41 protein-coding genes and 1 pseudogene (2 of these 42 cut by a window edge) are annotated in these 57671 nt (G+C 72.9%); 14 read left to right on the top strand and 28 right to left on the bottom strand.

What is annotated here, in order from left to right:
• Both mycP and eccB read right to left on the bottom strand, forming a co-directional pair.
• Positions 1 to 433, bottom strand: partial view of a type VII secretion-associated serine protease mycosin gene (gene mycP / locus ACIRG6_RS29865; RefSeq protein ID WP_403325036.1) — the beginning only. Its footprint begins 821 nt before the window's first position; only the first 433 of its 1254 coding nucleotides appear in the window; the start codon lies at positions 431 to 433; its stop codon lies beyond the left edge, outside the window.
• 29 nt (positions 434 to 462) lie between these two features.
• Complete coding sequence (eccB, locus tag ACIRG6_RS29860) at positions 463 to 1989, bottom strand: type VII secretion protein EccB (protein WP_318214671.1); 1527 nt, start codon at positions 1987 to 1989, stop codon at positions 463 to 465.
• Between the two features lie 221 nt (positions 1990 to 2210).
• On the opposite strand from eccB, the gene eccE reads away from it, so the two are divergent.
• The 8 genes from eccE (at position 2211) to ACIRG6_RS29820 (ending at position 13911) form a co-directional block, all read left to right on the top strand.
• Positions 2211 to 3572: a type VII secretion protein EccE gene (eccE, locus tag ACIRG6_RS29855; RefSeq protein WP_364680263.1), complete on the top strand. Its 1362-nt coding sequence runs from the start codon at positions 2211 to 2213 to the stop codon at positions 3570 to 3572.
• Positions 3572 to 4345, top strand: a complete 774-nt coding sequence (locus ACIRG6_RS29850; protein WP_318214669.1) for a hypothetical protein — start codon at positions 3572 to 3574, stop codon at positions 4343 to 4345. The genes eccE and ACIRG6_RS29850 overlap by 1 nt, the downstream gene beginning before the upstream one ends.
• A 291-nt stretch (positions 4346 to 4636) precedes the next feature.
• On the top strand, positions 4637 to 7663 hold the full coding sequence (locus ACIRG6_RS29845) for an SCO5717 family growth-regulating ATPase (RefSeq protein ID WP_403325035.1): 3027 nt from the start codon (positions 4637 to 4639) through the stop codon (positions 7661 to 7663).
• A gap of 359 nt (positions 7664 to 8022) precedes the next feature.
• The gene (locus tag ACIRG6_RS29840; protein WP_364680269.1) at positions 8023 to 9906 is read left to right on the top strand and encodes an ABC transporter substrate-binding protein; all 1884 of its coding nucleotides are present in this window, start codon (positions 8023 to 8025) and stop codon (positions 9904 to 9906) included.
• A 12-nt stretch (positions 9907 to 9918) separates the two neighbouring features.
• On the top strand, positions 9919 to 10998 hold the full coding sequence (locus tag ACIRG6_RS29835; protein WP_403325034.1) for an ABC transporter permease: 1080 nt from the start codon (positions 9919 to 9921) through the stop codon (positions 10996 to 10998).
• Entirely contained in the window at positions 10995 to 11909 is a 915-nt protein-coding gene (locus tag ACIRG6_RS29830; RefSeq protein ID WP_239763469.1) for an ABC transporter permease, read from the top strand. Before ACIRG6_RS29835 ends, ACIRG6_RS29830 begins: the two co-directional genes overlap by 4 nt.
• On the top strand, positions 11906 to 12904 hold the full coding sequence (locus ACIRG6_RS29825; RefSeq protein WP_364680275.1) for an ABC transporter ATP-binding protein: 999 nt from the start codon (positions 11906 to 11908) through the stop codon (positions 12902 to 12904). The genes ACIRG6_RS29830 and ACIRG6_RS29825 overlap by 4 nt, the downstream gene beginning before the upstream one ends.
• Positions 12901 to 13911 (top strand): ABC transporter ATP-binding protein, encoded by a 1011-nt coding sequence (locus ACIRG6_RS29820; RefSeq protein WP_403325033.1) that lies wholly within the window; start codon positions 12901 to 12903, stop codon positions 13909 to 13911. Before ACIRG6_RS29825 ends, ACIRG6_RS29820 begins: the two co-directional genes overlap by 4 nt.
• A gap of 79 nt (positions 13912 to 13990) precedes the next feature.
• Here the strand turns inward: ACIRG6_RS29820 and ACIRG6_RS29815 are convergent, their stop codons facing one another.
• The 9 genes from ACIRG6_RS29815 to rimP form a co-directional block, all read right to left on the bottom strand.
• Positions 13991 to 14947: a bifunctional riboflavin kinase/FAD synthetase gene (locus ACIRG6_RS29815; RefSeq protein ID WP_318214662.1), complete on the bottom strand. Its 957-nt coding sequence runs from the start codon at positions 14945 to 14947 to the stop codon at positions 13991 to 13993.
• Positions 14948 to 15084: 137 nt separating this feature from the next.
• Entirely contained in the window at positions 15085 to 19353 is a 4269-nt protein-coding gene (locus tag ACIRG6_RS29810; protein WP_403325032.1) for a hypothetical protein, read from the bottom strand.
• Between the two features lie 261 nt (positions 19354 to 19614).
• Positions 19615 to 20520, bottom strand: a complete 906-nt coding sequence (truB, locus tag ACIRG6_RS29805; RefSeq protein WP_403325031.1) for a tRNA pseudouridine(55) synthase TruB — start codon at positions 20518 to 20520, stop codon at positions 19615 to 19617.
• Positions 20517 to 20972, bottom strand: coding sequence for a 30S ribosome-binding factor RbfA (rbfA, locus tag ACIRG6_RS29800; RefSeq protein ID WP_189233134.1), 456 nt, complete (start codon positions 20970 to 20972; stop codon positions 20517 to 20519). The genes truB and rbfA overlap by 4 nt, the downstream gene beginning before the upstream one ends.
• 47 nt (positions 20973 to 21019) lie before the next feature.
• Positions 21020 to 21313: a DUF503 domain-containing protein gene (locus tag ACIRG6_RS29795; protein ID WP_189233133.1), complete on the bottom strand. Its 294-nt coding sequence runs from the start codon at positions 21311 to 21313 to the stop codon at positions 21020 to 21022.
• 202 nt (positions 21314 to 21515) lie between these two features.
• On the bottom strand, positions 21516 to 24563 hold the full coding sequence (infB, locus tag ACIRG6_RS29790) for a translation initiation factor IF-2 (RefSeq protein WP_364680288.1): 3048 nt from the start codon (positions 24561 to 24563) through the stop codon (positions 21516 to 21518).
• A gap of 174 nt (positions 24564 to 24737) precedes the next feature.
• The gene (locus ACIRG6_RS29785; protein ID WP_239763458.1) at positions 24738 to 25019 is read right to left on the bottom strand and encodes a YlxR family protein; all 282 of its coding nucleotides are present in this window, start codon (positions 25017 to 25019) and stop codon (positions 24738 to 24740) included.
• A gap of 137 nt (positions 25020 to 25156) precedes the next feature.
• Positions 25157 to 26155 (bottom strand): transcription termination factor NusA, encoded by a 999-nt coding sequence (gene nusA, locus ACIRG6_RS29780; RefSeq protein WP_225635603.1) that lies wholly within the window; start codon positions 26153 to 26155, stop codon positions 25157 to 25159.
• 2 nt (positions 26156 to 26157) lie between these two features.
• Entirely contained in the window at positions 26158 to 26685 is a 528-nt protein-coding gene (gene rimP, locus ACIRG6_RS29775) for a ribosome maturation factor RimP (protein WP_239763452.1), read from the bottom strand.
• A 231-nt stretch (positions 26686 to 26916) separates the two neighbouring features.
• On the opposite strand from rimP, the gene ACIRG6_RS29770 reads away from it, so the two are divergent.
• Genes ACIRG6_RS29770 through ACIRG6_RS29760 form a run of 3 tightly spaced genes read left to right on the top strand, consistent with a single transcriptional unit; the run spans position 26917 to position 28846 of the window.
• Complete coding sequence (locus ACIRG6_RS29770) at positions 26917 to 27444, top strand: hypothetical protein (protein WP_364680295.1); 528 nt, start codon at positions 26917 to 26919, stop codon at positions 27442 to 27444.
• The gene (locus ACIRG6_RS29765; RefSeq protein ID WP_403325030.1) at positions 27441 to 27905 is read left to right on the top strand and encodes a ferritin-like domain-containing protein; all 465 of its coding nucleotides are present in this window, start codon (positions 27441 to 27443) and stop codon (positions 27903 to 27905) included. Before ACIRG6_RS29770 ends, ACIRG6_RS29765 begins: the two co-directional genes overlap by 4 nt.
• Before the next feature lie 41 nt (positions 27906 to 27946).
• The gene (locus ACIRG6_RS29760; RefSeq protein WP_350719551.1) at positions 27947 to 28846 is read left to right on the top strand and encodes an aminoglycoside phosphotransferase family protein; all 900 of its coding nucleotides are present in this window, start codon (positions 27947 to 27949) and stop codon (positions 28844 to 28846) included.
• Positions 28847 to 28937: 91 nt separating this feature from the next.
• Here ACIRG6_RS29760 and ACIRG6_RS29755 read toward each other — a convergent pair whose 3' ends face one another.
• The 7 genes from ACIRG6_RS29755 to ACIRG6_RS29725 all read right to left on the bottom strand — a co-directional run bounded on the left by ACIRG6_RS29755 (position 28938) and on the right by ACIRG6_RS29725 (position 38420).
• On the bottom strand, positions 28938 to 30641 hold the full coding sequence (locus tag ACIRG6_RS29755; protein WP_364680301.1) for a proline--tRNA ligase: 1704 nt from the start codon (positions 30639 to 30641) through the stop codon (positions 28938 to 28940).
• A gap of 106 nt (positions 30642 to 30747) precedes the next feature.
• Entirely contained in the window at positions 30748 to 31281 is a 534-nt protein-coding gene (locus ACIRG6_RS29750; protein WP_364680304.1) for a GNAT family N-acetyltransferase, read from the bottom strand.
• A 53-nt stretch (positions 31282 to 31334) separates the two neighbouring features.
• Entirely contained in the window at positions 31335 to 32183 is an 849-nt protein-coding gene (locus tag ACIRG6_RS29745; protein ID WP_350719546.1) for a GNAT family N-acetyltransferase, read from the bottom strand.
• A gap of 228 nt (positions 32184 to 32411) precedes the next feature.
• Positions 32412 to 33569: a flavodoxin-dependent (E)-4-hydroxy-3-methylbut-2-enyl-diphosphate synthase gene (gene ispG / locus ACIRG6_RS29740; protein WP_350719544.1), complete on the bottom strand. Its 1158-nt coding sequence runs from the start codon at positions 33567 to 33569 to the stop codon at positions 32412 to 32414.
• Between the two features lie 208 nt (positions 33570 to 33777).
• Complete coding sequence (locus ACIRG6_RS29735; RefSeq protein WP_403325050.1) at positions 33778 to 35070, bottom strand: M50 family metallopeptidase; 1293 nt, start codon at positions 35068 to 35070, stop codon at positions 33778 to 33780.
• Between the two features lie 8 nt (positions 35071 to 35078).
• Positions 35079 to 36335, bottom strand: a complete 1257-nt coding sequence (gene dxr, locus ACIRG6_RS29730) for a 1-deoxy-D-xylulose-5-phosphate reductoisomerase (RefSeq protein ID WP_364680308.1) — start codon at positions 36333 to 36335, stop codon at positions 35079 to 35081.
• Positions 36336 to 36473: 138 nt separating this feature from the next.
• Positions 36474 to 38420, bottom strand: a complete 1947-nt coding sequence (locus tag ACIRG6_RS29725) for an acyl-CoA dehydrogenase family protein (protein ID WP_318214651.1) — start codon at positions 38418 to 38420, stop codon at positions 36474 to 36476.
• A gap of 334 nt (positions 38421 to 38754) precedes the next feature.
• On the opposite strand from ACIRG6_RS29725, the gene ACIRG6_RS29720 reads away from it, so the two are divergent.
• A complete protein-coding gene (locus tag ACIRG6_RS29720; protein ID WP_403325029.1) occupies positions 38755 to 39768 on the top strand; it encodes a LacI family DNA-binding transcriptional regulator in 1014 nt (337 codons plus the stop codon).
• 406 nt (positions 39769 to 40174) lie between these two features.
• A pseudogene (locus tag ACIRG6_RS29715) lies at positions 40175 to 40522 on the top strand (TIM-barrel domain-containing protein); the annotation flags it as partial.
• Positions 40523 to 40578: 56 nt separating this feature from the next.
• On the opposite strand, the gene ACIRG6_RS29710 reads toward ACIRG6_RS29715, so the two are convergent.
• Genes ACIRG6_RS29710 through ACIRG6_RS29680 form a run of 7 tightly spaced genes read right to left on the bottom strand, consistent with a single transcriptional unit; the run spans position 40579 to position 49559 of the window.
• Positions 40579 to 41286, bottom strand: a complete 708-nt coding sequence (locus ACIRG6_RS29710; protein ID WP_364680316.1) for a glycoside hydrolase family 12 protein — start codon at positions 41284 to 41286, stop codon at positions 40579 to 40581.
• A 38-nt stretch (positions 41287 to 41324) separates the two neighbouring features.
• Positions 41325 to 43571, bottom strand: a complete 2247-nt coding sequence (locus ACIRG6_RS29705) for a glycosyl hydrolase family 95 catalytic domain-containing protein (protein ID WP_364680319.1) — start codon at positions 43569 to 43571, stop codon at positions 41325 to 41327.
• Positions 43568 to 45547 (bottom strand): beta-galactosidase, encoded by a 1980-nt coding sequence (locus tag ACIRG6_RS29700; protein ID WP_364821115.1) that lies wholly within the window; start codon positions 45545 to 45547, stop codon positions 43568 to 43570. Before ACIRG6_RS29700 ends, ACIRG6_RS29705 begins: the two co-directional genes overlap by 4 nt.
• On the bottom strand, positions 45547 to 45801 hold the full coding sequence (locus ACIRG6_RS29695; RefSeq protein ID WP_364680324.1) for a hypothetical protein: 255 nt from the start codon (positions 45799 to 45801) through the stop codon (positions 45547 to 45549). Before ACIRG6_RS29695 ends, ACIRG6_RS29700 begins: the two co-directional genes overlap by 1 nt.
• A gap of 58 nt (positions 45802 to 45859) precedes the next feature.
• Positions 45860 to 46786, bottom strand: a complete 927-nt coding sequence (locus tag ACIRG6_RS29690; RefSeq protein ID WP_403325049.1) for a carbohydrate ABC transporter permease — start codon at positions 46784 to 46786, stop codon at positions 45860 to 45862.
• 23 nt (positions 46787 to 46809) lie between these two features.
• Entirely contained in the window at positions 46810 to 47847 is a 1038-nt protein-coding gene (locus ACIRG6_RS29685) for an ABC transporter permease (protein WP_364680330.1), read from the bottom strand.
• A gap of 26 nt (positions 47848 to 47873) precedes the next feature.
• On the bottom strand, positions 47874 to 49559 hold the full coding sequence (locus tag ACIRG6_RS29680) for an extracellular solute-binding protein (protein ID WP_364821118.1): 1686 nt from the start codon (positions 49557 to 49559) through the stop codon (positions 47874 to 47876).
• 331 nt (positions 49560 to 49890) lie between these two features.
• Here ACIRG6_RS29680 and ACIRG6_RS29675 point away from each other — a divergent pair, with 331 nt between their 5' ends.
• The gene (locus ACIRG6_RS29675) at positions 49891 to 52782 is read left to right on the top strand and encodes a glycoside hydrolase family 3 C-terminal domain-containing protein (protein WP_403325028.1); all 2892 of its coding nucleotides are present in this window, start codon (positions 49891 to 49893) and stop codon (positions 52780 to 52782) included.
• Between the two features lie 78 nt (positions 52783 to 52860).
• Here the strand turns inward: ACIRG6_RS29675 and ACIRG6_RS29670 are convergent, their stop codons facing one another.
• From ACIRG6_RS29670 to ACIRG6_RS29660, 3 genes are all read right to left on the bottom strand, one after another.
• Positions 52861 to 54306, bottom strand: a complete 1446-nt coding sequence (locus tag ACIRG6_RS29670) for an aldehyde dehydrogenase family protein (protein WP_403325027.1) — start codon at positions 54304 to 54306, stop codon at positions 52861 to 52863.
• A 253-nt stretch (positions 54307 to 54559) separates the two neighbouring features.
• Positions 54560 to 56242, bottom strand: a complete 1683-nt coding sequence (locus ACIRG6_RS29665) for a PucR family transcriptional regulator (RefSeq protein ID WP_364821126.1) — start codon at positions 56240 to 56242, stop codon at positions 54560 to 54562.
• Positions 56243 to 56377: 135 nt separating this feature from the next.
• On the bottom strand, positions 56378 to 57671 hold the 3' portion of the coding sequence (locus ACIRG6_RS29660; protein WP_364680341.1) for an ATP-binding protein. The gene runs 848 nt beyond the window's last position; 1294 of the gene's 2142 nt are visible here — the last part of the coding sequence; its start codon lies beyond the right edge, outside the window; the stop codon is at positions 56378 to 56380.

The following is a 57671-nucleotide window of genomic DNA, read 5'->3' as shown; positions in this document are numbered from 1 at the left end:
CGGTTCCCTTGGCGGGGCGGGCGGCGATGATGCCGGCCACCCGGGTGCCGTGGCCGACGGTGTCCGTGGTGCCCTGCGCGTTGCCCCGCTCGATCTCCTCGCCCTTGGAGTTCTTGGCGGGGAGGTAGTTCTTGCCCTTGGACGCGTCGACGGCGGCGGTGAGTTGCGGGTTCTTGACATCGACGCCCGTGTCGATCACCGCGACGCGTACGCCGGCGCCCTTGGACTGCTCCCACAGCTCGTCCAGGTTGACGCGTTGCAGCGACCACGGCCGGCCTTCGTACTTCTTCGACGGGAACGTGCACTGTCCGCCGTCGTCGGCCCTGGCCTCGGGCGCCGGGAGGGCGCACACCGCCGTCCCCGCGAGGAGCGTCGCCGCGAGAACGGTCGCAGCGGTGCGGGGGGTCCTGGTGAAGCGGCGTTCCTGCAGCATGTCTTCGTCGTCCTCCTGGGGGGCCACCGTCACGAGCCCTGCGGCTGCCGGGCCGCCGCTTCCGACAGGCGGGGGCCGGTGGGCAGGAAGGTCGACCAGTTCACCGGAACGGGGGACGGCTTCACCTTCTCGTAGCCGAGGCGGGTCTGGGCGATCTGCGCCTCGTTGAGCTGCTGCTCACGTTCCTTGGCGGAGGTTCCGATGCCCTTGTCGTCCGTGGCGCTGTCGTTGTTGGACTGCAGGGCGTACCGCAGGCCTGTGTCGGTGACCAGGAAGACGCCGCCCGCGCCGGTCTCGGTGCCCTGGAACTGCCGGTAGAGCTGGCCGGAGCCCGGGGTGACGTAGGCGCTGGAGGAACCGGTGGGGAGCTGGGCGGGGAAGTCCTTGCCGGCCCAGGTGGACAGGGTCGTCGTGCCGTTCTTGCCGTTCACCGAGCGCAGGACGTTGCAGACGGTGTTGCGGCCGGCGGTGGCGGAGGAGCCGTCGTTGACCGTCTGGGGCCGGTACGACGGCCAGGTGCGCTGTCCGTCGAAGTCGGTGCTGTCGACGACCGCGCCGGGGCTGACCTGCTGCGCCTCACCGGCCTGTCCGACGCCGACGAGGTCGCCGCTGTTGAGCAGCAGGGTGGCGGTGAACTCCGAGATGCGCGCCACGGCGCCCTGCAGCACCACGTAGTACTGCATGCGCCGGCCGTCGTAGGCCTTGATGACCATGCCGACCTTGTCGTACTGCCGGAGCATGTCGGAGGCTCCCGCGTCGGCGCCCGGGGTGCCCTTGATGTCGGGGATGGCGATCGGGTCGCCCTTGTGGAGGGTGTCCAGCCAGTCCTGGGAGACGCGCTGCGGGGCGCGTCCCTGGGTGTCGAGGGCCTTGAGGAGTTCCTTGTCGGCCGGGTCCGCCAGCGGGTAGGCGTATCCGCGCGAGTCGACGACGTACTGGCTCTTGCCGTCCGGGCCGACGACGTACATCAGCTCTCCCCCGGAGAGTCTGTCCGCGCCCTCGGTCCGGGACCACTCCTTCTCGGCGAGGACGAACGCCGCCTTCTGGATGGCCCGGCCGCCCGGTCCGGGGCGCTCGCAGACCGCCCATCGCATGGCCTTCTCGGCCTCTTCGGGCGAGGGCAGGCGGTCGGGTGCGTAGGGGATGCCGATGGTGGCTCCGTGCGGGGGCTTGCCGCTGTCCAGCACGTCCTCGGCGACGGTGATGACGCTGTCCTTGTCGGGGTCCAGGAGGAGCTTGGCGGACGCCATGTTGAGAACCGGGTGCAGCTGCTTCTCCCCGCCCGTCTTGAGGACGACGTAGCGGGTCGTGGACTTGCTGGCCACGATCACGTGCGCCCCCGGCTCGTCCCACCCCTTCGGCGCCGTCGGGCTGAACATGCCGATCGCGCCGAACACGGCGAGGACGACCACCCCGACGACGAGGCTGGGCACGACCGCTCTGAGCGGCTTGGGAGCTCCCTCCTCCGAGCCTGTCGGAGAGGGTTGCAGGAAGGACGCGAGAGTGCGGCGCTTCGCGAAGGTGTAGGCGTTCAGTTCATCGCGCCGTGATGCCATCTGTGTTCGTTCTCTCCCCGTACGAAGCCATGGAGACCGGCGGAGCGGCAGCGCGGACCACTGGCGTCCGCCCCGTCCCGGTTGCCTCTGGAACCTCGGCTGTCAGACCCGGCACCTACTATGCCTGTTGCACAGTGGTGCGCGCGGCACGGGTAGGGTGCTGAAGCCTTGCCGCCTGCCGAGTGCGGTGTTTTCTGGGATAGTTCGGGGGTTTTGCAGTGATGGCTTCCGCACCGCGAACCCGGTCGCGATCGCAATCCGCGGCGCGGCGGGCCGACGCGGCGCCGACCACCGGTGATTCCGCGAGCTCTCGCGGTGCCGGGACCGCACGCGGTTCCTCGACCGCTCGCGGGTCCGTCACGCCGCATCTGCAGGCACGTTCGGGACGTGGTGGCTCCTTCGCGTTGCAACGGCTGGTGATGCTGGAGCTGGCCGCCGCTCTGGTGGTGTGCGGTTGGCTCGTCGGTCCCGCCGCCCTGGTGCCCGCGGGTGTGGTCGCCGGCATCCTGGCGCTGCTCGCCGTCGTACGCCGGCGGGGGCGCTCCCTGCCGGAGTGGCTGGGCAGTCAGCTGGCGCTGCGGGCCCGACTGCGCAAAGCCCCCGGGACTCCCCTGCCGTCCGGGGTGGACTCCAGCCTGGTTCCCGCCGTGGAGTGCGAGCCGAACCTGCGGACGTACCAGTACAGCCACCGCGACGACCACGACCGGCGTCCGGTGGGCATGGTGGGCGACGGGGGCTTTCTCACCGCCGTCCTCCAGGTGGAGGCCGACGCCGGTGCCCTGCGCGCCGAGCGCGGGCGCACACCGCTGCCTCTCGCCCTGGTGCGGGACGTGCTCGAGGTGGACGGCATCCGTCTGGAGTCGGCCCAGGTCGTGGTGCACACGCAGCCCGCGCCCGCGCCTCATCTGCCGCAGCAGTCGGTCGTGGTGACGAACTACGCGCAGCTCCAGGCGGAGACGGCCTCCCCCGCGGTCCGCATCATGTGGATCGCGCTGAAGCTCGACCCCGAGCTGTGCCCGGAGGCGGTGGCCGCGCGCGGCGGGGGACTCCTCGGCGCGCAGAAGTGCCTGGTGCGCTCGGCGGAGCACCTGTCGAGCCGGCTGACCGGCGCCGGGTTCCGGGCGAATGTGCTGACGGAGGAGGAGCTGTCCGCCGCGATCGCCACCTCGGCGTGCGCCAACCCGATGGTGACCTCGCAGGCCGACCAGGGCGACGCGCCCCGGCGCCGGACCGAGGAGTCCAGCCGCAGTTGGCGCTGCGACAACCGGCGGCACACCACCTACTGGGTACGGCGCTGGCCGCAGCTCGGCGGCTCGGGCGTCTCGCTGCCGCAGTTGGTGGCCCGGTTGACGGCGGTTCCCGCGCTGGCGACGACGTTCAGTCTGACGCTGGCCCGCAGCGGGCAGCAGGACGTCGCGGTCACGGGGCATGTGCGGGTCACCGGCCGCAGCAGCACCGAGCTGTCGGACGCGCGCCGGGCCCTGGAGCGTGCCGCGCGCGAGGCGCGGACCGGGATCGTCCGTCTCGACCGTGAGCAGCTGCCCGCTGTGCTCGCCACGCTGCCGCTCGGAGGTGCCCGCTGATGGCCATGACCACGTCGACGTCACCCGCCGCCCCCGCCGTCGGCGGCCGGCCGGACAGCGGCCTGCGGGAGCGGCTGCGCACCGGGTTCGGGCTGTTGGGGCCGCGGCATCCGCGGCACACGCTGTCCCTCTCCCAGATCGACACGCTCGCCCTGCCCGTCGGGGACGACGGTGTCGTCGTGGGCGTGGACGCCGAGGGGCAGCCGGCCGTGCTCGGGGTGAACCGGCCGACGCCGTTCGACATCCTGTTCATCGGCGGCCTGTGGACGGCGCAGGTGCTGGCGCTGCGCGCGGCGGCGACGGGTGCGCGGGTCACGGTGGAGACCGGCAGACCCGGGCACTGGGCGCAGGTCGTCCAGGCGGTCGGCGGTGGCCAGTCGGGGATGACGGTGCACGACGTGGGCCGGGTGCCCCCGCAGGGTGCCTCGGCGATGGGGCCGGTCCTGGTGATCCGGGACTGCGGCATGCGGCCCCCGCGCGGGCGGGTGGCGTCGGCGCCCTGGCAGTCGGTGCTCACGCTGCTGCCCTATCTGAGCCCGGTGGCACCGCGGTTGATGCGCCAGGCGCGTCTGGTGGGTGTCCAGCGGGTCTCGCCGGACGAGGCGGTGGAGATCGGCCGCGCGGCGCGGCTGCCCCGTGCCGAGTACGAGGCCCTGCCCACGCTCGCCGACGGCGTCACCCTGTGGTGTACGGAACGGGACCGGCAGTACGTGATGACGCAGCCGACGGACGCCGAGGTCGGTCTGCTGGGTACTCCTCGCCGGATGGACTGACCGACCGCCTTTCGACCGTTTTGGTGCCTCACGTCGCCCCTGCCTGCCCGTCCTCGTCGCGGGGGTTGTCGAGATCGGCGGGTATCGGGGGGCGGGCGGGGCTGCCGGGGTGGTGCCTGTGGTGATTAGGCTGGGTCCCGGCGCGACGCCAGAACCCGTGGACGGGGCGTCGGCGTCCCAGGGGGAGAGCCGGTGGATCGGACGACCTCGAACGACCTCGGACAACGGCGAACGACAAGCAAGGGTCGCCCCAGCACGGCGTGAGGGTGCTCGACCACACCAGGAGGAATTGTGAGCAGCGATCGGGACGGGATCCGCGGGGGCTGGGCGACACCCGGCGATGACCAACCCGACGCGGAGTCCGCAATCGAGACGACGGGCGAGTTCACCATCGACTACGCGCCGCCCGCCTGGTACACGCAGAACGCGTCCGGGGATTCCGGACAGGGGCAGGGGGCCGGTGCGTCGGGTGGCGCCGCGTCCCCGCCCGCTTCTCCTGCTCCTCAGCCGCCGTCCCAGCCGGCCGGGCCCTTCACACCGCCACCCCCGCCGGCGACGAGTACGCCCTACGCCCCGCCCGCACCGTCCGCGCCTCCCACCGCCGGGTCGGCCGGGGTGCCCGGTCTTCCCGTGGGGAGCGGTTTCGAGCCTCAGCAGCCGCCGGCCCAGGCGGCGGCCCAGCCCGCGCCGGATCCGGAACCGGAGGTGCGGCAGCCGGAGCCGCGGGTGGAGCCCGAGCCCGGCAACGGCGACCTCGAGAGCGGTGCCACGATGCGGTTCTCGGCCGCTGCCCTGAAGCGGGAGTTCGCGGAGCTCGCCGCCGCCGACGAGGCGCGGCAGGAGGAAGCGCGGCAGCACGACGAGCGGGAGAGCGCTGCCGGCGGGGCGGCGAGTGCGGCCGGGGAAGCCGACAGTGAGCCGGCCGCCTCCGACCCGTCCGTCTCCGACGAGGCCGACGCCGTCACCGGCACCGGCACCGGCGACGGCGCCGATGCGGGTGACGCCACGGCAGAGGCCACCTCGGTGGACGACGCTGCGGAGCCCGAACACACCGACGGCGACGACGAGGTGGCGGAAGGGGACAGCGCGGTCGGCGACGAGGAGCTGTCCGCCGGTGCCTCCGAGGCTCCGGAAGCGGCCGGTGACGCCGACCCGGCCGCGGAGCCCGTTCCGGACCAGCCCGCTGAACTCGCTCCGGCGACTCCGGTCGCTCCGGCGCCGCAGGACATCGCGCCGCAGGGCACGGCACCGGAGGGCACGGCACCGCAGGGCCCCGCTTCCGTCGGCGTACCTCCCGCCGCGCCGGACGGTGTGCCGCCGTTGCCTCCGTCGTACCCTCCGGCCGCGCCCGCTCCGGCGCATCAGTGGCCCGCGCAGCCTCAGCCGACGCCTGCCGCGCCGGGGCAGCCGGACGTGCCGGCGCAGCAGCCCTCTTTCCAGCCTCAGGCCCCGCAGCCGGCGCCCGCCGCGTGGCACGCGCAGGCCGGTACGCCGATGCCTCCCGCCCAGGGCCCGGGGCAGCCTCCGGCCCCGGCGGGTTACGGCTTCCCGCCGCAGGGCGCCACTCCCCCGGCGGCCGCCCAGCCCCAGGCACCGCCGCCGGGCGGTCCGGGTGCCATGCCCGCCGCCGGCTACGGCTTCCCGCAGCCGGGTGGCTCGGTTCCGCAGCCCCAGCCCGGCGGTTACGGCTTCCCGCAGCAGGGCGCCCCGGGTGCCACGCCCCCCACCGGTTACGGCTTCCCCCAGCCGCCCGCGCCGCAGGGACAGCCGCAGCACCCCGGCGTCCCGCACCAGGCGCACCCGGGGCACCAGGTGCCGCCGCAGGCGCAACCCGGCCAGACCCCGCAGTCGCCTCAGCCGCCGCAGGCACCGCAGCCGGCACAGCCCGACCAGCAGCAGCATCAGCCGCCGCACCAGGCCGGGCCCCAGCCGCACCCCCAGCAGCCGGCCGACCCCCGGCTCGGTACCGCCTGGCCGCAGCCCATGCAGCACGACCAGCGGCAGCCCACCAACCCGGGTGCGGCGCCGCTCGGTTACACGGCGGCTGTGGAGCTGTCGTCGGACCGGCTGCTCAACAAGAAGCAGAAGGCGAAGAGCAGCCGCCCGGCGGCCGGCGGTTCGCGCTTCAAGCTGGGCGGGAAGAAGGAAGAGGCCGAGCGGCAGCGGAAGTTGGAGCTGATCCGCACCCCGGTGCTCTCCTGCTACCGCATCGCCGTCATCAGCCTCAAGGGCGGTGTCGGCAAGACGACCACGACCACCGCGCTGGGGTCCACGCTCGCCACCGAGCGGCAGGACAAGATCCTCGCGATCGACGCGAACCCGGACGCCGGTACGCTCGGCCGCCGGGTGCGCCGCGAGACCGGGGCCACCATCCGTGACCTCGTCCAGGCGATCCCGTACCTCAACTCGTACATGGACATCAGGCGGTTCACGTCCCAGGCGCCGTCCGGGCTCGAGATCATCGCCAACGACGTCGACCCGGCCGTGTCCACGACCTTCAACGACGAGGACTACCGGCGCGCGATCGACGTCCTGGGCCGGCAGTACCCGGTCATCCTGACCGACTCGGGCACCGGTCTGCTGTACAGCGCCATGCGCGGAGTACTCGACCTCGCCGACCAGCTGATCATCATCTCCACGCCGTCCGTGGACGGCGCGAGCAGCGCCAGCACGACGCTGGACTGGCTGTCCGCGCACGGGTACGCCGACCTCGTGTCCCGCTCCATCACCGTCATCTCCGGGGTCCGCGAGACCGGCAAGATGATCAAGGTCGAGGACATCGTCGGCCACTTCCAGACGCGCTGCCGGGGTGTCGTGGTGGTGCCGTTCGACGAGCACCTGGCGGCCGGCGCCGAGGTCGACCTCGACATGATGCGGCCGAAGGTGCGGGAGGCGTACTTCAACCTCGCGGCGATGGTCGCCGAGGACTTCGTCCGCCACCAGCAGTCGCACGGCCTGTGGACGTCCGACGGCAACCCGCCGCCGGTCGCCGCGCCGCCCATGCCGGGCCACGAATTCCCGGGGCAGGCGATGCCCGGTCAGCCCGTACCGGGGCAGGGCGTGCCCGGACAGGCGCCCTATCCGGGCCAGCCGTACCCCGGGCAGCCGTACCAAGGGCAGCCGGGTGCGGGCCAGTTCGCGCCCCAGCCGCCCCATCCCGGACAGCCCCAGCCGGGGCAGCCGCAGCCGGGGCAGCCGCAGCAGTACGGGCAGCCCGCCCAGCAGCCGGGGCAGCCGTACCCCCAGCAGCCCGGTCACCCCCAGCAGCCGCAGGCCCCGCAGGGCCAGATCCCGCCCCCGCCCCCACCACAGCAGTGAGCCGGCGGCCCCCGGGCCCGCGTCGTCACCCGACGGCGCGGGCCTTCGCGCGTTCGCGGTCAGAACCGGCGGGAACGCGCCGCCACACTCTCACCAGCAAGGCGTCAATGGTCTCCACCAATGTGGGCGACCCGGCGGTGAACTCGTCGTTTCCGCAGGCCACATGGGGTTTGACACACCGTTGACGCGCGCAGACTGCCGCTGATAGACACACACTTCATTCCGTCGGCGTCAACCGATCAAGCTTCACGCAAGGCTGCTCAAAACACGTTCACGTCTGTTCGCACCTGTTCAAGCCCGCCCCGTGTGGCACGCCGAGCGAGCGTCCCGCGCGAGTGATGACGCGAGGTCTCCGAACCATGAACACACAAGATCAGCACGGCAGAGGACGTATCGGCTCCCGCCTGAAGAGGACGCGGCTGCCGGCCGCCGCGGGCGCTGCCGCCGCCCTCGTCCTCGCGTCCGGCATCGCCACCCCGTCGGCCTCGGCCGGACCTCGGAGCGGCCCGGTACAGGCCGGGGAGGGCAAGGGCGACAAGGTCCTCACCGTCGCGGTCGCCCAGAGCGTCGACTCGCTCAGCCCGTTCCTCGCGGTACGGCTGGTCAGCACGAGCATCCACCGGCTGACGTACGAGTACCTGACCAGCTACGACCCCAAGGACAACCACGTCATACCGGGCCTGGCCACCCAGTGGCAGTCGTCCCCGGACAAGCTGACCTGGACGTACACCATCCGCTCCGACTCCAAGTGGTCGGACGGCCGGCAGGTCACCGCCGAGGACGCGGCGTGGACGTTCAACACGATGATGACCGACGACGGCGCCGCCACCGCCAACGGCAGCTTCGTCACCAACTTCGAGAAGGTCACCGCGCCCAGCCCCACCCAGCTGGTGATCAAGCTGAAGACGCCGCAGGCCACGATGACCGCGCTCGACGTGCCGATCGTGCCCAAGCACGTGTGGGAGAAGGTCGACGACTTCTCCGAGTTCAACAACGACAAGAGCTTCCCGCTCGTCGGCGACGGACCGTTCGTCCTCACCGACTACAAGCCGGACAGCTATGTGCGGCTGAAGGCCAACAAGGACTACTGGCGGGGCGCGCCGAAGTTCGACGAGCTGGTCTTCCGGTACTACAAGGACCAGGACGCCGCCGTCGCCGCCCTGCGCAAGGGCGAGGTGTCCTTCGTCGCCGGATCCCCGTCGCTGACCCCCGCCCAGGCGGCCTCGCTCAAGGGCGACAAGAACATCCACGTCAACGACGCGCCCGGCCGCCGCTTCTACGCCCTCGCCACCAACCCGGGCGCGCAGTCCAAGGACGGCACGAAGTTCGGTGACGGCGACCCGTCGCTGCTCGACCAGCGGGTGCGGAACGCGCTGTTCATGGCGGTGGACCGCAAGACGATCGTCGACAAGGTCTTCCAGGGCCACGCGGTCCAGGGCGAGGGCTACATACCGCCGCGCTTCTCCTCGTACTTCTGGAAGCCGTCGGCGAGCCAGGAACTCGCCTACGACCCGGCCGCCGCGGGCAAGCTGCTCGACGAGGCGGGCTACAAGAAGAACGCCGACGGCAAGCGCGTCGGCAAGGACGGCAAACCGCTGAACTACCGCGTCCTGTGCCACGCCACCGACCCCAACGACAAGGCGGTCGGCAAGTACCTCCAGGAGTGGTGGGGCGAGCTCGGCATCGAGACCACCCTCAACTGCCTCGACAACGTGACCGACCCGTGGCTGGCGGGCACGTACGACCTGGCCTTCGACGGCTGGTCCGTCAACCCGGACCCCGACTTCGTGCTCTCCATCCACACCTGTGCCGCCCGTCCGCAGACACCCAAGGACACCGGTGCCACGGACAACTTCATCTGCGACAAGACGTACGACGACCTCTACGCCAAGCAGCTCGCCGAGTACGACCCGGCCAAGCGGGCGGAGATCGTCAAGCAGATGCAGTCGCGGCTGTACGACCTGGGCTACATGAACGTGATGGCCTATCCGAACGCCGTCGAGGCCTACCGCACGGACCAGATCGAGTCGATCACCACGATGCCCTCGAAGGCGGGCAACATCTACGGCCAGGACGGCTACTGGAGCTGGTGGTCCGCCGTCCCCGCGGACTCCGGTGACTCCTCGGACGACGCGTCGTCGACCGGCGTGGTGATCGGGATCGTCGCGGGCGTCGTCGTACTCGTCGGACTCGGGGTGCTGGTCGCGGTGCGCCGCCGGTCCACGGCGGAAGAGCGTGAGTAGGCGGGCCCGCTCATGACCGCGGAAGCGACATCCTCCTCGCTCGGCACAGCGGCCGCGGCCGGTCCGGTGAAGTCCGGGCCGGCCGGGGCGGGGCGCGCGTCACGGGCCGGCGCCGGGGCCGCGTATCTGCGGTACGTGGCCGGCAAGCTGGCCGGTGCGGCCGTCTCGCTGTTCGCCGTCCTCGTCACCAGCTTCTTCCTCTTCCGGCTGATCCCCGGCGACCCGGTGAAGTTCATGACCGGCGGCCGCCCGGTGTCTGCGGAGCAGATCGCCTCCTACCGGCGGGAGTTCGGTCTCGACCTGCCGGTGTGGCAGCAGTTCACGCAGTACTGCGGCAAGGCGCTGACAGGGGACCTGGGGACCTCGTACCAGTTCCACGGCCCCGTCATCGACAAGATCACCGAGGCGCTGCCGAACACGCTGCTGCTCACCGGCACGGCCTTCGTGCTGTACACGGCCCTGGGCATCTTCCTCGGCACCCGCTCCGCGTGGCGGCACGGCCGGCTCGGCGACCGGATCAACACCGGGCTGGCACTGACGCTCTACTCCATCCCCTCCTTCTGGCTGGGGCTGCTGCTCATCATCGTGCTGTCGGTCGGCGTGGGGCCGGTCCCGGGCATGTTCCCGACCGCGGGCATGGAGTCGGGCGGCGAGCAGGGCTTCGCGTACGTCGCCGACGTCGCCCACCACCTCGTCCTGCCGGTGGTGACGCTGGTGGCGGTGGAGTACGGGCAGACGCTGCTGGTCACCCGGTCGGCGCTGCTGGACGAGATGGGCGGCGACTATCTGACCACGGCGCGCGCCAAGGGCCTCAGGGACGATCTCGTACGGCGCCGGCACGCCGTGCCGAACGCGCTGCTGCCGACCGTGACGCTGATCTTCGTCAACCTCGGCCGGACCGTCGCCGGTGTCATCCTCGTCGAGACGGTCTTCTCCTGGCCGGGGCTCGGCGGGCTGTTCTACCAGGCGCTGAGTGTGCCCGATCTGCCGTTGGTGCAGGGGCTGTTCTTCGTCTTCGCCTCGGCGGTGATCCTGATGAACACCCTGGCCGACCTCCTGTATCCGCTGCTCGACCCGAGGGTGGGCCGATGACCGCCGAGACCGCTCCGCCGCTCGGCCCGCGCATGCTCGCGTGGCAGCGCCGCCGGGCCTCCGCCGCACGTTTCTGGAAGGAGTACCGGCGCCACCGCGCGGGCCTGTTCGGGCTCGCCGCGCTGCTGCTGTTCGGGCTGCTGGCACTGACCGCGCCGCTGACCGTCGGGTCGGACGTGCAGGGCGTGACCGACGCTCCCGGGCAGCCGCTGGAGGGGCCCAGCGGCCGATTCCCGCTGGGCACCGACCAGTTCGGGCGCAATCTGCTGGGGCTGCTGATCTGGGGGTCGCGCGTCTCCCTGCTGGTCGGGCTGCTCGCGGCCGTGCTGTCGGTGGCCATCGGCGCGCTGATCGGCATCACCGCCGGGCATTTCCGCGGGTGGTACGCCACGGTGGTCATGCGTGTCACGGACTGGTTCCTGGTGATGCCGACGCTGGTGCTCGCCATCGTGCTCGCGACCGTCATGTCCCGTTCGCTGGGCACGATCGTCCTGGCGATCGGCGTCACCACCTGGCCGACGACCGCGCGGCTGGTGCGGGCCCAGACGCTGGCGGTGGAGTCGCGGCCGTACATCGAACGCGCGAAGGCGCTCGGCGGCGGGCACGGGCACATCATGTCCCGGCACGTGCTGCCGAACGTGATGCCGCTGATCCTCGCCCAGACCACCCTGATCATCTCCTCCGCGATCCTCGCCGAGGCCACCCTGGCGTTCCTGGGGCTCGGGGACCCCTCGGTCGTGTCGTGGGGCGGGCTGCTGCAGGACGCGCGGGAGGCGGGGGCGGTCAGCTCCGGCGACTGGTGGTACCTGGTGCCGCCGGGCATCGCGATCGCGGTCGTCGCGCTGGCGTTCACGCTGTGCGGGCGTGCGGTCGAGTCCGTTCTCAACCCCAGACTGGGGGTGTCCCGTTGAGCCTGCTCGACGTCCGGAACCTGGAAGTGACCTACCCGGGGGGCGCGGCCGCCGTACGCGGGGTCGACCTGAGCCTCGCCGCGGGCGAGAAGCTCGGCATCGCGGGCGAGTCCGGCTGCGGCAAGTCCACGCTGGCACTGGCGCTGCTGCGGCTGCTGCCCGCCGGCGCCCGGGTCGGCGGCGAGATCCTTCTCGACGGGGAGGACGTGCTGACGATGAAGTGGGGCCGGGTCCGTGCGGTGCGCTGGGCCGGGGCGTCGATCGTCTTCCAGGGCGCGATGCACTCCCTCAACGCCGTGCACCGCGTCGGCGACCAGATCGCCGAACCGATCCTGCTGCACCGCAGGGCCACCCCGGCCGACGCGCGGAAGAGGGCCGGTGAGCTGCTGGAGCAGGTGGGCCTGCCGGCGGCACGGGCGTCCGCCTACCCGCACGAGCTGTCCGGAGGACAGCGGCAGCGCGTGATGATCGCGATGGCGCTGGCCTGCGATCCGCGTCTGATCGTCGCCGACGAACCCACCACCGCGCTCGACGTGATGGTCCAGGCCCAGATCCTCCGCCTGATCGAGGAGCTGGTCAGCGAGCAGGACGTGGGCCTGGTGATGATCAGTCACGACCTCGCCGTCCTCGCCGACACCTGCGACCGGCTCGCGGTGATGTACGCGGGCCGGGTGGTCGAGGAGGGCCCGGCACGGCTGGTCCACGACGACGCCCGGCACCCCTATGGCAGGGCGCTGTCGGAGGCCTTCCCGAGGATCGGTGACCCGCGGTCGCGGTTCGCGCCGCGCGGACTGCCCGGCGACCCGCCCGACCCTGCCGCGGTGCCGTCCGGCTGCGCCTTCCACCCGCGCTGCCCCGTCGCGCTGGACGTCTGCGCCACCGACGACCAGGCGCTGCGCGCGGCGGGGGCGGACCGGTGGGCGGCGTGCGTGCACGTGACCGCGGGGACACCGGCGGCCACGGAGGAAGCGGAAGTGAGGAGCAGCACCGCATGACGACCACGCCACCCCTGCTGAGCGTCGAGGACCTGCACGTCACCTTCCCCGGCCGGCACGGCGCACCGCCCGCCCGGGCCGTGGACGGGGTCGACCTCGACATCCGGCCGGGCGAGATCGTGGCGCTGGTCGGCGAGTCCGGCTGCGGCAAGACGACCCTGGCCCGGTCCCTGCTCGGCCTCGTCCCGCCGACCTCGGGCCGCGTCACCTTCGACGGGGCGCCGCTCGACTACTCCTCGCGCGCGCTGAAGGCCTACCGCAAGCGCGCCCAGCTCGTCCTCCAGGACCCGAGCGGATCCCTCAACCCGCGGCACACGGTGTACGACGCCGTCGCCGAGGGGCTGCGCATCCACGGGTACGGCGGTGACGAGCGGGCGGCGGTCGCCGGTGCGCTGGCCCGGGCGGGGCTGCGGCCGCCGGAGCGGTTCTTCCTGCGCTACCCGCACGAGCTGTCGGGCGGCCAGCGCCAGCGGGTCGTCATCGCGGGCGCGCTGGTCCTGGAGCCCGAGCTGGTCGTCGCCGACGAGCCGGTGGCGTCCCTCGACGCCTCGGTGCGCGGCGAGATCCTCGCGCTGCTGCTGCGTCTGCGTACCGAACTCGGGCTGTCCGCGCTGGTGGTGACCCACGACCTCGGTCTGGCCTGGAACATCGCCGACCGGGTCGCGGTGATGTACCTCGGCCGGATCGTGGAGACGGGCGAGGTCGAGCGGGTGCTGACGGCGCCGCGGCACCCGTACACCCAGGCCCTGCTGTCCGTCCTGCCCGAGGCCCCCGGGGCCCCGGTCGTCCTCACCGGCGAACCCCCGGACCCGTCCCGGGTCCCCGCCGGCTGCCGCTTCCACGCCCGTTGCCAGATCCTGGCGAGCGGCGAGGCGTCCCGCGCCGGCGTCGCCGACGCGTGCCGGACCCGGGACCTGGAGATTCTCGACGGCGGCGGGGAGGCGCAGGTGGCGTGCCACTGGGCGCGGGCGCGGGAGCAGGCGGGGGCGGAGACCGGAGCGGTCTGAGGGCGCCGGACGGCGTGGCCGCGACCGACGGCCACTCGGGACACCGTCGCCCGGTGACAGGTCCCGGTGACAGGTGGGGTCAGGCCCGCTTGTCGTCCGCCGCGATGATCTCGCGGCACTCCTGGACGTCCTCGGCCATCCGCTCGAGGAGCGCGTCCAGCGTCTCGAACTTCGCCTGGCCCCGCACGAAGGCCAGGAAGTCCACGGCGACGTGCAGCCCGTACAGGTCCAGGCCGACGCGGTCGATGGCGTACGCCTCCACCGTGCGCTCGGTGCCCTCGAACTGCGGGTTGGTGCCGACGGAGATCGCGGCCGGCATCACCTCGCCCTGGGCGTGCAGCCGGCCGGCGTAGACGCCGTCGGCGGGGATCGCGGTGTGCGGCAGGGTCTCCACGTTGGCCGTGGGGAAGCCCAGCTCCCGGCCCCGCTGGGCACCGCGGACGACCACGCCCTCCACGCGGTGCGGCCGGCCCAGGATCTCGGCGGCGCCCCGGACGTCGCCCTCGGCGACCAGGCGGCGGGTCAGGGTGGAGGAGAACGGCTCGCCGCCGCCCGCCTCGCCGGACACGTACAGGTCGACGACCTCGACCTCGAAGTCGTAGATCCGGCCCTGCTCGGTGAGGAAGTCCACGTTCCCGGCGGCCTTGTGGCCGAAACGGAAGTTGGGGCCCTCGACGACGGCCTTGGCGTGCAGCTTGTCGACAAGGACCTTGACCACGAAGTCGGCCGCGGACAGCTTGGAGAACTCCGTCGTGAAGGGGAGGATCAGCACCGCGTCCACGCCCAGTTCGGCACAGAGTTCGGCGCGGCGGTGGTGCGGCGCGAGCAGCGGGGGGTGGCTGCCGGGGCGGACGACCTCGCTGGGGTGCGGGTCGAAGGTGACGACGACGGCGGGAACGCCCAGCTCACGGGCGCGGTCCACGGCGTGCTTGATGATCAGCTGGTGTCCGCGGTGGACTCCGTCGTAGGAGCCGATGGTGACGACGCTGCGCCCCCAGTCCTCGGGGATGTCCTCCAAGCCACGCCAGCGCTGCACTGTGTCTGCTCCTTGTCGCACACTCGTCGGAGTCGAAGCCTTCGATGCAGGTCTAAGGGTGCCATGCCGGGCGCCTCCCGCCCGCATCGGCATGGGTGCTGTGACCGGCCGCACGCCGCGCCGTGCCCCGGCCGCGGTCAGGCGGGGACGCGGGCGCCCGCCAGGCTCTCGATCGTTCGGCGTGCGCTCGGGCCGACCAGTGCCGCCCACTCGTCGGGGGCGTCCGCCAGCCAGCCGGTCACCCGGCCGGCGAACCCGGGGAGGTGGCGGGCCAGGTCGACCAGGGCGCGGTCGAGGCGGGTGGTGCCGTCCGGGGTGCGGACCAGCAACAGGGCGGTGCGGTGGACCAGGGCCCGCCGGCCGTCGCCGCCCTGGGAGGCGGCGGCGCGCAGCAGCGCGTCCAGGACGGCGGGGTCGTCCTCGTGGGCCAGGAGGTGGTCCCGCAGCTCCCGGCGCAGGGACCCGGAGGCGGGGGCGCCGTCGCCGGCGAGGACGCCGGCCAGCGCGGCTCGCACCGGCTCCGGCCCGCCGTCGAGCAGTCCGGTGACCAGCGGGAGGAGTACGCCGCGGGCGGCGGGGCCCTGGTCCAGGCGGCGGTCGGTGTACGCGGCCACGTGCCCGGCGGTCTCCGGCCGTTCCGCCACGGCCTCCCCGATCAGTACGGCGACCCGGCGGGCCAGCTCAGGCGTGGTGGCGTCGAGGAGCCTGCGCAGCGCCTCCCCGGCGTCCGGGCCGCACAGCCGGGCCCGGAAGGCGTCGAGGACCGCGTCCGGGTGGGTCGGCAGGGCGGCGGCCACCGCGCTCGGCGGCAGGTAAGGGTCGCCCGCCGCGAAGTGGTCCAGCGCCCGCGGGAGGTGCCGGTCGCGGCTGCCCGGGTCCTGGACGAGCAGGGCGAGGGCGCCGCCGTGCAGCAGGCCGTCGGCGGGGCGGGTGAGCAGGACGAGGGCGGCGTGGCGCAGCAGGGTGCGGTCGGCGGCGGTGCGGGCGTGGGACGCGGCGCGCAGCCCGTGGGTCACGGCCGCCGTGTGCCGGGCCGGCCGCTCGTCGCGCGCCCACCGGTCGACGGCCCGGCACACGGCGGACGGCTCCTCCTCGGCCAGGACGGCGAGCAGTTCGTCGGCCCGTCGGTGCGTGCTGTCGGCGAGCACCTCGGTGAGGCCGTCCAGACCGCGGTGGCGGTGGGTGTGCAGCAGCGCCTGGGCGGCGGTGGCCACGGTGGCGTGCGGGGTGGCGGGCAGGGGCCGTTCGTCGTCGAACCAGCGGACGAGGAGCGGCTGTACGGTCGCGGGGTCGGCGGCGAGCAGGTGGGCGACGGTGTCGAGGTGTCGGGGGCCGGGCTCGTGCGGGGCGCCGTCGGCGAGCAGCAGGCGGCGCAGCAGGTCGAGGCGCGTGGCCTCCGGCAGCCGCAGGTCCGTCCAGAACGCGGGCCCGAACTCCGCGGGCATGGGCCGCCCTGCGCCCCGCCGCTCCGCGATGCCGTCGGCGAGCAGACGCAGCACCTCCGTGTACGGCGTAGCGTCGGGCACGCGCGTCAGCGTCCCGGCGAGGAGCCGGCCGGCCCACCAGGAGTGCGGCTCGGCGTCCAGGGCGTGCACCAGCTCCTCGAGTGTCAGGGCGAGCTGGGGAACGCCGTACTGCCGGCCGAGGTGCAGCAGGGCCTCGACGACGGGGCCGATGCGGTGGCGCGGGACGGGGAGGGTGTGAGTGTCCTGCGGGACGTGGCGGTCGTGGACGAGGACGCGCAGGGCCTCGTCCAGGTCGAGGTGAGTGCCCTGGATCCAGTCGGCGAGCTCCTCGTGCGCGAAGCGGTAGCCGCTGCCCGCGGTGACGAGGAGGCCCTCGGCGAGTACGGCGTACGCCCATCCGGTGCCGCCGCCGAGCCGGGCCGGCGCCGGACCCCAGGGGAACAGCGCCCCGAAGGACTCCCGGTCCAGCTCGCCCTGCCCGGGGCCGAGACTGCGCCGGGCGGCCTCGTGGACCTGCCCGGAGACCCGTGCCGCGAGCCGGCGCACGGCGGTGCCACGCAGGCCGTTCTCCGCGGCCAGCCGGGTCGCGACGCGCAGGCACAGCAGGTCCAGATAGGCGCCGAAGACGGCGTCGCGATCGATGCGGACGGGTGGCGGGCCGCCCGGGAGGGCCGCCTGGACCTCGGAGAGCAGGCGGAGGGTGAGGGGGTGGCGCCCGTCGCCGTCCGACAGGGTGCCCTCCGCGATGCGGTAGCGCGCCCGCGCCTCCCGTGCCTCGTCGTCCCGCAGGTCACCGAGACGCACACAGGGCGGCAGCGCGCCGCACCCGGCGCCGTCCGCCGCGGGACGCACGGCGCCCACGGCCGGCCGGCGCCCCACGGGGACAGCCCCCGACCGTCCCGGGCCCCCGACGGCGGCCTCCGGCCCCAGCCGCGACGGACCACCCGCGGACTCCGCGGAGTCCCGCGTGCCGGCCTCCGGCCCATGACCCGGCCGGACTTCCCCGGCACGCCCCCGGCCCCCGACGGTCACCTCCGCGCCCGGCCCCGACGACCCACACCCGAATCCGGCAGAGCCCCCTCGGGGGCCGGGAAGGGACGTGGCGGGCTCGCGGTCCGGGGCCGGGGGCGCGAACGCGGTGACGCCCGTGTCGGGTGCGGGAGGCGTCCGGACCGAGCCCGGCGGTCGGAGGGACGGCTGCGTGGGAGGCGGGGTCGGCGCAGCGGGTGCGGCGTCGGGCCCGGGACCGGAAACGGATGCTGCCGGTTCCGCGGGAGCGGTGGGCGATGCCGGGCCGGGCGGAGAGCCGGCCTCCGTTCCCACGCCCGACGAGACGGCCCCGAAGCTGCCGGACGCCCCCGCGACCACCTCCGCCGCAAGGGGCCGGGAACCCCCGGCGCCGGTCCCGGCCGCCCCCTCCCCGCCGGGCACCCGACGGGGCACCGGCCCCCCATCACCGTCTCCGGACCTCAGCCCCTGCGCAGTCACCCCGGACAGCTCCCCTGCCTCCGCCGCCCAGGACGGCACCGGTCCCCACAGCCGCTCCCCCGGCCCGCACACAGCCGCCGGTTCTCCGGCCGCCGCCCCGTGCAGCACCTCCCGTGGGAACTCCGCCCCCGCCCGCTCCCAGTACTCCGCCCGGCACGCCACGACCAGCCGTGCCCCCGTCTCCCTCAGCCACGCCGTCGTGCCCTCGGTCCACTCGCCGAGGCGATGGGCCAGGGCCGGCGGCATCTCCTCCGGGCCGTCGAGGAGGATCAGCAGGGGACGGCCGGCGGAGCCGGCGAGGCGGGCGAGGCGCTCCGGGGTGATGTCGCCGAGACCGGCATGGCGGGGCCGGTCCGAGGCGGCCACGACGCGCGCCGCGCGGGCCAGCGTCCTGCGCGCCGCGTCGGCCACCGACGTGTCGTCGTCGCACAGGTCGGCGCCGCGCAGCCACAGCGTGGGCGCGGGTTCCGGGCCCCGGGAACGGCGGGCGGCGAGGGCCTCCAGCTCGGTCGTGCGGCCGGTCCCGGGCGCGCCGACGAGCCCGAGGACCTGGGCCGGCCCACCCGTGCGGGCGGCGAACGCGGCGAACGCGCGGGCGGGCACGTCCCGTCCGACCGGTTCGGCACGACCCGACGGATCCGCCGAGCCGGCCGGGGCCACCGGCGCTACCGGCCCCGCCCCGCCCGGGGCCTCCCGCCGCACCGACGTCGCCGTGAGTTCGAGGACTCCCGCCAGATTGAGGTCGGCGCCGTACGCCGGAACCGTCTCCGCGTTCTCGGCGAGCAGGTCGGCGAGGGGGCCGGAGGCCGCGCGCAGCGGCACGGCGAAGCCGACGTCGCGGTGCCCGGAGGTGAGGGCGGTGCCGAGGACGCCGAGGACGGCGCCGGTCGTGACGTCGAGCACGGGTCCGCCGGCGGCGCCGCCGCCCAGCCGCAGCGCGTCCCGCCCGGACATGCCGACCGCCAGCTCCAGGGCGTCGCCGACGTGGTGGAAGCGGTCGGTGGCCGTATAGGTGACGTCGGTGGTACCGAGGACCCTCGCCTCGCGCCAGCAGCCGGCGGCGATCCGGACGTAGGTCCCCGCCTCGACCCGGTCCCGCACGGTGACGGGCAGCGGGCCGGTGCCGAGCCCCTCGGCGCGTACGAGGGCCAGGCCGAGGCCGGGCAGGGGGGTCACGTCCGCGGCGGCCACGACCAGGCGGCGGTCCCCGGCGGTGCGCAGGACGAGCCGGGTCAGGCCGTCGACCGCTTCGTGGCTGGTGATCACCGTGCCGTGGTGGTCGGCGGCGAATCCCGTGCCCCGGGGGCGGCCGGCCAGGTCCTGGATGCGGACCAGGGCGCCGTCCGCGTCGTCCGGCGGCGGCAGGGCATCGTCCTGCGTGCCCGGGAGGTCGTTCCGCGGCAGTCGTCGTGCGCTGCCGTCCGCCTCCCGGGACCGGTTCCGCGACGCCATCGCCGCACCTCCCCGCCGTACCGCCGTACACCCGTGCTCTGTTCGACGGTAGGCACGTGAAGATCGGCGGGACAGATCTCCTCGCGAACGCGCCCCCTTCCGCTCCCCCGGTTCACTCCGAGCGCCTGCCCGGACGGGTGAACAGAAGGGAGAGGTTGGATACACCCTAGGGGTGGGGGAACCGAGGGGGACCGTGGAGCGGCGGAAACCGGCAGTCCCCGTGACCGCCGCTCCACGGACGGGAGTTGACGTGGCGTCGGCTCAGCCGAAGACGGCCAGGCTCTTCGCCTTGCCCCGGTGTTCCTCCACCAGCGCGAGGAAGCGGCCCTCGGGGTCGAAGACGGCCACGGCACCGGCGCCCGCGTAGGTGTCGGGCATCTCCAGCCGCACCCCGTTGAGGAGCAGCCGGGCCCGCTTGACGTCCACGTCCCAGCGCGGGAAGGCGGCGGCCGCCGCGTCGGCGACCGGCATGACCGCGAGGTCCTGCTGGAGCTGGTCGAGCGTCTTCGCCGCGTCCAGCTTGTACGGGCCGACGCGGGTGCGGCGCAGCGCGGTGAGGTGGCCGCCCACACCCAGGTCGGTGCCGAGGTCGCGGGCCAGGGCGCGGATGTAGGTGCCGGAGGAGCAGACCACCGAGACCAACAGGTCAAGCACCGGGGTGCCGTCCTCGGCGACGGCGTCCCGGACGTCGTACACCGCGAAGGAGGAGACGGTGACGGGACGGGCGGGGATCTCGAACTCCTCGCCCTCGCGCGCCCGCTTGTAGGAGCGCACGCCGTTGATCTTGATGGCGCTGACCTTGGACGGCACCTGCATGATGTCGCCGGTGAGTTTGGCGACGGCGGCGTCGACGGCTTCCCGGGTGACCTTCGAGGCGTCCTGCGACCTCGTGATCTCGCCCTCGGCGTCGTCCGTCAGCGTCGTCTGCCCGAGCCTGATGGTGCCCAGGTACTCCTTCTCGGTGAGGGCGAGGTGCCCGAGGAGCTTGGTGGCCCGCTCCACGCCGAGGACCAGGACGCCCGTCGCCATCGGGTCGAGCGTGCCGGCGTGCCCGACGCGCCGCGTCCGGGCGATGCCCCGCATCTTGGCGACGACGTCGTGCGAAGTGAAGCCCGACGGCTTGTCGACGATGACAAGGCCGTCGGGCGTGGGGTGCTTGTCGGTCATTCGGCGGTGTCGTCCGTCTCGTCGTCCTCGGCGCCCGGCTTCTTGTACGGGTCCGGCTCACCGGCGTACGCGGCGCCCGCGGACACCTCGCGCACCTTCGCGTCGGACTGGCGCGCCTTGTCGAGGAGGTCCTCGATGTTCCGGGCGGTGTCGGGGAGGGCGTCCATGACGAAGGTCAGGGTGGGCGTGAACTTCACGCCGGCCGCCTTGCCGACCTCGGAGCGCAGGATGCCCTTGGCGCTCTCCAGCCCGGCGGAAGCGGCCTTGCGCTCCTCGTCGTCCCCGTACACCGTGTAGAAGACGGTCGCCTCCCGCAGGTCACCCGTGACCCGGGTGTCCGTGATGGTGACGTGCGAGCCGAGCCGCGGGTCCTTGATCCCGCGCTGCAGCTTCTGGGCCACCACCTCTCGGATGAGGTCCGCCAGCCTTTTCGCCCGCGCGTTGTCGGCCACTGGTCCGTCTCCCGTTCTTTCCTGTCTCTGTTCTTGGGCTGGGGAAGTCAGTCGTCCTCGCCGTGGAAGCGCCGTCTGACGGACAGCAGCTCCACCTCGGGACGGGCGGCGACCAGCCGTTCGCACCGGTCGAGTACGTCGGTCAGGTGCCCCGCGTCCGCGGAGACCATGGCCAGACCGATACCGGCTCGCCGGTGCAGGTCCATGTTGTCCACCTCGGCCGCGCTCACGGAGTACTTCCGCTGGAGCTCGGCGACGATCGGGCGGACGACGGAGCGCTTCTCCTTCAGCGACCGTACGTCGCCGAGGAGGAGGTCGAAGGACAGCGTCCCCACGTACATGTGTGTATCCGGATGACCCGCCGGTACGGGATCGATGGCCCTGCCACAGGTGTGGGCGGGGACATCAAGAACGGTACCCCGATCCGGCCGGTGGCTCGACGGGGTTTCCCCGCCGGCCGCCGGGCGACGCGGCGGGGTGCCGCAGACAGCGGCCGGCCGGCCGACGGGACAGGTCCCGTCGGCCGGCCGGAGCAGCCGGGTGTCACACCCGCGGCTTCTCGCGCATCTCGTACGTCGCGATGACGTCGTCGACCTTGATGTCGTTGAAGTTTCCGAGGTTGATACCGCCCTCGAAGCCTTCGCGGATCTCGGTGACGTCGTCCTTGAAGCGACGCAGACCCTCGATGTTGAGGTTCTCCGCGATGACCTTGCCATCGCGCAGCAGGCGCGCCTTGGTGTTGCGCTTGACCTCGCCGGAGCGGATGAGAACACCCGCGATGTTGCCCAGCTTGGACGAGCGGAAGACCTCGCGGATCTCCGCCGTACCGAGCTCGACCTCTTCGTACTCCGGCTTGAGCATGCCCTTGAGGGCCGCCTCGATCTCCTCGATCGCCTGGTAGATGACCGAGTAGTACCGGACGTCCACACCCTCGCGCTCGGCCATCTGCGCGGCACGCCCGGCGGCGCGCACGTTGAAGCCGATCACGATGGCGTCGGAGCCCATCGCCAGGTCGATGTCGGACTCCGTGACCGCACCGACACCACGGTGCAGGACGCGGATGTCGACCTCTTCGCCGACGTCCAGCTGGAGCAGCGAGGACTCGAGGGCCTCGACCGAACCGGAAGCGTCACCCTTGATGATCAGGTTCAGCTGCTGGACCTCGCCGGCCTTGAGCACCTTGTCCAGGTCCTCGAGCGAGACGCGGCGCGTGCGCTTGGCGAACGCGGCGTTCCGCTCGCGGGCGGCGCGCTTCTCCGCGATCTGGCGGGCCGTACGGTCCTCCTCGACCACGATGAAGTTGTCACCGGCACCCGGGACGTTGGTCAGGCCCAGGACCTGAACCGGCGTCGACGGACCGGCCTCGGCGACGTTGTTGCCGTTGTCGTCGAGCATGGCGCGCACGCGGCCGTAGGCGTCGCCCACCACCATCGTGTCGCCGACCCGCAGCGTGCCTCGCTGGACGAGGACCGTCGCCACGGCACCGCGGCCGCGGTCGAGACGGGACTCGATCGAGATGCCCTGCGCGTCCTGGTGCGGGTTGGCCCGCAGGTCGAGCGAGGCGTCGGCCGTGAGGACCACGGCCTCCAGCAGCGAGTCGATGTGCAGACCCTGCTTGGCGGAGATGTCGACGAACATGGTGTCGCCGCCGTACTCCTCGGCCACGAGGCCGTACTCGGTCAGCTGACCGCGCACCTTGGTCGGGTCGGCACCCTCGACGTCGATCTTGTTGACCGCGACGACGATCGGCACGTCGGCCGCCTTCGCGTGGTTGAGCGCCTCGACCGTCTGCGGCATGACGCCGTCGTTGGCCGCGACGACCAGGATCGCGATGTCGGTCGAGCGCGCACCACGGGCACGCATGGCGGTGAACGCCTCGTGACCCGGGGTGTCGATGAAGGTGATCTTGCGCTCTTCTTCGTTGACCTCGGTCGCGACCTGGTAGGCACCGATGTGCTGGGTGATGCCGCCGGCCTCGCCCGCGATGACGTTCGTCTTGCGGATGGCGTCGAGCAGTCGGGTCTTACCGTGGTCGACGTGACCCATGACGGTCACCACCGGCGGACGGACGACCAGGTCCTCCTCGGAGCCCTCGTCCTCACCGAACTCCAGGTCGAAGGACTCGAGCAGCTCGCGGTCCTCCTCCTCCGGGCTGACGATCTGAACGTTGTAGTTCATCTCGCCGGCGAGGAGCTGGAGCGTCTCGTCGGAGACGGACTGGGTCGCGGTGACCATCTCGCCGAGGTTCATCATGACCGCGACGAGCGACGCCGGGTTGGCGTTGATCTTCTCCGCGAAGTCGGTGAGCGACGCACCGCGCGACAGGCGAATGGTCTCGCCGTTGCCGCGAGGCAGCATCACGCCGCCGACCGACGGGGCCTGCATGGCCTCGTACTCCTGGCGCCTCTGCCGCTTCGACTTGCGACCGCGACGCGCGGGACCGCCGGGACGACCGAAGGCGCCCTGCGTGCCACCACGGCCACCGGGACCGCCGGGACGGCCACCGAAGCCGGGACGGCCACCGCCGCCGCCGAAGCCGCCGCCACCGGGACGACCGGCGAAGCCGCCGCCGCCACCGGGACGACCGGCACCGCCGCCGCCACCGGGACGGCCGGCGAAGCCGCCGCCGCCCGGACGACCGGCGCCACCGGGACGACCGGCACCGGCCGGGCCGCGGCCGCCGGGGCCACCGCCGGGACGCGGGCCGGCAGCGGGACGCTGCGGCATCATGCCGGGGTTCGGACGCGGACCGCCGCCGGGACGGGGACCGGCCGCGCCGCCCTGCGGACGCGGCATCGAGCCCGGGCTCGGGCGGTTGCCGCCCGGAGCCTGGGGACGCGGACCGCCGCCCTGGCCGGGAGCCTGCGGACGGGGACCGGCGCCGGGGGCACCGGGGCCGCCGGGACGCGGGCCGCCCTGGGGGCGGGGCGCCTGCGGGCGCGCCATGCCGGCGTTGCCGCCGGAGGTGAAGGGGTTGTTGCCCGGACGCGGACCGCCGGGGCGGCCGCCGGGACGCTGTGCCGGGGCACCGGGACGCTGGCCGCCGGGACGGCCCTGGCCGCCCTGGGGACCGCGGTCCTGACCGGGACCGGCGGGACGACCGCCGGGCTTCGGGGCGCCGGGACGCGCGCCGGGCCGGGGGCCGGACGGTGCCGAGGCGGCGGGAGCCGCCGGAGCCGCCGGAGGTGCCGGAGGCGCGGTGAACTCCGGCGCGGCCGGAGCCGGACGCGGGGCCGGCTTGGGACCCGGCGTCGGACGCGGACCCGAGGCTGCCGGCGCGGGCGCCGACGGGGTCTCGGGCTGCTCCGCGACCGCGGGCTTGGGTGCGGCCGGCCGCGGCGCAGCCGGACGGGCCGCCTGCGCCGGAGAGGGCGCGGCAGGCCTGGGGGCAGCCTTGCGGGGGGCGGGCTTGGCGGACTTGCCGTTGCCACCGCCCTGCTGGAAGGCGTCTGTCAGCTTGCGTACTACGGGCGCTTCGATGGTCGAAGACGCCGAACGGACGAATTCACCGAGTTCCTGGAGCTTGGCCATGACGACCTTGCTCTCGACGCCGAACTCCTTGGCGAGTTCGTAGACCCGGACCTTAGCCACTTCGCTCCTCTGAGGTCCGGGTTGCGTCCGGACCGTCGCTAGTTCATGGGCGTACTCATCGCGTACTCATCGAGTGCTCATCGCAATCTCGACCTGCTTTCGACTCGCGAGGTACCAAGCCGCACGGGGTTCCGTGCGGCATGTCTTCCTTACCACGTTGCTTCCATGGTGCTTTCAGCAACCTTGTGCCTGCTCGACGTAGCGGCGCAACGCCTTTACGTCGAGCGGACCCGGGACGCGGAGCGCCCGCGGGAACGCCTTGCGGCGCACTGCCTGGTCGACACAGACCGTGGCGGGATGCACGTACGCACCCCGGCCGGGCAGCGTACCGCGTACATCGGGGACGCACGCGTCCTCGATCACCACGGTCCGCAGCAGCTCGCTCTTGACCGCTCGCTCCCGGCACCCCACGCAGGTGCGCTCAGGGCGTGCGCGGCTAGGTGTCCGGCCAGACACTCCTAAGTCTACCTCCCCGGACCGACCTCACCCCTTTGGGGCAAGAATCGAACACATGCCGTGCACCAACCTGTCGTGATCTCAGCGGCGGGCGGCTTGGATCTATTCCCCGTTCCCGGCCCGGCGGCCGGGAACTCCTACTCCGCGGGCCGCTCGGACGGCTGCTCGGTGTCCGGCCGGATGTCGATCCGCCAGCCGGTCAGCCGGGCCGCGAGCCGGGCGTTCTGGCCTTCCTTGCCGATCGCCAGCGACAGCTGGTAGTCCGGCACGATCACGCGCGCGGAGCGGGCCGCGAGGTCCACGACCTCGACCTTGGAGACGCGGGCCGGGGAGAGCGCGTTCGCCACCATCTCGGCCGGGTCGTCCGACCAGTCGACGATGTCGATCTTCTCACCGTTCAGCTCACCCATCACATTGCGGACCCGGCCGCCCATGGGGCCGATGCAGGCGCCCTTGGCGTTCAGACCCGAGCGGGTGGAGCGGACGGCGATCTTCGTGCGGTGGCCGGCCTCGCGGGCGATCGCGGCGATCTCGACGGACCCGTCGGCGATCTCCGGCACCTCCAGGGCGAAGAGCTTCTTCACCAGGTTGGGGTGCGTGCGCGACAGGGTCACGGAGGGACCGCGGACACCCTTCGCCACCCGGACGACATAGCTGCGCAGCCGCGTGCCGTGCGGGTAGCTCTCGCCGGGGACCTGCTCCTGCACCGGCAGGATGGCCTCCAGCTTGCCGATGTCGACGAGCACGTTCTTCGGGTCGCGGCCCTGCTGGACCACTCCGGTGACGATGTCGCCCTCGCGGCCCGCGTACTCGCCGAGCGTCGCGTCGTCCTCGGCGTCGCGCAGCCGCTGCAGGATGACCTGCTTGGCGGTGGTGGCGGCGATACGGCCGAAGTCGGACGGGGTGTCGTCGAACTCCCGCGCCTGCTGGCCCTCTTCGAGGTCGTCGGGGTCCTCCTTCGCCCACACGGTCACGTGCCCGGTCTCCCGGTTGAGCTCCACGCGCGCGTGCCGGCGGCTTCCCTCGGTGCGGTGGTACGCGATGAGGAGGGCCGACTCGATCGCTCCGACCAGCAGGTCGAAGGAGATCTCCTTCTCCCGTACCAAGCCCCGCAGGGCGCTCATGTCGATGTCCACGGCTACGCCTCCTCCTCTTCCGTCATGTCCTTCTGGTCCTTCTGGTCCTGCTTGTCCTTGCGGTTGAACTCGACCTGGACGCGTGCCTTGTCGATGTCACCGAAGGCGAGTCTGCGGGTGGTGGCCTTGCGGCCCTTCACGCCGGGCACTTCGAGGTCGAGTCCGTCGTCGTCCACGCCGAGGATCCGGGCGACCAGTTCGCCGTCCTCGTGGAGCTGGAACCGCACCAGGCGGTCCACGGCACGCGTGTAGTGGCGGTGCTCGGTGAGGGAGCGCTCCGCGCCCGGGGTTCCGACCTCGAGGGTGTACTCCGCGTCGCCCATCGCGTCCGTCTCGTCGAGCTTCGCCGAGAGCGCGCGGCTCACATCGGCGATCCGGTCGAGGTCCGCACCGGTGTCGGAGTCGACGACCACCCGCAGCACACGCTTGCGCCCGACCGAGTCCACGGCGATCTCTTCGAGGTCCAGACCCTGGGAGGTGACGAGCGGCTCGAGCAGCTCTCGCAGCCTCTCGCTCTGGGTGGTGCTCATCCGGGTGACTCCTCGGCCGCGTGTGCTGTTGTGGGATGGGTCGCGTGTCAGGTCAAAGGGTATCCGGTCGCGGAGGGTGTTGCCGTCCACCCCGGACCGGCGGTGCCGTTGAGTGGTGCCCGGGCGAGGCCCGGGTACCGTGATCACGGGCGTGCCGCGCCGCTGGTCCCCGCTCTCCCGCCGCGCGCCCTCGCTCACCCGTCGGTTCCGAGTCTGCCGAGGACGTCTGCCGTGCCGTTCCCCTCATCGCCGCGCGTGCCCTCGGGGCCGCGCCGAAGGAGCCTGCTCGCCTCGGCCGCCGGGGCCGCCCTGCTGGTCGGCTGTTCCGGCGGCTCCGGTTCCGACACCGCACCCGCTCCCTCCGCCGACGAGCGGGACCGCGCGCGTGCGGCGCGGGACAGCGAGGTGCTGGCCGCTCGGTACGACGCGGTGATCGCCGCCCACCCCGGGCTGGCCGCGCGGCTGCGGCCGCTGCGGGACGAGGTCGTACGGCACGCGGAGGCGTTCGGCGGCGCGCGGACCGCCTCCCCCACGGCGTCGCCGTCGGGGACGGCGCGGGCCGCCGGGCCGGGGGACGGATCCGGTGTACCGGTGACCGAGAAGGACGCGCTGGCCGGTCTGGCCGCCGCCGAGCGCGAGCTGGCCGACCGGCGGGCCGGGGCGTTGCTGGAGGCACCGGGTGAGTCGGCACGGCTGCTGGCGTCGGTGGCGGCGGCCGGGGCGGCGCACATGTTTCTGCTGACGGAGGGTCACGGGTGAGCGAGGCGAAGGACCGGGTGCTGGACGCCCTCCAGGCGGCGCTGGCGGCCGAGCATGCCGCGGTGTACGGCTACGGAGTCGTCGGCGGGCGGATCGGCGAGGACCGGCGCGCCGAGGCGCGGACGGCGTACGACGCGCACCGGGCGCGACGCGACGCGCTGGCGCGCGAGGTCGGCGATCTCGGCGGCAGGCCGGTCGCCGCGGCGGCCGGGTACGCGCTGCCCTTCGCGGTGCCGGACGCGGCGGCCGCGGTGCGGCTGGCGGCCGAGCTGGAGAGCCGGACGGCCGGGGTCTACTCCGACCTGGTCCGGGCGGCCGAGGGCGGCCTGCGGGCCACGGCGGCCGGGGCGCTGCGGGAGGCGGCGGTGCGGGCCGTGCGCTGGCGCGGCGGGAGCGTAGCCTTCCCTGGGCTCGCCGAGCGGGCCGGCACAGCGTCGGCTTCGGCGACACCGACTGCGTAACACGTACGGGAGGCCCCGTACGGGAAGGGAACGGCTCGCGCATGGCTTTCGAACCGCCGCGGCGTCTGGTCAGGGCGCTCGGTGAGACGGCACCGGCCGGTGACGACTGGCTGGAGAAGCTGCCGGAGACGGCGCGGGAGGCCGTGGCGCTGTGCGGGGCGACCGTGGAACGGGTGCAGGTGCCCGGCGGACGCAGCAGCCTCGTGATCCTGGTACGGCAGGCCGACGGGACGCCGGCGGTGCTGAAACTGGCCCCCCGCCGGGCCCGGCCCGGGAGCGAGCGGGCCGCGCTGGCCCACTGGGGCGGGCTGGGTGCCGTGCAGCTGCTCCGGGAGGACACGCCGGAGGGCGTGCTGCTGCTGGAGCGGCTCCACCCGGACGTCTCGGTGCGGTCGCTGCCCGAGTCGAAGGCGCTGCTGGAGGCCGCGGGCACGCTGCGGCGGCTGTGGGTGGAGCCGCCCGCCGGTCACTCCTTCGAGACCGTCGCCGAGCGGACCGGGCGGCAGGCCGAGGCCATGCGGGCCGGCGCCGCGGCCGATCCGGCGGTGGCCGCGCTGGTGGACGCGGCGCTCACGGCCCGCGCGGAACTGCTGGCCGCGCCGCCCGAACAGCGGCTGCTGCACGGCACGTTCCGGCAGAGCAAGGTGCTCGCCGGGGACCGGATGCCGTGGCTGGCCGTGGGGCCGGACCCCGTGGTCGGCGAGAGCGCCTTCGACCTGGCGCGGCTGGTGCGGGACCGGGTGGAGGACCTGATCGCCCAGCCGTCGGGCGCCTCGACGACCCGGCGGCGGGTGAAGCGGCTCGCCGAGTCGCTGGAGGTCGACCAGGAGCGGCTGCGCGGCTGGACGCTGTTCCGCGCGGTCGAGTCGGGCGTAAGGGCCCACCGGGTCGGCCGCGAGCGGGACGCGGAACTGCTGCTGGAGTTCGCGACCTGGCTGTAGGGCGGCCCTGGGGCCCGCACACCCTGCCTGGGCGAACGGGAGCACGCCGCAGGGGCGCCCGCCGGTCGCGGACGCCCCCGGGGTGGTGGGATCAGGCCGTCAGGCGGGCGATGGCCTCGTCGACCGCCAGTTCCTCGCGCTCGCCGGTACGGCGGTCCTTCAGCTCGACCACGCCTTCGGCCGAGCGGCGGCCGGCGACCAGGATCTGCGGGACGCCGATGAGCTCGGCGTCGGTGAACTTGACGCCCGGGGAGACGCCGGCCCGGTCGTCCACCAGGACGCGGACGCCGGCGGCGGCCAGCTTGTCGGAGACCTCGAGGGCCAGCTCGGTCTGCAGGGCCTTGCCGGCGGCGACGACGTGGACGTCGGCGGGGGCGACCTCCTTGGACCAGACGAGGCCCTTGTCGTCGGCGTGCTGCTCGGCGAGGGCGGCCACGGCGCGGGAGACGCCGATGCCGTAGGAGCCCATGGTCACGCGGGCCGGCTTGCCGTTCTGGCCGAGGACGTCGAGCTTGAGGGCGTCGGCGTACTTGCGGCCCAGCTGGAAGATGTGGCCGATCTCGATGGCGCGGTCCAGCTTCAGGCCGGTGCCGCACTTCGGGCAGGGGTCGCCCTCCCGGACCACGACGACGTCGACGTACGCGTCGACCTCGAAGTCACGGCCCGCCACGACGTTCTTGGTGTGCGTGTGCTCCTTGTTGGCGCCCGTGATCCACGCCGTGCCCGGCGCCACGCGCGGGTCGGCGATGTACGTCACCTTCTCGCCCAGGCCCTGCGGGCCGACGTAGCCGCGGACCAGGTCGGGGCGGCCGACGAAGTCCTCGGCGGTGACCAGCTCGACGGCGGCCGGGGCGAAGTGCGCCTCGACCTTGTCCATGTCGACCTCGCGGTCACCGGGGACGCCCACGGCGACGATCTCGCCGTCCACCTTGACCAGCAGGTTCTTCAGCGTGGCGGAGGCCGGGACGCCGAGGGAGGCGGCGAGGGTCTCGATGGTCGGGGTGTCCGGGGTCGGGATGTCCTCGGCGGCGGGCACGCCGGCCGCGTCCACCGGCTGGAGCGCGTAGGTGATCGCCTCGGTGTTGGCGGCGAAGTCGCAGTTCGGGCAGTCCGCGAAGGTGTCCTCGCCGGCCTCGGCGGGCGCGAGGAACTCCTCGGACTTCGAGCCGCCCATCGCGCCGGCGGTGGCCGCGCAGATGCGGTAGTCGAGGCCGAGGCGCTCGAAGATGCGCTGGTAGGCGGCGCGGTGCAGGGCGTAGGACTCGGCGAGGCCCTCGTCGGCGACGTCGAAGGAGTAGGAGTCCTTCATCAGGAACTCGCGGCCGCGCAGGATGCCGGCCCGGGGGCGGGCCTCGTCGCGGTACTTGTTCTGGATCTGGTAGAGGATGACCGGCAGGTCCTTGTAGGAGGACGCCTGGTCCTTCACCAGCAGCGTGAAGATCTCCTCGTGGGTGGGGCCGAGGAGGTAGTCGCCGCCCTTGCGGTCCTGGAGGCGGAACAGCTCGGGGCCGTACTCCTCCCAGCGGCCGGTGGCCTCGTACGGCTCGCGCGGCAGCAGGGCGGGGAGCTGCACTTCCTGGGCGCCGATGGCGTCCATCTCCTCGCGGACGATGCGCTCGATGTTGCCGAGGACCTTCTTGCCGAGCGGCAGCCAGCTCCACAGGCCGGCGGCGGTGCGGCGCACGTAACCGGCGCGGACCAGCAGCTTGTGGCTGAGGACCTCGGCGTCCGCCGGGTCGTCGCGCAGCGTCTTCGCCATCAACTTCGACATGCGCTGGACCGGTGCGTTGGCCATGGTTCGAGACTCCTGCTGATGGGGGTCCCCCCGCCCGAGCGGAGCCGAGAGTGGGGGAAGGTGTTGGCAGGAGGTTAACCGGGGGGTCCATCCCGGCGGAAATCGGTTAACGCCTGCGCAGGGGAAGGTGCGCGCCCATCACGGCGTACGGCCGGGGCGCGCTGGGGAACAGGACCTGGCGGGCGAGGTCGGTGTAGCCGAGGGAGCGGTAGAGACCGCGGGCGGGGCTCTCGGTGTCGATCGCGGAGAGGATCGAGCGGGGCTCGGCGGCGGTGTCGGTGATCGTGGTGATCAGCGAGCGGCCCGCGCCGCGGTTCTGGTGGGCCGGGTGGACGTGCAGTTCGGTGATCACGAAGGAGTCGTCGAGCCAGGCCTCGTTGTGCAGGGCGCGGAGGTACGGCTCGACGACGGTGGACCACCAGTGGCTGCGGTCGTTGGGCATGCCGTAGACGAAGCCGGCGAGATCCCCGTCGGGAGTGGTGGCGCCGAGGGCGCGGGCGCCGGGGTAGGTCATGTGGCGCAGGACGATCTGGCGGCGGACGGCCACCTCGTCGGGGCCGAGGCCGAAGGCGGCGGCTTGGACGGCAAGGGCCTCGTCGACGTGCGCTGACAGGTCCAAGGGGCCGATGACGAGGTCCATGGCGGGGAGCCTACAGGGGTGGCGCGGCTGTGTGCCGGGGCGATCGGGCGGGGTCAGAACAGCACGCTCATGAAGGAACCGACCTCCTGGAAGCCCACCCGCCGGTACGTCCGTCGGGCCGCGGTGTTGAAGTCGTTCACGTACAGGCTCACCACCGGGGCCACGTCGGCGAGGGCGTAGCGCAGGACGGCCGCCATCCCGGGGGCGGCGAGTCCCCGTCCCCGGTACTCGGGGGCCACCCATACGCCCTGGATCTGGCAGGCGCGGTCGGTGGCGGCGCCGATCTCGGCCTTGAAGACGACCCGCCCGTCGTTGTCGAATCGGGCGAAGGAGCGGCCGGAGCCGACGAGTTCGGCGACCCGGGCCTGGTAGAGCAGGCCGCCGTCGCCGGCCAGCGGGGAGATGCCGACCTCCTCGGTGAACATCGCCACGCAGGCCGGCATGATCCGCTCCATCTCGTCCTTGCGGACGCGGCGGACGCGGGGGTCGGGGGCGACGTCGGCGGTCATGCGGTCGGTGACCATGAGGGGCTGCCTGCCGCGGACTTCGCGGGCCGGGCCCCAGCCGGGTTCGAGGAGCCGCCACAACTGGGCGGTGGACTCGGCGGGGCCGACTATGGAGGAGCAGCGGCGGCCGGCCCGACGGGCGCGGTCGGCGAAGGCGCGGACGGCGCGCGGGGTGGCGCAGATGGGGACGAGGTTGGCGCCCGCGTAGCACAGGGAGGTCAGCATGCCGTCCTCGTACCAGCCCCACATCTCGCCGCCGAGGCGCCACGGGTCGAGGCCCGCGATCTGCACCCGGGCGGTCACGAAGGCGTTGGCGACCGGCTCGCGGTCGAGGACGGCGAGCGCGGCGTCCAGGTCGCTCGGTTCGAGCACGCGGGAGGTGGTCTGCGTCAACACGTGCGGGGCCTCACCCTAAGATCTGCTGATCTCCGCACTGTACCTGCGGATGCTGAGCGGCGTCGCCCCGCCTGCTGTTGCCGTCTCTTCAGCGGTGGGCGCCGGGCGCCGTGCCGTTCGGGGCTGCTGCCCCCGGACCCCCGCTTCGGCCCGGACGGGCCTCGTCCGCGAGCGCCGGACGGGCTGGAATGCACCGGGCCGGCGCCGGGACGTGACGCTCGCGAAACCTCAGCCCGCTACCGACACCGACGGCTCGCCGGAGGTGACGCCGTCCTTCTCCATCTGCTCGGCGAGCTTCATGGCCTCCTCGATGAGGGTCTCCACGATCTTGGACTCGGGCACGGTCTTGATGACCTCGCCCTTGACGAAGATCTGGCCCTTGCCGTTGCCGGAGGCGACGCCGAGGTCGGCCTCGCGGGCCTCGCCGGGCCCGTTGACGACGCAGCCCATGACGGCGACGCGCAGCGGGACGTCCATGCCGGTCAGGCCGGCCGTGACCTCCTCGGCCAGCTTGTAGACGTCGACCTGGGCGCGGCCGCAGGACGGGCAGGAGACGATCTCCAGGCCCCTCTGGCGCAGGTTCAGCGACTCCAGGATCTGGATGCCGACCTTGATCTCCTCGACGGGCGGTGCCGACAGGGAGACGCGGATGGTGTCGCCGATGCCCTGGGAGAGCAGGGCGCCGAAGGCGACGGCCGACTTGATGGTGCCCTGGAAGGCGGGGCCGGCCTCGGTGACGCCGAGGTGCAGCGGGTAGTCGCACTGGGCGGCGAGCTGGCGGTAGGCCTCGACCATGACGACCGGGTCGTTGTGCTTCACGGAGATCTTGATGTCCCGGAAGTCGTGCTCCTCGAAGAGGGACGCCTCCCACAGGGCGGACTCCGCGAGCGCCTCGGGGGTCGCCTTGCCGTACTTCTGGAGCAGGCGGCGGTCCAGGGAGCCCGCGTTCACGCCGATGCGGATCGGGGTGCCGTGGTCCTTCGCCGCCTGGGCGATCTCCTTGACCTTGTCGTCGAACTGCTTGATGTTGCCGGGGTTCACCCGGACCGCGGCGCAGCCCGCCTCGATCGCGGCGAAAACGTACTTCGGCTGGAAGTGGATGTCCGCGATCACCGGGATCTGCGACTTCTTCGCGATCACGGGGAGGGCGTCGGCGTCGTCCTGCGTGGGACACGCCACACGCACGATCTGGCAGCCGGAGGCCGTCAGCTCGGCGATCTGCTGGAGCGTCGCGCCGATGTCGGACGTACGGGTCGTCGTCATGGACTGCACCGACACGGGGGCGTCACCGCCGACCGCCACGGAGCCGACCTGGATCTGCCGGCTCTTGCGGCGCACGGCGAGCGTGGTCGGAACGGACGGCATGCCGAGAGAAATCGCAGTCATCTGCTGTGCAACCCCAAGTCTTGGATCAAGATCCGGCCCCGGTCAGCGGCGGGCTCCGGCCCTTCGAGATTACGGCACGGACCTGAACCCCCGGCACACAGCGTACGGGGAATCCACCCGATGGCATCCATCTACCCCAAGACAGGCGTGAAGCCCGTTCCGGAGGGACAGGCTCCCCGGATCGGGCTTCTCGCCGGACCGTGGGACGTCAGCTGATCCGTACGGGATTGACGACGTCCGCGACCAGGACGAGCAGGGTGAAGCAGACGAACACGCCCGCCACCACGTACGCCACCGGCATCAGCTTCGCCACGTCGAAGGGGCCCGGGTCGGGCCGGCGCAGCACCTTGGCGGTGCTCCGGCGCAGCGACTCCCACAGCGCGCCCGCGATGTGGCCGCCGTCGAGCGGCAGCAGCGGCAGCATGTTGAAGAGGAACAGGGAGAGGTTGAAGCCGGCGACCAGCATGACGAACATGGCCAGCTGCTGGGTGGGCGGTATGTCCAGCGTGGCGATCTCGCCGCCGACCCGGGCGGCGCCGACGACGCCCATCGGGGAGTCGGCCTCGCGGGGTCCGTCGCCGAAGGCGGCGTCCCACAGCGCGGGGATCTTGCCGGGCAGGGCGGCGAGGGAGTCGACGGCGTCGCCGATGCGGTCGCCCATCCAGGTCACGGACTGGCCGAAGTCCTGTTTCACCACGCCGGTGGCCGCGCTGAAGCCGAGGAAGCCGGCCGTGACGTACTCGCCCTGGACGATCTGTCCGTGGGAGTCCTTCTTGGCGACCTGGTTGGTGGCGATCCGGGCGTGGAGCGTGACCTCCTGGCCGCCGCGCTCGACGACGATCGGCACCTCCTGGCCGGGGGTGGCGCGGATCAGGTTGGACAGTTTGTCCCAGTCGTCGGTGCGGACGCCGTCGAAGGAGACGATCTTGTCGCCCGCCTTCAGGCCGGCCGCCGCGGCCGGGGAGGCCGGGTCGGACTTGACGCAGTTGTCGCGGTTCTCGCTCTGCGAGATGACGCACCGGGAGACGGAGCCGACGGTGGTGGTCTGCTGCGAGATGCCGAAGCCCATCAGCACCGTGAGGAACAGCACCACCGCGAGGATCAGGTTCATGAACGGGCCGGCGAACATGACGATGACCCGTTTCCACGGCTTGCGCGTGTAGAACAGGCGCTTCTCGTCACCGGGCTGGAGTTCCTCGAAGGCCGCCGAGCGGGCGTCCTCGATCATCCCGCGCCAGGGCGAGGTGGAGCGGGCCTCCATCCGGCCGTCGGGACCGGGCGGGAACATGCCGATCATGCGGATGTAGCCGCCGAACGGGATGGCCTTGACCCCGTACTCGGTGTCGCCCTTCTTCTTCGAGAAGATCGTCGGTCCGAAGCCCACCATGTACTGCGGCACCCGGATGCCGAACATCTTGGCCGTGGAGAGGTGGCCCAGTTCGTGCCAGGCGATGGAGAACAGCAGGCCGACCGCGAAGAGGACTATGCCGAGGATGAACATCAGGGTCGTCATGCACGGGCCTCCGCCGTCTGTGCCGCCAGTTCCCGGGCCCGGGCGCGGGCCCAGGTCTCGGCTTCGAGGACGTCCGCGACGGTGAGCGAGGTTCCCGTACGGGGGGTGCCGTGTTCCTCGACCACCCGCGTGACGGTCTCCATGATCCCGAGATACGGCAGTGCGCCGGAGCGGAACGCCTCGACGCACTCCTCGTTGGCCGCATTGAACACCGCCGGGGCCGTGCCCGCGAGCGCCCCGACGTGCCGGGCCAGGTTCACCGAGGGGAAGGCCTCGTTGTCGAGCGGGAAGAACTCCCACGTCGAGGCCTTGCTCCAGTCGAAGGTGGGGGCGGCGTCGGGGACGCGTTCGGGCCAGCCGAGGCCGATGGCGATGGGCCCGCGCATGTCGGGGGGCGTCGCCTGGGCCAGTGTCGATCCGTCCGTGAACTCGACCATCGAGTGGACATACGACTGCGGGTGCACGACGACCTCAATGCGGTCGAAGGGAATGTCGTAGAGGAGGTGCGCCTCGATCACCTCCAGGCCCTTGTTGACGAGGGTGGCGGAGTTGATCGTGATCACCGGGCCCATGGCCCAGGTGGGGTGGGCGAGGGCGTCCTCGACGGTGACGGCCGCCAGCTGTTCCCTCGTACGCCCCCGGAACGGGCCGCCGGAGGCGGTGACGACCAGCTTGCGCACGTCGGCGCGGGTGCCGGCGGCGAGGGCCTGGAAGAGGGCGGCGTGCTCGGAGTCGACCGGGATGATCTGTCCGGGCTTGGCGAGGGCCTTGACCAGCGGGCCGCCGACGATGAGCGACTCCTTGTTGGCGAGCGCGAGGGTGCGGCCCGCCTCCAGGGCGGCCAGGGTCGGGGCGAGGCCGATGGAGCCGGTGATGCCGTTGAGGACGGTGTGGCAGTCGGAGGCGGCGAGCTGCGTGGCCGCGTCCGGTCCGGCGAGGATCTCGGGGAGCGGCGCTCCGGTGCCGTACTGGGCGCCGAGCGCCTCCCGCAGCGCCGGTACGACGTCCTCGCGGGCCACGGCGACGGTCCGTACCTTCAGCCGGTACGCCTGCTCGGCGAGGAGGGCGACCCGGCCGCCGTTGGCGGACAGGCCGGTCACCCGGAAGCGGTCCGGATTGCGCAGCACGAGGTCGATGGCCTGGGTCCCGATCGACCCGGTGGACCCGAGGATCACCACGTCCTTCGGGCCGTCGCCCGCCACCGGGTCGTAGACGAGGTGCGGGTCGGCGAGTGGGGCTGGACTGTCGCTCATTCCCCCATTGTGGCCGCAACCGCCCTCGGGGAGGACAGCGCGTCCCTCGGGCGGGTGGCGTGCCGGTCGGCGCGGGGCGGCCGGGGCCCGGCCCTGTCGTCGCCGTGCGGACGAGGCGGTGACGACAGGGCGCGGGTGTCAGGGGATGGGGCGGTGGACGTTCTGCCTGGTACTCGGCCCGGGTGTCGCGTCCGCGATCCAGGGGCCCTGGCCGGACGGGTCGACGACGCCCTGTTCCAGCCACTCGTAGGCGCCGCCCAGGACGCCCTTGACGACCTTGTGGTCGAGGTCGTCGGTGTTGGTCCACAGCCGGCCGAAGAGTTCCTCGACGCGGATGCGGGCCTGGCGGCAGAAGGCGTCGGCGAGCTGGTAGGCCTCGCGGCCGTGGTCGCCCTTCGCGCGCAGGTGCTCGGCGCGGACGCAGGCGGCGCTCATGGCGAACAGCTCGGCGCCGATGTCGACGATGCGGCCCAGGAAGCCCTGCTTGGTCTCCATCCGGCCCTGCCAGCGGGACATGGCGTAGAAGGTGGAGCGGGCGAGCTTGCGGGCGGTGCGTTCGACGTACCGCAGGTGTCCGGAGAGGTCGACGTGGCCCGTGGGGTGGAATTCGGCGTAGGAGCGCGGGAGGTGGCCCGGTCCCGCGACCAGTTTCGGCAGCCACTTGGCGTAGAAGACGCCGGCCTGTGCACCGGCCCTCGCCTTGTCGGACAGGGACTTGTCCGGGTCGATCAGGTCCCCGGCGACCGACAGATGGGCGTCGACGGCCTCGCGGGCGATCAGCAGGTGCATGATCTCCGTGGACCCCTCGAAGATGCGGTTGATCCGCAGATCGCGCAGGAGCTGCTCGGCGGGTACCGCACGCTCGCCGCGGGCTTCGAGGGAGGCCGCGGTCTCGAAGCCCCGTCCACCGCGGATCTGGACCAGCTCGTCGGCCATCAGGCACGCCATCTCCGAGCCGTAGAGCTTGGCGAGGGCGGCCTCGATGCGGATGTCGTTGCGGTCCTCGTCGGCCATCTGGGAGGAGAGGTCCACGACGGCCTCGAGGGCGAAGGTGGTCGCCGCGATGAAGGAGATCTTGGCGCCGACCGCCTCGTGCAGGGCGACCGGCTTGCCCCACTGCTCGCGCGCCGCCGACCACTCTCGGGCGATCTTCAGGCACCACTTGCCGGCGCCGACGCACATGGCGGGCAGCGAGAGGCGGCCGGTGTTCAGGGTGGTCAGGGCGATCTTGAGGCCGGCTCCCTCGGGGCCGATGCGGTTGGCGGCGGGGACGCGGACCCGGTGGAAGCGGGTGACGCCGTTCTCCAGGCCGCGCAGGCCCATGAAGGCGTTGCGGTTCTCGACGGTGATGCCCTCGGAGGCGGCCTCCACGACGAAGGCGGTGATGCCGCCCTTGCGGCCCTCGGACTTGGGGACGCGGGCCATGACGACCAGCAGGTCGGCGACGACGCCGTTGGTCGTCCACAGCTTCACGCCGTCGAGGACGTACTCGTCGCCCTCCCGCACGGCGGTGGTCGCGAGGCGGGCCGGGTCGGAGCCGACGTCCGGTTCGGTGAGCAGGAACGCCGAGATGTCGGTGCGGGCGCAGCGCGGCAGGAACGTGTCCTTCTGCTCCTGGGTGCCGAACATCTTCAGCGGCTGCGGTACGCCGATCGACTGGTGGGCGGAGAGCAGCGCGCCGATCGCCGGATTCGCGGATCCGACCAGGGCGAGGGCCTTGTTGTAGTACACCTGGGTGAGGCCGAGTCCGCCGTACTTGGTGTCGATCTTCATGCCGAAGGCGCCCAGCTCCTTCAGCCCCGTGATCACCTCGTCGGGGATCCGCGCGTCGCGTTCGATGACGGACCCGTCGATCTTCGTCTCGCAGAAGTCGCGGAGCTTGGCGAGGAACTCCTCGCCCCGCTGGACATGCTCGTCGGCCGGGACCGGGTGGGGGTGGAGGAGGTCGAGGCGGAAGCGGCCGAGGAACAGCTCCTTGGCGAAGCTGGGCTTGCGCCAGTCCTGTTCCCGGGCAGCCTCCGCCACCTGACGGGCCTCACGTTCGGTGACGGTGGGTCGGGAGGAAGGGGTGGGTGGAGCTGACATGAGGCTCACCTCGCCGCGAATCGGCATCGAAGGGAGGTACGGCCACGAAGTCCCCGATGGGCGAACTCGCGGGCGTACGTGACGAGTCGGTGCTACCCGATCGTGTGTACCCGTTCCGGGGCGGACCCACCACCCTTTGTGCGGCCGTTCGGCCGATGGCCGCGGGCGCGAGAGGATGGGCGGGAGGCCGGGGAAACAGCGGGAAAGAAAGCTGTCGAAGCGCTTCGACAACCTATGGACACCCACTCCCGCTGGGGCTACTGTCGAACCACCCTCACTCGCTCATGTCCACCCTGCGCGCTGTCGAAGCGCTTCACAAAGCTTGGAGAGCTGGATGGTCACCCTCGCCGAGGTCGCCCAGCACGCCGGAGTCTCGGCGAGCACGGTGAGCTATGTCCTCAGCGGCAAGCGGTCCATCTCCACCACCACCCGGCAGCGGGTCGAGGAGAGTATCCGGAAGCTCGGCTACCACCCGAACGCCGGCGCCCGCGCCCTGGCCAGCAGCAGGTCGAACATCATCGCGCTGATGATCCCGCTGCGCACGGACATGTACGTGCCGGTGATGATGGAGATCGCCATCGCGGTCGCGACCAGCGCACGTGCCCACGGATACGACATCCTGCTGCTCACGGGCGAGGAGGGACCCGACGCGGTGCGCCGCGTCACCGGCAGCGGCCTCGCCGACGCGATGATCCTGATGGACGTCGAACTCGACGACGAGCGGCTGCCGCTGCTGCGCGGCACCGACCAGCCCTCGGTGCTGATCGGGCTGCCCGCCGACACCACCGGGCTGACCTGCGTCGACCTCGACTTCCGGGCGACCGGTGCGCTGTGCGTGGAGCATCTGGCGTCGCTGGGACACCGCGACATCGCTGTCATCGGTGAGGCGCCCGCCGTCTACGAGCGGCACACGGGCTTCGCCGAGCGCACCCTGGACGGGCTGCGCACCCGCGCGCGTGAGCTGGGGCTGCGGCTGCTGCACCGCCCGTGCGAGGGCGGCTACGACGCGATGTCCGCGACCCTCGCCCGCGTCTTCGACGAGCGCCCGGACACCACGGGATTCGTCGTCCAGAACGAGTCGGCGGTCGAGCCGCTGCTCGCGCTGCTGCGTCAGCAGGGCCGGGCCGTGCCCGAGGACGTGTCGGTGGTCGCGGTCTGCCCCGAGCAGGTCGCCGCCCAGGCCTCGGTGCGGCTGACCTCGGTCGCCGTGCCCGCGCAGGAGATGGGCCGGCACGCCGTGGAGCAGCTCGTCGCCAAGCTCGACGGGCGCGGCAGCGAGGAGGTCGTGCTGCTCACGCCGGAACTGACGGTACGGGCGAGCTCGGGGCCGGCACCGGTCCGGCCGTAGCCGGCACGGGAGCGGGCCGTGGTCCCGGCCTCCCTGCCGTGTCGCGGCCCCGCTCCCTTCGCCGCCGTCCCGGTCACGCCTCACCCCGCCGTGGGCCACCACCCCGTCCGTCACCCGGCCCCCTCGCCACCGCCCGCCGTGGGCCACCGCCCCGTCGCCACCGCCCCTTCGCAGCCCGGTCCGTCCTGGACCACCCCGCCGTAGGCCACCCTCCCGTCGCCGCCCCCGTCCGGTTCTGCTCTCCGCACCGCCGCGGCGTCCCGCGGCCGCGCTCTTCGTCGGCCGCCGGCCCTCGGTGCTCACCCGTTCGGCCCGTGCCAGGGCACCGCCATGTCCGCACTCCCCAGGAGCACGCCTCGTGAATCAGCCTGCCCAGACACCGCCCGAGGTCAGCCTCGCCCAATCCAAGTACCTGCGGCTGCGCGAGCGGCTGAAGCCGTACGTGCTGGACGTGATGCGCGAGGCGCACGAGGAGGGGTTGCCGGTGATGCGGCCGCTGTTCCTGGAGTTCCCCGGGGACCCGGCGGCGTGGGGGGTGGACGACGCCTACCTCTTCGGCCGGGACCTGCTGGTCGCGCCGGTGCTGACGGCGGGCGCCACGGCCCGGACGGAGTACCTGCCGGCGGGCGCGCGCTGGACGGACGCGTGGACGGGTGAGACGTACGAGGGCGGGGCGACCGTGACGGTCGACGCTCCGCTGGACCGCATCCCGCTGTTCCTGCGGGACGGGGCGCGGCTGCCGGTCGCGGAGTAGACGCGGGGAGGGGCCGGTCCCGGGCGGGGCCGGCCCCTCGGCCGTGGTGCGGTGGGTCAGCCGCCGCTGACCGTCAGGTTGTCGGTGCGGAAGTCCAGACCGCCGGCGGACGAGGTGATCTCGTAGCCGAACTGGACGTCACCGATGGTCTCGTTGCCCATCCAGCCCTTGGTGTCCTTGATCCACTTCAGGATCGGCAGGATGTCGACCGTGCCGGAGCTGGAGTCCGAGGTGCGCAGGAACGAGAAGACCTCGTTGGCGCCGTTGTTCCCCTTGTAGACGTTCCACGAGTGGCCGCCGAGGGTCACCGAACCCTGCGAGGTGCCGAGCGGACCGACGGCGCCGTTGTAGTTGACCCAGAGCATGATCTCGTAGTCGTAGTCCGTGTCCCAGATGTCGTACGACGTGTTGTACGCGCCGGAGGACGGGACCGTGACGTTGTAGCTGCTGGTGAGCGAGCCGAGGGAGGTGATCGGCTTGTTGATCACCTTCTTGGCGTTCGGGTACGACTTGATGCCGCCGGTGTTCGGGTGGTCGGCCCAGACGCCCCAGTTGGTGCCGGAGTTGGCCCAGACGCACTGGCTGCCGGCGCCGGAGCCCCAGATGTTGTTGTAGAGGGTGTAGCCGTTCAGGCTCGTGTTGCCCCACTGGTCGCAGGAGTTCCAGACGGCGGCCTGGGCGGGGGCGGAGGCGAGGCCGACGGTGGCGCCGAGCGCGAGGGCCGGGGCCAGGAGAGCGGTCAGGGTGCGCGTGCGTGGTGCCATGGCGTGTCCTTCCATGGGTGGGGGGAGGGGCGCTGCTGCTACCGCGCCTTGACGCTGATGACGCGGTCCTCCCCGGCGACGAGGTCGAGCGGTTCGGCGCCGGAGGGAGTCCTGAGGTCGATGCGGTGGGTGCGGTCCGGGCGCAGGACGGCCGTCGCACTGCCGTCGGGCGTCCAGGTGAGGTCGAGTGCTGCCCCAAACCGGGTGCGTACGCCCCTGAGTTCGCCCTCGGGGCAGGTGGCCGGGAGAGCGGGGAGCAGCACCAGCCGGCCGGGCGTGGACTGCACGAGCATCTCGATGAGCACGGCCGGGAGGGCGTGCGCGGCGTCGGCGTTGTAGACGTCGCGGTGCGGGTAGTGCGCGCTCATCAGGGACGCGTGGAAGTAGTCGCCGTCGAGCACCCGGCCCAGGGCGTGGGCGACCCGGGCGCCGTCCCCGAGCCGGGCGGCGACCAGGGCGTGGTGGAGGTGACCGTGGGCCGAGCCGTTCTCGGCGCCCCGCAGTTCGAGGGCGCGGTGGGCGGCCTCGGCGAGGCCGGGGGTGTCGTAGGGGGTGATCTCGTCGAGCGGCCAGACGCCGTAGAGGTGGCTGAGGTGGCGGTGGTCGTAGGCGTCCGCCAGGCCGGGCCGGGCCCATTCGGCGAGGGCGCCGTCGGCGTTGATCCGGTGCGGCGGGAGCCGGTCGGCGAGGGCGCGCCAGCGGTCGGCGTGCTCGGGGTGGCGGTCGGCGGCGGTGCGCAGGGCGTGCCGGGCGGCGGAGAGGTCCATGGCCGCGTCGACGGTGCCCCAGCTCGCGTTCGCGGGCCGGTTCTCGGGCGAGTAGGAGGGGACGACGGCGAGCCGGCCGTCGCCGTCGGTGCGGGTGAGGAAGTCCTCGTAGAACAGGGCGACTTCGGCGAGAGCGGCGGTGGTCCGGGGGTCGTGGACGCCATAGGTCTCGTCGTGGTCGACGAGGGGCTTGAGCAGCCAGTCGGCGCCGGCCGTCCACAGGTGCAGGGGGTACTCGCGGCTGAAGTGGTACGTGTGGCCGCACTCGCCGTCGGTGTGCGAGGGCGCGACGACACCGCGGGTGCCGAAGATGGCGCGGGCGTTGTCCCGCCAGTCGGGCAGCTGGCGGTGGACCAGGGCCGCGTGTGCCTCGGTGACCTCGGGCAGGGCGGCCGCGGCGGCGGAGGCGGTCTGGAGGTTGAGGTTGGCGTTGGTGGTGAACGCGCCGGACCAGGCGGTGTTCCAGTCGCCGGTCCACAGGCCGGTCAGGCGGGGCGGGAGCAGGCCGCCGGCCGACAGCAGGTGGTAGCGGCCGGCGGCGAAGAGGCGCTCCAGGAGCGCCGGGCTGTGGGGGTGCGCGAGCAACGCCGAGCCCGGCAGGGCGCGTTCGGCGGGGTCGGCGGCGAGGTCGAGGGTGACACGGTCGTACGCGGTGCGGTGCAGGGCGAGGTGGCGGCCGAGGAGGGCGTCGTACGCGCCGCCAGGCCCGTCGTCCGAGGTGCCGTGCGGTCCGTCGGGGAGGCTCCCGGCCGCCAGGTCGCGCAGGGCGCGTCCCTCTGCGGTCACGTCCAGTTCGCCGGTGTGCCGGCGCACCCGGGTGAGGAGCAGGACCTCCGTGGCGCCCTCGACGAGGACGCCCGGCGGGACCAGCTTCGTGGTGCCGCCGGTGACGGCGACCAGGGTGACGCCGGTGTACGCCAGGTCGCTGCCGGGGTAGCGGGCGCGCAGGCTGAGCAGGGCGCCCCCGGGGGTGAGCACGGCGCCGTGGCCGATGCCCAGGCCGGCGGGGACGCCGGGGAGGCGGGGGTCGAGGGAGAGGTCGAGGGTGAGGTGCGGGGCGGCGAGGTGCTGGACGATCACGTCGTCGGCGCGGGAGACGAAGACCCGGCTGGTCCAGGTGGAGCGGGCCGCGGTCGCCTCGCCGGTGGTGAAGTCGACGGAGCGGCGGTAGGGGTGGCCGGTGTCGCCGGGGGGCCTGTTCAGCCGGATCTGGAACGCCGGGTGGAAGGGCCGGACCCACTGCAGCGGGCGGCCGTCCGTGAACTCCTCGGCGGCGGTCGTGTCGCCCGCGAGCAGGCGGTCCTGCAGCGCGGGGAGCCCGGCGGCGAGCCGGGGCGGCCGGCGGAGCTCGTCGCCGCCGTTCGGGCGTACGAGGGTGTGGTGGGTCACGACGACCCGGTCGGCCCCCGGGTCGCCGAACACCAGGGCGCCGTGGTGGCCGTTGCCGCTGAGGAAGGCGTCCTCCCAGCGGGCGGCGGGCTCGGGTTCCCAGGTTCCGTGCACGGGCCCGCCGGTCATGAGGCCGGCCCCGCCAGGACCGCCACGCCGTAGCGGTCGAGGGTGACACGGTCGGTGACGGTCGTCTCGGTCAGCAGGTCGCGGTGGGTGCCGGGGACGTCGACGGTGACCGGCTCGCGGCCGTGGTGGAGGAGGAACAGCAGGTCGCCGCGGCGTACCGCCTCCACCTGGGCCGGGAGCCCGTCGAGCACCGGGCGGGCGCCCGCTTCGGCTGCGGCCCGGGCGAGCAGCCCGCGCAGCGCGTCCGGTTCCGGCAGGGTCGACACGTACCAGGCGCGGCCCTTGCGCAGGACGGCCGGGAGTCCGTCCAGCTCGCCGCCCTTGTACGGGAGGGTCTCGGTGGCGGTGCCGTCCGGTTCGATCTCCTCCGACCACAGCGTGCCCCGGAAGCCGTCGCAGGCGGCCGTCTCGTCCGCCTCCAGGGGCCACCACTCGTGCAGGGTGCGGATGCCGAACAGGTCACGCAGCCGGGCGTCCATGCCGCCGGGCCTGATCCGGTCGTCCTGGTCGGCGATGCCGGTGAGGAAGCCGCAGACGAGGGTGCCGCCGCCGCGGACGTAGGCGAGGAGGTTGTCGATCGCGGCGTCCGTGAGTGCGTAGAGCTGCGGCACGACGACCGCCCGGTACGGGGTCAGGTCGTGCTCGGGGTGGGCGAAGTCGGTGGTGAGGTGGGCCTCCCACAGGGCACGGTGCCAGGCGTGCAGGACGTCCGGGTAGTCGAAGCGGGTGGAGGGGCGGCCGTCCTGGGCGCCGGCCCACCAGGAGTGCCAGTCGTGCAGGACGGCGACGTCGGCCGTGATCCGGGTGTCCGCGACGTGGGGGCCTATCTTCGCCAGGTCGGCGCCGAGCTGTTTGACCTCCTGGTGCGTACGGCCCTGCTCCCCCGCGTGGCCGACCATGCCGGAGTGGAACTTCTCCGCGCCCTGCCTCGACTGGCGCCACTGGAAGTAGCAGACGGCGTCCGCGCCGCGCGCCACGGCCTGGAGGGACCACAGGCGGTTCAGACCGCGCGGCTTGGGGTGGTCGGCGCCGCGCCAGTTCACCGGTCCGGCCGCCTGCTCCATCAGCATCCAGGGGCCACGGGCCTGCGAGCGGGTCATGTCCTGGACCAGGGCGCCGTGCTGGGCGCCCAGGGGGTCGCGCGGGTCGGGGTAGAGGTCGACGGAGACGACGTCCTCCTCCTCGGCCCAGCGCCAGGCGTCCTGGCCGTGCCACAGCGGCATGAAGTTCGTGGTGACCGGGAGGTGCGGGGTGTGGCGCCGGACGATGTCGCGTTCGGCGGTGAAGCACTCCAGGAGCATGTCGGAGGTGAAGCGGCGGAAGTCCAGCACCTGGGTGGGGTTCTTCAGGTAGTGGGCGCGGCGGGCCGGGAGGATCTCCTCCCAGTCGCCGTAGCCCTGGCTCCAGAAGGCGGTGCCCCAGGCGGTGTTGAGGGCGTCGAGGGTGCCGTACCTGTGCTGGAGCCAGCGGCGGAAACGGGCGGCGGACTCGTCGCCGTGGTCGAAGGTGCAGTACTCGTTGTTGATGTGCCACATGGTGAGGGCCGGGTGGCCGGCGTAGCGGGCGGCCAGGGCCTCGGTGATGGCGGCGGCGTGGCGGCGGTAGGTGGCGCTGGAGTGCGAGAAGTGCTGCCGGCCGCCCCACCACTCGGTGCGGCCGTCCTCGTCGCGGGGCAGGGTGTCCGGGTGGAGGCGCCCCAGCCAGGGCGGGGGCGCCGAGGTGGGGGTGGCAAGGACGACACCGATGGCGTGGGCGTGCATCAGGTCCATCAGGTGGTCCAGCCAGGCGAAGTGGTGGACGCCGGGCCGGGGTTCGAGCTTCGACCAGGAGAAGACGCCGAGGGTGACGGAGTTGACGCCGGCGGCCTTCATCAGGCGGACGTCCTCGTGCCAGGTCTCCTCGGGCCACTGCTCGGGGTTGTAGTCGCCGCCGAAGAGGATGCGGCCGCGGGTGGTGTCCGCGAGGCTCGGCGTCATCAGGGCTCCCCGTACTGGATGCCGCGCCCGTTGGTGGCGAGGTGGACACGGCCGTGGACGCGCGGGTCGCCGGTGATCGTCTCGCCGGTCCAGAAGCCGGTGCCACCGATGACGACGTTGCGCCAGTGGTAGGGGGTGTCCCCGCCGCCTTCGGCGGCCCGGGCTCGCCCGGGGGCGACAGGAACGGCGGCCGGCACGGCACCGGCCGCCGCCCCGGCGAGTACGGCGCGTCTGTTCGGGCGGAACGTGGACATGAGACACCTCGCTCTGCAAGGGACGGGGAGGGGAGAAACCCAAGGGGCGCGGGACACCTCACCCCTTCACCGCACCGGTCAGCATCCCCTTCTTGAAGTGACGCTGGACGAACGGCGACAGCACGGCCACGGGCAGCAGGGCCATGACCATCACGGCCATCTGCACGGCCAGACCGGAGAGCTCACCGGTCTTGATCGCCTGGCCCAGGCCGACCGGCGCCTCCTGCTTCTGCACGAGCTGGATCATGACGTTCTGCAGGGGCAGCATGTCCTGGTCGTTGAGGTACAGGGAGGCGTTGAACCACGCGCTCCAGTAGCCCACGGCGTAGAACAGGGTGATCACCGCGACGACCGCGCGGGACAGCGGCAGGACGATCTGCCACAGGATGCGCAGGTCCCCGGCGCCGTCGATGCGGGCGCTGTCGGTCAGCTCCTGGGAGATGCCCATGAAGAAGCCGCGCAGCACCAGGATGTTGAAGACGCTGATCGCGCTGGGCAGGATCAGCGCGAGGTAGCTGTCCGTCAGGCCGAGGGACTGCACCAGCAGGTAGGTGGGGATGAGGCCCGCGCTGAAGAACATCGTGGCCAGCAGCACCATGAGGATCCAGCGGTGGCCCAGTGAGCCGCTGCGGGACAGTCCGTAGGCGCACAGGACCGACACCGCCATCGAGAACAGCGTGCCGACGAGGGTGATGCCGATGCTGACGAGCGCGGCGCGGGTGACCTGGCCGCCGCTGAGCAGTTCCTGGTAGGCGACGAAGGTGATGTCCTTCGGGATCATCACCAGCCCGCCGGCCTCGTCGATGGCCTTGCGCGAGGAGAGGCTGGTGACGACGACGATCCACAGCGGGAAGAGGATGCCCAGGCAGGCCAGGAGCAGTACCAGCCCCTTGCCGGCGAGTCCGGCCCGGCTGGGCTCCTCCTCCCACACCGGCCGGGGCGGGGCCGCCCACCGGCCGGGCGTGCGCGCGGACTTGTCGGTCACCGCGGTCGCTTCTTGCACGGCGGTCACTTCTTGTACACCCCCTGCTCGCCCATGAGGTGGGCCACCTTGTTCGCGATCAGGACCAGGCCGAGGCTGATGACGCCCTTGACGAGCCCGGCGGCGGCCGCGTAGCCGAAGTCCTGGTTGCGGACGCCGTTCCACCACACGAAGGTGTCGAGGACCTCCGCGGCTCCCGGTCCGACGGCGTCGCGTTGCAGCAGGATCTGTTCGAAGCCGACCGTCAGGGCGTCGCCGACGCGCAGCACCAGCAGCAGGGCGATCACCGGGCGCAGCGCGGGCAGCGTGACGTGCCACATGCGGCGCCAGCGGCCCGCGCCGTCCATCGCGGCGGCCTCGTACAGGTCGGGACTGACGGAGGCGAGCGCGGCGAGGAAGACGATGATCCCCCAGCCGGCGTCCTTCCACACGCTCTGCGCGGTGACCAGGAACTTGAAGGTGTCCGGGTCGGTCATGAGACTGAGTCCGTCGTACCCGTGGTCGCGCAGCAGCTGGGACAACAGCCCCGCCCCGCCGAACAGCTGCTGGAAGACGGCGATGACCAGCACCCACGAGAAGAAGTGCGGCAGGTAGAGGATGGCCTGCGAGATCGCCCGCACCCGGGGCCGGACCACGCTGTTGATGAGCAGCGCGAGGAGGATGGGGACCGGGAAGTACAGCACGAGCTGGAGGAGGAACAGCACCAGCGTGTTCCGCACGGAGTTCCAGAAGGCGGAGTCCTCGAAGATCCGCTGGAAGTTCTCCAGGCCCACCCAGGGGCTGTGCAGGATGGAGACGATCCCGTTGTCGCTGATGTAGGGGTCGTACTCCTGGAAGGCGACGACGTTGCCGAGGATCGGTACGTAGTTGAAGAGCAGCACCAGCAGGACGGCCGGCAGTGTCATCAGCAGCAGTACGCGGTCGCGCCGGAATCTCAGCCGCAGGCCGATCCTCCCCGTGCTCTTCTTGCCCTTCCGTGAGCCGGTGGCGTCGCCGGACGCCACCGGGGTCTTCTTCGTCGCGTCGGCCTCGGCCCTGGTCCGAGGCACCGTGCTGTGGGACACGGCCGTTCTCCTCGCCTCGGTACCGGTCAGCCCGCCGCCGCGCCGTTGTCGTCGAGCAGCTTCTTGTACCAGTCGCGCAGTTCGTCGCCGCCCTTGCTCCGCCAGTCGGAGACGGCCTGCTGCATGTCGCTGACCTTCTTGCGGCCGCGGACGACGTCGTCCTCCAGCTGCTCGAAGTCGTTGGAGAGGTTGGTGTAGCGGGCGGGCTCGGTGATCTGCATGCCGTAGAAGGCGGGCTTCCTGGTGAAGGCGCCCATCCGCTGCTGCCACTCGACCTGTCCCTTGGCGACCTCGGGGAAGTCGGGGTGGGCGATGGTCGCGGCGGGGCTCGCCACCATCACGTAGGCGTTCATCACGTCGATGTTGCCCTGGTCGGTCTTGGTGGGCACGCCGTCCTTGACGGTGTAGTGGGTGCCCTCCACACCGTAGTTGGTGGCCATGTACTCCTTGGTGCCGTACGGCGCGGCGGTGACGTTGGCGACGGCCAGCACGTCGCGGATCACGGACTTGGACGCCTTCTTGTTGACGAAGGCGAAGATGCTCGCCGGGTTCTGCGCCCACAGCGTGGGCTCACCGCCGTCGTGCCCGAAGAAGTCCATGCCCCAGATCCTGAACCCGGGGTTCTGGGTGGCCTGTTCGGCGGTGCGGCTCCACCACTGGGAGATGTCCTGGTTGTAGATGAGGAACTCGCCGGCGGCGAACTTGGGCCCGGGGTCGACGGCGTTGCTCTTGCCCAGATGGGCGTCGGGGTGCACGACCCCGGCGGCGAACAGCTTGCGCGTCCATTCCAGAGCCTCGAGATACCCCTCCGTCTCGATGCGGTTGATCAGCTTGCCGTCGACCTCGTTCCAGCCGAGGGACTTCTCGTTGCCGGAGAGCACGCCGAAGGCGTTGAAGGCGGTCCACTTCATGTCCAGGCAGGCCCAGCGCCTGGCCTTCGCGTTGGTGGCCTCCTTGGCCAGCGCCATGAACTCGTCGCAGGACCGGGGGACCTCGTAGCCCTCCTTCTCGAAGACGTCCTGGCGGTACAGCGGCAGAATGCCGGACACGTACGAGGACGGCATCGGCAGGCCGAGCAGCTTGCCGCCGAAGAGGGAGCGCTGCCAGGCGTCGGTGGGGATCGCCGCGAGATTGGGGTACTCCTTGACGGCGTCGCCGGAGAGGTAGGGGCCGAGGTCGGCGAACTTGCCGATGATGGCGCTGGGGATCTTGCCGGTCATGTTCCAGCCGGGGACGACCACGACGTCGGGCACCTCGCTGGAGGCGAGGACCGCGCCGAGCTTCTGGTCGTAGGTGTTGCCGTCCTGGTTCTGCCAGACCACGTCGACGCCGATGAGGTCGTTCATCGCCTTGTAGTAGGCGTTGTCCTCCTTCGGCGGGGACCCCCAGAACGGCGACATGACGGTGACCCGGCCGCCCTTGCCGAGCTTCTTGGGCACCGAGGTCTTCAGGTCCGCGAGGTCGAGCTTGCCGGTGAAGCCGACCGCGGAGCCGTTCTTGCTGGGGATGTCGGGGGTGACCACGTTGCCGGCCACGTACGCCGGCAGCAGCTTCTCGGCGTCCTTGCCCGACGTGGTGCCGTCGCGCGAGCCGCCGTCGGATCCGCCACAGGCGGAGAGCAGCGGCATTCCTCCCGCCACCGCTGCGGTGGCGACCGCCGTGGAGGCGAGGAACTTTCTCCGGCTGGGGCCGGAGGCGGCGTTCGGCGTCATTGCGTCAACCCTTCATGGCGCACCAGGACACCCGGCGGTGGCCGTCGGCTGCGGTGTCTAGTGGAACTGGCTGAGCTGAAGCGGTCGTCGGAGGAATGCGCGGCACCGGACGCACTCGAGGTACGTCCCTGGTTCACCGCTTCCGTAGTCGAAGCGCTTCGATGTTGCTGCGAGGTTAAGTGAACGCCTGAGGGCGCACAAGGGTCGCTTCCAAGATTCCTCCGAGGCGTGCCGAGCGACGAGCGACAGACCGAGTTCGTGCGGGACTTGGAGAGTGACCAGAAGTCTGAGTTCGTGTGCGGATACGGGTTGACACCCGGCCCGGAGCCGAATGAGCATCGAAGCGCTTCGAAAGCGTCTCGCCGCTCCATCGCAAGGGGATCTCCACGTGACCGCACCCACGCCGCCTTTCCGCGATCCGCACCTGCCGTTCGGGAAGCGCGTCGACGACCTGATGTCGCGGCTGACGCTCGACGAGAAGACCGCGTTCCTGCACCAGTTCGCCCCGGCCGTCGAACGGCTCGGCATCGCCGCGTTCCGCACCGGCCAGGAGGCGCTGCACGGGGTGGCCTGGATGGGCCCGGCGACCGTGTTCCCGCAGGCCGTGGGCCTCGGCGCCACCTGGAACGAGGACCTGGTGCGCCGGGTCGGCGAGGCGGTGTCCAAGGAGGCCCGGGCGATGCGCGCCCGCGACGGACGCGTCGGCCTCAACGTGTGGTCCCCGACCGTCAACCTGCTGCGCCACCCCCTGTGGGGCCGCAACGAGGAGGGCTACTCGGAGGACCCGAAGCTCACCTCGGCCATCGCCACCGCCTACACCCGCGGCCTGCGCGGCAGTCATCCGACGTACTGGCGCACGGCGCCCGTGCTCAAGCACTGGCTCGCCCACAACAACGAGACCGACCGGGACACCTCCTCGTCGTCCGTCCGCCCGCGCGTCCTGCACGAGTACGACCTGCGCGCCTTCCGCGAGACGGTCGAGGCGGGCGCGGTGGCCGGAGTGATGCCGGCGTACAACCTGGTCAACGGCCGCCCGAACCACGTCTCCCCGTACCTGCGCGAGCAGCTGCGCACCTGGACGGACGAGGAGCTGCTGGTCTGCTCGGACGCCGGCGCCCCTTCCAACCTGGTCGACTCCGAGCACTACTTCGACACCCACGAGGAGGCGACCGCCGCCGCGCTGCACGCCGGGGTGGACAGCTTCACCGACCACGGCACGGACTCCACGAAGACCGTCGCGCGGGTCCGGGGCGCCCTCGGACAGGGACTGCTCACCGAGGCCGACCTCGACGCGGCCGTACGCCGCCAGCTCTCGGTCCGCTTCCGCCTCGGCGAGTTCGACCCCGAGCAGGACCCGTACGCCGCCACCGCCGACTTCGACACCCCGGAGCACCGCGCGCTCGCCCTGGAGGCCGCCGAGCAGGCGGCCGTCCTGCTCAAGAACGACGGCGTGCTGCCGCTGGCCCCGGACACCCGCGTCGCCGTCGTCGGACTGCTCGCCGACGAGTGCAAGCTCGACTGGTACAGCGGCACGCTCCTGCACCGCTCCACCCCGCTGGAGGGCCTGTACGAGCGGTTCGGCGCGAAGAACGTCAGCTTCGCGGAGGGCGTGGACCGGATCCGGCTGAGGACCACCGCCGGTACGTTCCTGCACGTGCTCCCGGCAGAGGACTCCCCCGACGGGGCGCCCGGCGCCGAGGGCGCCCTCGACCCGGCCCTGATCGCCGGCCGCACCGACCTGCCGCCGCTCACCACCGACGCCACCGGCAGCGAACTCGCGCTCGTCGACTGGGGCGAGGGGGTGCTCACCCTGCGCGCCCACGACGGCCGGTACCTGTCCGTCGCCGAGGACGGCTTCGTCCGCGCCTCCGCCGACCAGCCCGGCGGCTGGGTCGTGCAGGAGACGTTCCGCCTGGAACCCCACGGGAACGGGCACCTCCTCCGGCACCTGGGGACGGGTCGTCCCGTCTGTGTCGCCGCCGACGGCGTGAAGGTTGCCGCGGACGACACGGGCGGTGAGGTCTTCGGGCTGGTCGTCGCCGAGCGCGGCGAGGACGCGGTGACGCGGGCCGCGGCCGGGGCCGACGTGGTCGTGGTGGTGGCGGGCAACGACCCGCACATCAACGGCCGGGAGACCGCGGACCGTACGACCCTGCGGCTGCCGGAGCAGCAGGAACGGCTGCTGCGCGCGGCCCGCGCCGCCAACCCGCGCACGGTGCTGGCGCTGGTCTCCGCCTACCCGTACGCGGTCGACGCGGAGACCCTCCCGGCGGTGCTGTGGACCGCGCACGGCGGCCAGGCGGCCGGCACCGCGCTGGCCCGGGTCCTGGCCGGTGACGTCTCCCCCGCAGGGCGGCTTCCGCAGACCTGGTACGCCGACGACGCCGACCTGCCCGGTCTGCTCGACTACGACGTGATCGGCGGCCGCCAGACCTACCTGTACTTCGAGGGGGCCCCGCTGTTCCCCTTCGGACACGGCCTGTCGTACGCGTCCTTCGCGTACGCGGACCTCTCCGCCCGGGTCGGGGACGGCTCGGTGTCCGTGTCCTTCACGGTCACCAACACGGGGGACGTCACCGCCGACGAGGTGGCGCAGCTCTACGCCCGCGCCGAGGCACCCTCGGTCCCGCGCCCGCGCCGGGAGCTGCTGGCGCACCGGCGGCTCACCCTGGCCCCGGGCGAGCGGGCGCAGGTGTCCTTCGACGTGCCGCTGTCCGCCTTCGCGTTCTGGGACGTCGCGCACGGCCGGTGGCGGCTGGAGCCGGGCCCGTACGCCCTGCTGGCCGGCGCGTCCAGCGAGGACGTGCGCCTGGAGACGAATGTCGTGCTCGACGGGGAGCCCGCCGCGCCGCGCCCGGTGCGCGAACGGGGCCTGGAGGCGGCCGGCTTCGACGAGCAGAGCGGCACGGAGATCGTGGACCGCACGAAGCCGGCGGGCGACGCGGTGACGCCGGTCGCGGGCGGGGCCGGTGAACTGCTCTACCGCGCCTGCGACTTCGGTTCCGGCGTCACAGGGGTGACCGTCGCGGTGGCGGGCGGGGGCACGGTGGAGATCGCCCTCGACGGGGGCCCCTCGTCGGCGGTGCTGTCGCCGCGGGCGCCGACGCAGGGCCCGTACGACTACGTGGAGCTCGGCGCCGCCCTGACCGCCGAGGGCGTGCACGATCTGACCATCAGGCTGCGCGGCTCACTGCGGCTCGCGCACGTCGGCTTCTCCGGTTGAGGGTCCGGAGGAAGCCGGCACGCCGACGGCCCGAACCCCCGCACAGTGGGCTCGGGCCGTCGGCCTTCTCGGGGTGGGTCAGAGGGCGAGGCCCGTCAGCACCAGCACCCGCTCGTAGGTGTAGTCGTCCATCGCGAACCTGACGCCCTCGCGGCCCACGCCGGACTGCTTGGCACCGCCGTACGGCATCTGGTCGGCGCGGTAGGAGGGCACGTCGCCGACGACGACACCGCCGACCTCCAGCGCGCGGTGGGCACGGAAGGCGGCCTGCACGTCGTGGGTGAACACGCCTGCCTGAAGGCCGTACTTGGAGTCGTTGACGGCGGCGAACGCCTCGTCCTCGCCGTTCACCTTCTGCACGCTCAGCACGGGACCGAAGACCTCCTCGCAGGCGAGGGTGACGTCGGCCGGCAGATCGGTCAGGACGGTCGGCGCGTACGAGGCGCCGTCCCGCTTGCCGCCGGTGAGGAGCTTCGCGCCCGCGGCGACGGCCTCGTCGACCCAGGACTCCACGCGCTCGGCGGCGGCCTCGCTGACCAGCGGGCCGACGTCCGTGGCGTCGTCGTTCGGGTCGCCGGTGACCTGGGCCTCGACGGCGGCGACGATGCGCGGCAGCAGACGGTCGTACACGGCGGCGTCGGCGATCACGCGCTGCACCGAGATGCAGGACTGGCCGCCCTGGTAGTTGGAGAAGGTCGCGATGCGGGTCGCGGCCCAGTCGAGGTCCTGGTCGCTCGCCCAGTCGCCGAGGACCACGGCCGCGCCGTTGCCGCCCAGCTCCAGGGTGCAGTGCTTGCGCGGCACCGAGTCCATGATCGCGTAACCGACCGTCTCGGAGCCGGTGAAGGAGATGACCGGCAGCCGCTCGTCCTGGACGAGGGCGGGCATGCGGTCGTTGGAGACCGGCAGGATGCTCCAGGAGCCGGCGGGCAGCTCGGTCTCGGCGAGCAGGTCACCGAGGATCAGGCCGGAGAGAGGGGTGGCGGGGGCCGGCTTGAGGATGATCGGCGCACCGGCCGCGATCGCCGGGGCGATCTTGTGGGCACACAGGTTCAGCGGGAAGTTGAACGGCGCGATGCCGAGGACGACGCCCTTGGGGAAGCGGCGGGTGAGGGCGAGCCGGCCCTGGCCGCTGGCGTCGGTGTCCAGGCGCTGCGCCTCGCCGCCGTTGAAGCGGCGGGCCTCCTCGGCCGCGAAGCGGAAGACGGACACGGCGCGGCCGACCTCGCCGCGGGCCCACTTGATCGGCTTGCCGTTCTCGGCGGAGATCAGCCGGGCGAGCTCCTCCGTGCGCTCGGCCAGGCGGCGGCTGACGTGGTCCAGGGCGGCGGCGCGGACGTGGGCGGGGGTGGCGGCGAACTCGTCCCGTACGGCGTACGCGGCGGCCACGGCCTCCTCGACCTGGGCGTCGGTGGGCAGGCTCACCGTGGCGACGGTGCGGCCGTCCCACGGGGACGTGACGTCGAAGGTGTCCTCACCGGTGGCCTGGCGGCCGGCGAGCCAGAAGGCGTGGGTGGAAGTCATAGTGGAGTCCCGGCCCTTCCGCGTTGGGGGTGTGTGTACGGGTGTGCGGAGTCCACGGTAGGGCGGGGGGCGGCGGGTGGCGTTTGTCCGAGCCGTAGTGGTGGGGGGTGGGGGTTCGACGGATTGGCGGGGTGCGGGGTCCGGGGCTGTGCGCTTCTCGCCCCCGCCGCCCCTTCCCGTCCCTGGGGGCTACGCCCCCCAGACCCCCCTTCGGCCTGGACGGCCTCGTCCTCGAACGCCGGACGGGCTCACATCACTCCGCTGACGTCGCCTTCAGGGCCAGCCACAGCTCCATCCGTACGTCCGGGTCGTCCAGGGAACGGCCGAGGATCTCCTCCACGCGGCGCATCCGGTAGCGCAGGGTGTGGCGGTGGACGCCCAGGTCGGCGGCCGCCGCGTCCCACTGGCCGTGCCGGGAGAGCCAGGCGCGCAGGGAGGCCACCAGGTCGCCCCGGCCGGTGGCGTCGTGGTCGCGCAGCGCCCGCAGCAGGCCGTCGGCGAAGGCGCGCACCGCGTCGTCGGCGAGCAGCGGCAGCACCGAGCCCGCGGCCAGGTGTTCGTGCTCCACGCAGACCCGGCCGCGCCGGCGGGCCACCGACAGCGCCTGCTCGGCCTGCTTGTAGGCGGCGGACGCGGCGATGGGCCCGGACGGCGCCGACAGGCCGACGACCAGCCCCTCCTCGTCGCCGCCCGTGATCGGCTCCGGCGTCGGCCGGGACGCTTCCAGGGCCGCCGCGTACGCGGCGCAGGCGGCGACGGCCGCGCCCTCGTCGGTGGCCAGGACGACCAGACGTTGCCCCTCGGGCACCACCAGCACCGCCTCACCGGCCCGGGCCGCCGCCGACTCGACGGCCTCGGCGAGGGCGCCGAGCGGGTCGCCGCCGGTGTCGGCCGCGGCCAGCGATGCGGCGGACGGCTTGAGGGCGGGCACGCGCGGTGGCGGCCCGGCGTGCGCCCGGGCGGCCGAGGCCGACGCGGACTCGGCGACGATCATCCGGAAGGGCGCGTCGAGCAGGTCGCCGTACAGGTCGCCGGCGACCGCGCGGGCGTGGTCGGGTTCGCCGGCGAGCAGCATGCGCAGCACGGCCGCGCCGATGCGCTGCTCGGCGGCGTGCAGGGAGCGGGAGCGTTCCGTGGTGAGCGTCAGCAGGGCGATGGCGGAGTGGACGGCGTACCGCTCGGCGGTGCCGAGGGTGGCGGCCGTGCCGACCGCGAGCGCCGCGCGGGCCTTGCGGGAGGTGCCGAGGGAGTGCAGCTCGACCCGGTCGGTGTTCTCGGGCTGCTCGGAGTCGCCCGCGCCGCCCCCGACCACGGAGGAGGCCGGAGCCGGCCGCTCCCGCAGCCGCTGCACGTCCGCGGTGAGCCGCGCCGCCCTGCGGCCGGCCCACTCGGGTGCCGCGGCGACGACGGCGCCCGCCGTGTCGTACAGCGCCGCCCAGCCGTCGACCTGCGCGGCCAGGGCGGCCAGCAGCCCCTCCGGGCCGTCGGTCAGTGCCTGCTTGGTCAGCTCCCGCTGCGCCGCGAAGCCCGCCGTGACCGCCCGGTACTGGTCGGCGGCGATGGCGGCGGACACGGCCTTGCTGATGGCGAGGAAGGGCGTGCGGCGCGGGACCTCCAGCAGCGGCAGGCCCTCTCCCCGCGCGGCCTCGACCAGCGCGTCGGGGATGTCCTCGTAGTGGACCCCGACGGCGAACCCGAGCCCCACCACCCCGGCCCCGGCCAGCCGCCTCACGTACTGGCGCATCGCCTGCGGGTCCTCCGCGTCCAGCTTGAGCGCGGTGATCAGCAGGAGCTCGCCGCCCTCCATGTAGGGCACGGGGTCGGCGAGCTCGCTGGAGTGGGCCCAGCGGACCGGCACGTCGAGGCGGTCCTCGCCCGCGCGCACGGTCAGTTTGAGCGCGGAGTGGTGGACGAGCGAGGCGAGCGTCGGGGGCATGGGGCCTTCAGATCTGCGTCAGGTGTGCGAGGGCGGTGCGGAATCTCTGTGATCCTTTGGCCGCCGCGTATGAACGGCCTGTGTCGATTCTGCCTCACCGTACGGTCCCCGCGGGTGGATCCCCGGGCGGGGACCTCAGCCGCGCAGATCCACCAGGAGCGGCGGTGCGTGCTCGCCGCCCACGGTGGTCAGTGACAGCACCGCGTGCCCCGCCGGCACCGCGTGCGCCAGCTCGGACGCCGACCACCGCTCGCGCTCGACCTGCCGCACGGTGACCGCCCGCGCGGTGGGCGCCTTGCCGGTGATCACCCGGCGCAGCATGTGCACGGCCTTGCCGGCCGGGGTCTCGGCGATGATCTGCCGGTCGGTGACGTCCCGGGCCTCGGTCCACTCCTTGCCCCACACCTCGGCGAAGTCCTGCCCGTCCCAGGGGGTGAGCCCGGACAGCGCCATCCGGCAGCCGATGGACCCGAGCAGCGGCCCGCGCAGCGGACGCGGTACGTCGTCCAGGGTGCGCAGGGTCAGCACGACCCCGGCGCCCGCGGAGCGCAGCCGCTGGACGCCCCGTACGGCCTCCGGCGTCACGACACCGCTCGCGTCGTCCAGCATCAGGCAGGCGAACAGCGACCGGTCCTCCCGCACCGACACGCTCGCCGTGAACTGGGCGAGCACCAGCCGGGCCAGGATGCGCGAGGCGTCCGCGTGGCCGCGTTCGGGCAGGTCGATGCGGACCCGCACCGGATGGTCGAGGGCCTTGAGCGAGAACGGCCGGGTCTGCCCCGAGGTGTCGAAGAAGGGGGCGAAGGCGGGCCGGTCGAGGAGCGCCACCCGGTCGGCCAGGACACCGCCCACGTCACCGGGGTGCCCCATCTGGCGCTCGCGGGCGTCCAGCTCGCGCAGCAACGACTCCTGCCCGGCCTCCTGGAGGCCCTGGCGCAGCTCGGCCAGCGGTCCGGGCGTCCCGTCGAGGAGCTGCCGCAGCTCGGGTACGCCGGGGAAGCGTCCGTGCACCGCCCGGAACGGGCCGAGCAGCTGGGCGAGGACGGTGGTGGAGCGGCGGCTGTCGCTGCCCGGGTGCGGGTCGGCGAGGTCGCCGACGAGTGCCTCGGCGAGGACGGCGGCGGCCTCGTCGGGGTCGGTCGTGCCGCCGTAGAGGTCGAGGTCGTACACGGAGTCCGGGTTCCCGACGCGTACGACGACGTCGTAGGCGTCGGCCGGGCCGAGCCCGGCGCCGGCCGCGCCGACCACGACGACCGCGGCCCGGCCGGCCAGGGCGTGCAGGCACAGGGACTCGGCGAGCGGCCGCACGACGGCGCCGGTCTTGCCGGACCCGGCCGGTCCGACGGCGAGCAGGGAGGTGCCGAGCAGGTCGGGCCCGAGGGCGAGGCCGGTGCCGCGGTAGGCGTAGGGGTTGCGCTCGTCGTCGGCG

The sequence above is a fragment of the Streptomyces flaveolus genome (assembly GCF_044765825.1).
Lineage (GTDB): Bacteria > Actinomycetota > Actinomycetes > Streptomycetales > Streptomycetaceae > Streptomyces > Streptomyces flaveolus.
This window is presented reverse-complemented; position numbering and strand designations above follow the sequence as displayed.

Excerpts from the sequence above, each read along its gene's own strand:
- ACIRG6_RS29725 (WP_318214651.1), bottom strand. The coding sequence starts at position 38,420 with ATGTCAGCTCCACCCACCCCTTCCTCCCGACCCACCGTCACCGAACGT.
- dxr (WP_364680308.1), bottom strand. The coding sequence starts at position 36,335 with ATGAGCGACAGTCCAGCCCCACTCGCCGACCCGCACCTCGTCTACGAC.
- ACIRG6_RS29680 (WP_364821118.1), bottom strand. The coding sequence starts at position 49,559 with ATGACGCCGAACGCCGCCTCCGGCCCCAGCCGGAGAAAGTTCCTCGCC.
- ACIRG6_RS29755 (WP_364680301.1), bottom strand. The coding sequence starts at position 30,641 with ATGGCCAACGCACCGGTCCAGCGCATGTCGAAGTTGATGGCGAAGACG.
- ispG (WP_350719544.1), bottom strand. The coding sequence starts at position 33,569 with ATGACTGCGATTTCTCTCGGCATGCCGTCCGTTCCGACCACGCTCGCC.
- ACIRG6_RS29700 (WP_364821115.1), bottom strand. The coding sequence starts at position 45,547 with ATGACGCCGAGCCTCGCGGACACCACCCGCGGCCGCATCCTCTTCGGC.
- ACIRG6_RS29710 (WP_364680316.1), bottom strand. The coding sequence starts at position 41,286 with ATGGCACCACGCACGCGCACCCTGACCGCTCTCCTGGCCCCGGCCCTC.
- ACIRG6_RS29705 (WP_364680319.1), bottom strand. The coding sequence starts at position 43,571 with ATGACCGGCGGGCCCGTGCACGGAACCTGGGAACCCGAGCCCGCCGCC.
- eccB (WP_318214671.1), bottom strand. The coding sequence starts at position 1,989 with ATGGCATCACGGCGCGATGAACTGAACGCCTACACCTTCGCGAAGCGC.
- ACIRG6_RS29820 (WP_403325033.1), top strand. The coding sequence starts at position 12,901 with ATGACGACCACGCCACCCCTGCTGAGCGTCGAGGACCTGCACGTCACC.
- ACIRG6_RS29760 (WP_350719551.1), top strand. The coding sequence starts at position 27,947 with ATGGCTTTCGAACCGCCGCGGCGTCTGGTCAGGGCGCTCGGTGAGACG.
- ACIRG6_RS29840 (WP_364680269.1), top strand. The coding sequence starts at position 8,023 with ATGAACACACAAGATCAGCACGGCAGAGGACGTATCGGCTCCCGCCTG.
- ACIRG6_RS29835 (WP_403325034.1), top strand. The coding sequence starts at position 9,919 with ATGACCGCGGAAGCGACATCCTCCTCGCTCGGCACAGCGGCCGCGGCC.
- eccE (WP_364680263.1), top strand. The coding sequence starts at position 2,211 with ATGGCTTCCGCACCGCGAACCCGGTCGCGATCGCAATCCGCGGCGCGG.
- rimP (WP_239763452.1), bottom strand. The coding sequence starts at position 26,685 with ATGAGCACCACCCAGAGCGAGAGGCTGCGAGAGCTGCTCGAGCCGCTC.
- ACIRG6_RS29720 (WP_403325029.1), top strand. The coding sequence starts at position 38,755 with ATGGTCACCCTCGCCGAGGTCGCCCAGCACGCCGGAGTCTCGGCGAGC.
- ACIRG6_RS29695 (WP_364680324.1), bottom strand. The coding sequence starts at position 45,801 with ATGTCCACGTTCCGCCCGAACAGACGCGCCGTACTCGCCGGGGCGGCG.
- ACIRG6_RS29670 (WP_403325027.1), bottom strand. The coding sequence starts at position 54,306 with ATGACTTCCACCCACGCCTTCTGGCTCGCCGGCCGCCAGGCCACCGGT.
- ACIRG6_RS29795 (WP_189233133.1), bottom strand. The coding sequence starts at position 21,313 with ATGTACGTGGGGACGCTGTCCTTCGACCTCCTCCTCGGCGACGTACGG.
- ACIRG6_RS29850 (WP_318214669.1), top strand. The coding sequence starts at position 3,572 with ATGGCCATGACCACGTCGACGTCACCCGCCGCCCCCGCCGTCGGCGGC.
- ACIRG6_RS29750 (WP_364680304.1), bottom strand. The coding sequence starts at position 31,281 with ATGGACCTCGTCATCGGCCCCTTGGACCTGTCAGCGCACGTCGACGAG.
- ACIRG6_RS29830 (WP_239763469.1), top strand. The coding sequence starts at position 10,995 with ATGACCGCCGAGACCGCTCCGCCGCTCGGCCCGCGCATGCTCGCGTGG.
- ACIRG6_RS29665 (WP_364821126.1), bottom strand. The coding sequence starts at position 56,242 with ATGCCCCCGACGCTCGCCTCGCTCGTCCACCACTCCGCGCTCAAACTG.
- ACIRG6_RS29735 (WP_403325050.1), bottom strand. The coding sequence starts at position 35,070 with ATGTTCATCCTCGGCATAGTCCTCTTCGCGGTCGGCCTGCTGTTCTCC.
- truB (WP_403325031.1), bottom strand. The coding sequence starts at position 20,520 with ATGACCGACAAGCACCCCACGCCCGACGGCCTTGTCATCGTCGACAAG.
- ACIRG6_RS29675 (WP_403325028.1), top strand. The coding sequence starts at position 49,891 with ATGAGCATCGAAGCGCTTCGAAAGCGTCTCGCCGCTCCATCGCAAGGG.
- ACIRG6_RS29810 (WP_403325032.1), bottom strand. The coding sequence starts at position 19,353 with ATGGCGTCGCGGAACCGGTCCCGGGAGGCGGACGGCAGCGCACGACGA.